Source organism: Collimonas sp. OK242 (assembly GCF_900107095.1).
Lineage (GTDB): Bacteria > Pseudomonadota > Gammaproteobacteria > Burkholderiales > Burkholderiaceae_D > Collimonas.
Genome location: NZ_FNOR01000010.1, coordinates 1 through 56,764 on the forward strand (window position 1 = coordinate 1; position 56,764 = coordinate 56,764).

Annotated in this window: 54 protein-coding genes, 1 tRNA gene and 1 pseudogene (1 of these 56 cut by a window edge); 30 read left to right on the plus strand and 26 right to left on the minus strand. The window is 57.3% G+C overall.

The window, feature by feature from the left end; genetic code table 11:
- The first annotated feature begins 703 nt into the window (after positions 1-703).
- Both BLV81_RS12320 and BLV81_RS24430 read left to right on the plus strand, forming a co-directional pair.
- A complete protein-coding gene (locus BLV81_RS12320) occupies positions 704-1,888 on the plus strand; it encodes an alginate lyase family protein (protein ID WP_092356942.1) in 1,185 nt (394 codons plus the stop codon).
- 262 nt (positions 1,889-2,150) lie between these two features.
- A complete protein-coding gene (locus BLV81_RS24430; protein ID WP_369823870.1) occupies positions 2,151-2,309 on the plus strand; it encodes an SIR2 family protein in 159 nt (52 codons plus the stop codon).
- Between the two features lie 137 nt (positions 2,310-2,446).
- On the opposite strand, the gene BLV81_RS12325 is transcribed toward BLV81_RS24430, so the two are convergent.
- The 10 genes from BLV81_RS12325 to BLV81_RS12370 form a co-directional block, all read right to left on the minus strand.
- Positions 2,447-2,536 (minus strand) — tRNA-Ser (locus BLV81_RS12325).
- Positions 2,537-2,683: 147 nt separating this feature from the next.
- Positions 2,684-3,985, minus strand: a complete 1,302-nt coding sequence (serS, locus tag BLV81_RS12330; protein ID WP_092356393.1) for a serine--tRNA ligase — start codon at positions 3,983-3,985, stop codon at positions 2,684-2,686.
- Positions 3,986-4,120: 135 nt separating this feature from the next.
- Complete coding sequence (locus tag BLV81_RS12335) at positions 4,121-5,749, minus strand: ABC transporter substrate-binding protein (RefSeq protein WP_092356396.1); 1,629 nt, start codon at positions 5,747-5,749, stop codon at positions 4,121-4,123.
- Positions 5,750-5,760: 11 nt separating this feature from the next.
- Complete coding sequence (locus BLV81_RS12340) at positions 5,761-6,747, minus strand: peptide ABC transporter ATP-binding protein (protein WP_304441234.1); 987 nt, start codon at positions 6,745-6,747, stop codon at positions 5,761-5,763.
- A gap of 14 nt (positions 6,748-6,761) precedes the next feature.
- Positions 6,762-7,811, minus strand: a complete 1,050-nt coding sequence (locus BLV81_RS12345; RefSeq protein ID WP_092356402.1) for an oligopeptide/dipeptide ABC transporter ATP-binding protein — start codon at positions 7,809-7,811, stop codon at positions 6,762-6,764.
- Between the two features lie 13 nt (positions 7,812-7,824).
- Complete coding sequence (locus BLV81_RS12350; protein ID WP_176992831.1) at positions 7,825-8,757, minus strand: ABC transporter permease subunit; 933 nt, start codon at positions 8,755-8,757, stop codon at positions 7,825-7,827.
- Positions 8,754-9,764 (minus strand): ABC transporter permease subunit, encoded by a 1,011-nt coding sequence (locus BLV81_RS12355; protein WP_092356948.1) that lies wholly within the window; start codon positions 9,762-9,764, stop codon positions 8,754-8,756. Before BLV81_RS12355 ends, BLV81_RS12350 begins: the two co-directional genes overlap by 4 nt.
- A 135-nt stretch (positions 9,765-9,899) precedes the next feature.
- On the minus strand, positions 9,900-11,504 hold the full coding sequence (locus BLV81_RS12360; RefSeq protein ID WP_092356405.1) for an ABC transporter substrate-binding protein: 1,605 nt from the start codon (positions 11,502-11,504) through the stop codon (positions 9,900-9,902).
- A gap of 110 nt (positions 11,505-11,614) precedes the next feature.
- The gene (locus BLV81_RS12365) at positions 11,615-13,003 is read right to left on the minus strand and encodes an aminopeptidase P family protein (protein WP_092356951.1); all 1,389 of its coding nucleotides are present in this window, start codon (positions 13,001-13,003) and stop codon (positions 11,615-11,617) included.
- A 179-nt stretch (positions 13,004-13,182) separates the two neighbouring features.
- Positions 13,183-13,806, minus strand: coding sequence for a helix-turn-helix domain-containing protein (locus tag BLV81_RS12370; RefSeq protein ID WP_092356408.1), 624 nt, complete (start codon positions 13,804-13,806; stop codon positions 13,183-13,185).
- 357 nt (positions 13,807-14,163) lie between these two features.
- Between BLV81_RS12370 and BLV81_RS12375 the strand changes: the two genes are divergently transcribed.
- From BLV81_RS12375 to BLV81_RS12395, 5 genes are read left to right on the plus strand one after another with little or no spacing between them, the layout of a single operon-like run.
- Positions 14,164-15,000: a transporter substrate-binding domain-containing protein gene (locus BLV81_RS12375; RefSeq protein ID WP_092356411.1), complete on the plus strand. Its 837-nt coding sequence runs from the start codon at positions 14,164-14,166 to the stop codon at positions 14,998-15,000.
- Positions 15,001-15,014: 14 nt separating this feature from the next.
- Positions 15,015-15,683, plus strand: a complete 669-nt coding sequence (locus BLV81_RS12380; protein ID WP_092356414.1) for an amino acid ABC transporter permease — start codon at positions 15,015-15,017, stop codon at positions 15,681-15,683.
- Between the two features lie 26 nt (positions 15,684-15,709).
- On the plus strand, positions 15,710-16,468 hold the full coding sequence (locus BLV81_RS12385) for an amino acid ABC transporter ATP-binding protein (RefSeq protein ID WP_143036326.1): 759 nt from the start codon (positions 15,710-15,712) through the stop codon (positions 16,466-16,468).
- A 52-nt stretch (positions 16,469-16,520) separates the two neighbouring features.
- Positions 16,521-17,807: an NAD(P)/FAD-dependent oxidoreductase gene (locus BLV81_RS12390; protein WP_218134274.1), complete on the plus strand. Its 1,287-nt coding sequence runs from the start codon at positions 16,521-16,523 to the stop codon at positions 17,805-17,807.
- 43 nt (positions 17,808-17,850) lie between these two features.
- Complete coding sequence (locus BLV81_RS12395; RefSeq protein WP_092356416.1) at positions 17,851-18,606, plus strand: aspartate/glutamate racemase family protein; 756 nt, start codon at positions 17,851-17,853, stop codon at positions 18,604-18,606.
- Between the two features lie 15 nt (positions 18,607-18,621).
- Here BLV81_RS12395 and BLV81_RS12400 read toward each other — a convergent pair whose 3' ends face one another.
- Entirely contained in the window at positions 18,622-19,929 is a 1,308-nt protein-coding gene (locus tag BLV81_RS12400; RefSeq protein WP_092356419.1) for a replication-associated recombination protein A, read from the minus strand.
- Between the two features lie 182 nt (positions 19,930-20,111).
- Here BLV81_RS12400 and fdxA point away from each other — a divergent pair, with 182 nt between their 5' ends.
- Positions 20,112-20,444, plus strand: coding sequence for a ferredoxin FdxA (fdxA, locus tag BLV81_RS12405; RefSeq protein ID WP_092356422.1), 333 nt, complete (start codon positions 20,112-20,114; stop codon positions 20,442-20,444).
- Between the two features lie 33 nt (positions 20,445-20,477).
- Here fdxA and lolA read toward each other — a convergent pair whose 3' ends face one another.
- A complete protein-coding gene (gene lolA, locus BLV81_RS12410) occupies positions 20,478-21,074 on the minus strand; it encodes an outer membrane lipoprotein chaperone LolA (RefSeq protein ID WP_369823877.1) in 597 nt (198 codons plus the stop codon).
- Positions 21,075-21,177: 103 nt separating this feature from the next.
- Positions 21,178-23,517, minus strand: a complete 2,340-nt coding sequence (locus BLV81_RS12415) for a DNA translocase FtsK (RefSeq protein ID WP_092356428.1) — start codon at positions 23,515-23,517, stop codon at positions 21,178-21,180.
- Positions 23,518-23,860: 343 nt separating this feature from the next.
- Between BLV81_RS12415 and trxB the strand changes: the two genes are divergently transcribed.
- Positions 23,861-24,817 carry a thioredoxin-disulfide reductase gene (trxB, locus tag BLV81_RS12420; protein ID WP_092356431.1) on the plus strand — a complete coding sequence of 319 codons (957 nt, stop codon included), beginning with the start codon at positions 23,861-23,863 and terminating at the stop codon, positions 24,815-24,817.
- A 133-nt stretch (positions 24,818-24,950) separates the two neighbouring features.
- Positions 24,951-25,601: a Smr/MutS family protein gene (locus BLV81_RS12425; protein ID WP_092356434.1), complete on the plus strand. Its 651-nt coding sequence runs from the start codon at positions 24,951-24,953 to the stop codon at positions 25,599-25,601.
- Between the two features lie 20 nt (positions 25,602-25,621).
- Here BLV81_RS12425 and BLV81_RS12430 read toward each other — a convergent pair whose 3' ends face one another.
- Entirely contained in the window at positions 25,622-26,779 is a 1,158-nt protein-coding gene (locus tag BLV81_RS12430; protein ID WP_092356437.1) for a PA0069 family radical SAM protein, read from the minus strand.
- 210 nt (positions 26,780-26,989) lie between these two features.
- On the opposite strand from BLV81_RS12430, the gene BLV81_RS12435 reads away from it, so the two are divergent.
- The 3 genes from BLV81_RS12435 to BLV81_RS12445 are packed head-to-tail and all read left to right on the plus strand — an operon-like array spanning position 26,990 to position 28,977.
- The gene (locus BLV81_RS12435) at positions 26,990-27,343 is read left to right on the plus strand and encodes a YkgJ family cysteine cluster protein (protein WP_369823878.1); all 354 of its coding nucleotides are present in this window, start codon (positions 26,990-26,992) and stop codon (positions 27,341-27,343) included.
- 38 nt (positions 27,344-27,381) lie between these two features.
- On the plus strand, positions 27,382-28,194 hold the full coding sequence (locus BLV81_RS12440) for a fused MFS/spermidine synthase (RefSeq protein WP_092356442.1): 813 nt from the start codon (positions 27,382-27,384) through the stop codon (positions 28,192-28,194).
- Between the two features lie 18 nt (positions 28,195-28,212).
- The gene (locus BLV81_RS12445; RefSeq protein ID WP_255365160.1) at positions 28,213-28,977 is read left to right on the plus strand and encodes a fused MFS/spermidine synthase; all 765 of its coding nucleotides are present in this window, start codon (positions 28,213-28,215) and stop codon (positions 28,975-28,977) included.
- 60 nt (positions 28,978-29,037) lie between these two features.
- Here the strand turns inward: BLV81_RS12445 and BLV81_RS12450 are convergent, their stop codons facing one another.
- Positions 29,038-29,829 carry an enoyl-CoA hydratase gene (locus tag BLV81_RS12450; protein ID WP_092356445.1) on the minus strand — a complete coding sequence of 264 codons (792 nt, stop codon included), beginning with the start codon at positions 29,827-29,829 and terminating at the stop codon, positions 29,038-29,040.
- A gap of 401 nt (positions 29,830-30,230) precedes the next feature.
- Here BLV81_RS12450 and BLV81_RS12455 point away from each other — a divergent pair, with 401 nt between their 5' ends.
- Positions 30,231-31,538 (plus strand): cation:proton antiporter, encoded by a 1,308-nt coding sequence (locus BLV81_RS12455; RefSeq protein ID WP_255365161.1) that lies wholly within the window; start codon positions 30,231-30,233, stop codon positions 31,536-31,538.
- 234 nt (positions 31,539-31,772) lie between these two features.
- Here BLV81_RS12455 and BLV81_RS12460 read toward each other — a convergent pair whose 3' ends face one another.
- Positions 31,773-32,111, minus strand: a complete 339-nt coding sequence (locus BLV81_RS12460) for a P-II family nitrogen regulator (RefSeq protein ID WP_038487829.1) — start codon at positions 32,109-32,111, stop codon at positions 31,773-31,775.
- Between the two features lie 199 nt (positions 32,112-32,310).
- Complete coding sequence (locus BLV81_RS12465) at positions 32,311-34,362, minus strand: NAD(+) synthase (RefSeq protein WP_369823872.1); 2,052 nt, start codon at positions 34,360-34,362, stop codon at positions 32,311-32,313.
- A gap of 134 nt (positions 34,363-34,496) precedes the next feature.
- On the opposite strand from BLV81_RS12465, the gene BLV81_RS12470 reads away from it, so the two are divergent.
- Entirely contained in the window at positions 34,497-35,681 is a 1,185-nt protein-coding gene (locus BLV81_RS12470; protein ID WP_255365163.1) for a GNAT family N-acetyltransferase, read from the plus strand.
- A 27-nt stretch (positions 35,682-35,708) separates the two neighbouring features.
- Positions 35,709-36,593, plus strand: coding sequence for an EamA family transporter (locus BLV81_RS12475; RefSeq protein WP_092356454.1), 885 nt, complete (start codon positions 35,709-35,711; stop codon positions 36,591-36,593).
- A 61-nt stretch (positions 36,594-36,654) separates the two neighbouring features.
- On the opposite strand, the gene ppa is transcribed toward BLV81_RS12475, so the two are convergent.
- Positions 36,655-37,194: an inorganic diphosphatase gene (gene ppa / locus BLV81_RS12480; RefSeq protein ID WP_062114092.1), complete on the minus strand. Its 540-nt coding sequence runs from the start codon at positions 37,192-37,194 to the stop codon at positions 36,655-36,657.
- A 241-nt stretch (positions 37,195-37,435) separates the two neighbouring features.
- Here ppa and BLV81_RS12485 point away from each other — a divergent pair, with 241 nt between their 5' ends.
- The 6 genes from BLV81_RS12485 to BLV81_RS12510 are packed head-to-tail and all read left to right on the plus strand — an operon-like array spanning position 37,436 to position 41,781.
- Positions 37,436-38,089, plus strand: coding sequence for a GbsR/MarR family transcriptional regulator (locus tag BLV81_RS12485; RefSeq protein ID WP_092356966.1), 654 nt, complete (start codon positions 37,436-37,438; stop codon positions 38,087-38,089).
- 4 nt (positions 38,090-38,093) lie between these two features.
- Positions 38,094-38,324: a cytochrome oxidase putative small subunit CydP gene (gene cydP, locus BLV81_RS12490; RefSeq protein ID WP_092356457.1), complete on the plus strand. Its 231-nt coding sequence runs from the start codon at positions 38,094-38,096 to the stop codon at positions 38,322-38,324.
- Positions 38,321-39,928, plus strand: coding sequence for a cytochrome ubiquinol oxidase subunit I (locus BLV81_RS12495; RefSeq protein ID WP_092356459.1), 1,608 nt, complete (start codon positions 38,321-38,323; stop codon positions 39,926-39,928). Before cydP ends, BLV81_RS12495 begins: the two co-directional genes overlap by 4 nt.
- 10 nt (positions 39,929-39,938) lie before the next feature.
- On the plus strand, positions 39,939-41,081 hold the full coding sequence (gene cydB, locus BLV81_RS12500; protein WP_092356461.1) for a cytochrome d ubiquinol oxidase subunit II: 1,143 nt from the start codon (positions 39,939-39,941) through the stop codon (positions 41,079-41,081).
- 29 nt (positions 41,082-41,110) lie between these two features.
- A complete protein-coding gene (gene cydX / locus BLV81_RS12505; RefSeq protein WP_092356464.1) occupies positions 41,111-41,281 on the plus strand; it encodes a cytochrome bd-I oxidase subunit CydX in 171 nt (56 codons plus the stop codon).
- On the plus strand, positions 41,278-41,781 hold the full coding sequence (locus BLV81_RS12510) for a DUF2867 domain-containing protein (RefSeq protein ID WP_092356467.1): 504 nt from the start codon (positions 41,278-41,280) through the stop codon (positions 41,779-41,781). Before cydX ends, BLV81_RS12510 begins: the two co-directional genes overlap by 4 nt.
- Here the strand turns inward: BLV81_RS12510 and BLV81_RS12515 are convergent.
- Positions 41,778-42,041 (minus strand): hypothetical protein, encoded by a 264-nt coding sequence (locus BLV81_RS12515; RefSeq protein ID WP_092356470.1) that lies wholly within the window; start codon positions 42,039-42,041, stop codon positions 41,778-41,780. The two genes, BLV81_RS12510 and BLV81_RS12515, sit on opposite strands and share 4 nt — an antisense overlap.
- 102 nt (positions 42,042-42,143) lie before the next feature.
- Here BLV81_RS12515 and earP point away from each other — a divergent pair, with 102 nt between their 5' ends.
- Together earP and BLV81_RS12525 are read left to right on the plus strand one after the other, a co-directional pair.
- On the plus strand, positions 42,144-43,298 hold the full coding sequence (earP, locus tag BLV81_RS12520) for an elongation factor P maturation arginine rhamnosyltransferase EarP (RefSeq protein ID WP_092356473.1): 1,155 nt from the start codon (positions 42,144-42,146) through the stop codon (positions 43,296-43,298).
- Between the two features lie 139 nt (positions 43,299-43,437).
- Positions 43,438-44,007, plus strand: coding sequence for an elongation factor P (locus BLV81_RS12525; protein WP_092356481.1), 570 nt, complete (start codon positions 43,438-43,440; stop codon positions 44,005-44,007).
- A gap of 103 nt (positions 44,008-44,110) precedes the next feature.
- Here the strand turns inward: BLV81_RS12525 and BLV81_RS12530 are convergent, their stop codons facing one another.
- A complete protein-coding gene (locus BLV81_RS12530) occupies positions 44,111-44,596 on the minus strand; it encodes a MarR family winged helix-turn-helix transcriptional regulator (RefSeq protein ID WP_176992835.1) in 486 nt (161 codons plus the stop codon).
- A 184-nt stretch (positions 44,597-44,780) separates the two neighbouring features.
- Between BLV81_RS12530 and BLV81_RS12535 the strand changes: the two genes are divergently transcribed.
- Positions 44,781-45,707: an EamA family transporter gene (locus tag BLV81_RS12535; RefSeq protein ID WP_092356487.1), complete on the plus strand. Its 927-nt coding sequence runs from the start codon at positions 44,781-44,783 to the stop codon at positions 45,705-45,707.
- A gap of 18 nt (positions 45,708-45,725) precedes the next feature.
- Here BLV81_RS12535 and BLV81_RS12540 read toward each other — a convergent pair whose 3' ends face one another.
- Both BLV81_RS12540 and BLV81_RS12545 read right to left on the minus strand, forming a co-directional pair.
- Positions 45,726-46,985: an MFS transporter gene (locus tag BLV81_RS12540; protein WP_092356490.1), complete on the minus strand. Its 1,260-nt coding sequence runs from the start codon at positions 46,983-46,985 to the stop codon at positions 45,726-45,728.
- 140 nt (positions 46,986-47,125) lie between these two features.
- Positions 47,126-47,584, minus strand: coding sequence for an Rrf2 family transcriptional regulator (locus BLV81_RS12545; RefSeq protein WP_092356493.1), 459 nt, complete (start codon positions 47,582-47,584; stop codon positions 47,126-47,128).
- 122 nt (positions 47,585-47,706) lie between these two features.
- On the opposite strand from BLV81_RS12545, the gene BLV81_RS12550 reads away from it, so the two are divergent.
- The 3 genes and pseudogenes from BLV81_RS12550 to BLV81_RS12560 all read left to right on the plus strand — a co-directional run bounded on the left by BLV81_RS12550 (position 47,707) and on the right by BLV81_RS12560 (position 50,450).
- Complete coding sequence (locus tag BLV81_RS12550) at positions 47,707-47,994, plus strand: helix-hairpin-helix domain-containing protein (protein WP_092356496.1); 288 nt, start codon at positions 47,707-47,709, stop codon at positions 47,992-47,994.
- 351 nt (positions 47,995-48,345) lie between these two features.
- Positions 48,346-49,668 (plus strand): MFS transporter, encoded by a 1,323-nt coding sequence (locus tag BLV81_RS12555; protein WP_092356499.1) that lies wholly within the window; start codon positions 48,346-48,348, stop codon positions 49,666-49,668.
- Positions 49,669-49,731: 63 nt separating this feature from the next.
- Positions 49,732-50,450 (plus strand): annotated as a pseudogene (locus BLV81_RS12560) (hypothetical protein).
- 76 nt (positions 50,451-50,526) lie between these two features.
- Here BLV81_RS12560 and mmsB read toward each other — a convergent pair.
- The 3 genes from mmsB to BLV81_RS12575 all read right to left on the minus strand — a co-directional run bounded on the left by mmsB (position 50,527) and on the right by BLV81_RS12575 (position 54,300).
- Complete coding sequence (mmsB, locus tag BLV81_RS12565) at positions 50,527-51,420, minus strand: 3-hydroxyisobutyrate dehydrogenase (protein ID WP_092356502.1); 894 nt, start codon at positions 51,418-51,420, stop codon at positions 50,527-50,529.
- A 47-nt stretch (positions 51,421-51,467) separates the two neighbouring features.
- Complete coding sequence (locus BLV81_RS12570; protein ID WP_092356969.1) at positions 51,468-52,976, minus strand: CoA-acylating methylmalonate-semialdehyde dehydrogenase; 1,509 nt, start codon at positions 52,974-52,976, stop codon at positions 51,468-51,470.
- A gap of 94 nt (positions 52,977-53,070) precedes the next feature.
- A complete protein-coding gene (locus tag BLV81_RS12575; protein WP_092356505.1) occupies positions 53,071-54,300 on the minus strand; it encodes an ABC transporter substrate-binding protein in 1,230 nt (409 codons plus the stop codon).
- Between the two features lie 174 nt (positions 54,301-54,474).
- On the opposite strand from BLV81_RS12575, the gene BLV81_RS12580 reads away from it, so the two are divergent.
- Together BLV81_RS12580 and BLV81_RS12585 are read left to right on the plus strand one after the other, a co-directional pair.
- The gene (locus BLV81_RS12580) at positions 54,475-55,416 is read left to right on the plus strand and encodes a LysR family transcriptional regulator (RefSeq protein ID WP_092356972.1); all 942 of its coding nucleotides are present in this window, start codon (positions 54,475-54,477) and stop codon (positions 55,414-55,416) included.
- Between the two features lie 43 nt (positions 55,417-55,459).
- Entirely contained in the window at positions 55,460-56,299 is an 840-nt protein-coding gene (locus tag BLV81_RS12585; protein ID WP_092356508.1) for a GNAT family N-acetyltransferase, read from the plus strand.
- On the opposite strand, the gene BLV81_RS12590 is transcribed toward BLV81_RS12585, so the two are convergent.
- Positions 56,286-56,764, minus strand: the 3' portion of a protein-coding gene (locus BLV81_RS12590) for a DUF1439 domain-containing protein (protein WP_092356511.1). It continues 85 nt past the right edge of the window; the window shows 479 of its 564 coding nt (coding positions 86-564); its start codon lies off the right edge, out of view; it ends in the stop codon at positions 56,286-56,288. The genes BLV81_RS12585 and BLV81_RS12590 overlap by 14 nt on opposite strands.

A 56,764-nucleotide genomic window follows, 5' to 3' on the forward strand; every position in this document is an offset into this window, starting at 1 on the left:
GGGATGCCGGTCAGGCGGTCGCCGTTCTTGTCAGCATGATTGACGGTGCTGATGGTGGCATCGATCAGGCCATATACGGTGACATTGGATTGTGCGGATGCTGTATTGATACAGCCCATTGTCCCCAGAACAGCTAACGCTAATAGCGATTTTTTCATTTTTATCTCCTGGCACTTATATGTTGAATTCATCGGTCAATCTCGATTGACCGTCAAAAGATAATAATCCCAAGTTTGCGAACCGCCGTCGGCATATATGCATTTGTTGCTTTTTTGGTACAGTTGAAGAGTTTGAATTTTCGTCCTGAAAATGAGGTGCGCACTTTGTTTGTTGTCGTAGGAATTCGCGACAACATAGGAAATGACTGTTGACGTATCCAAAATTCGCCTGAAGCCGCATGAAATCACCATTGCTGTGAGTTTTTGCACTGCGTTTCGGCACATAAGCTTCGACATCGCGAAGGACGCACGCAGACGGAAAAATCCCTGCTGGCCCTGTCAACTTATAGAGGTGCACAATCGTTCCTGCCTTGACACGCATTTGCATTAATCGTCAGACCCAGGTCCAAAATTCTGTCGGCAGCCGGACCTTGCATATGCTTGCCGTCTCCGGCAAGGAGCGGTACGGCATCACTCAGGTAGTTCTCGATACTTGATGGCGTATTGAAGATGCGATCACATTCACCCACACGGAGTTGGAAAAATTGACTTTCACATTCAAAAGCATCAGTAGTTTTATCGGCGTGGCGATAGTGATCACGCTTGGTACTGCTTCCGCAAGAGCAGATTCCTTTGCGCATCCTGGCGCCTTGCATACCCAGGCTGATCTTGAGCGGATGAAAACCAAAGTTGCGCAAAGCGCACAGCCTTGGCTTGATGGATGGAATGTTCTTATCAAGAATCCTCATGCATCGCTAAACTGGACGCCGCATCCTGTTGATGTCGTTTACCGAGGCAAAGACGGTGCCGGTCATCCAGAGAATTACCGTGCGCTATTTAACGATGCTGCGGCAGCCTATGCGCTTGCTTTGCGCTGGAAGATCAGCGGCGACGATGCCTATGCCGACAAGGCTGCTTCCATCCTGGACGCTTGGTCGGCAACGCTGACCGGGATAAGCGGGAGCTCAGACAAATTCCTGGCGTCTGGAATATATGGTTATCAGCTGGCCAATGCGGCAGAAATCCTGCGCACATACAAGAAATGGCCCGAGGATAATTTCAATCGTTTCAAAACGACGATGCTGAACGTTTTTTATTCGATGAACCATGATTTCCTGGTGAGGCATAACGGCGCAAAAATAGACCACTATTGGGCCAACTGGGATCTCGCCAACATGGACTCCATGATTGCCATCGGCATACTCACTGACCGCAGAGACATATATAACGAGGCGATCGAATACTTCAAGCATGGCGGAGGCAATGGCGCCATCAATCACCTGGTATGGAAAATATATCCGGATGGGCTAGGGCAGACGCAGGAGAGCGGGCGTGACCAGGGCCACAATACGCTGAACGTTTCCTTGCTGGGTGCGTTTTGCCAGATGGCGTGGAATCAGCACGACGACCTTTTCGGTTATGAAGACAGCCGCGTCCTGAAAGGTATTGAATACATTGCCAAATACAATCTAGGCGAGGACGTTCTTTACACACCGTATCGCAACAGCGACGTGACCCAGGAAGTCATTTCCAGTGCTGGTCGTGGTGATAGTCGTCCGGTCTGGGAATTGTTCTACAACCACTATGTGGTTCTCAAGGGGCAAGATGCGCCGTTTACAAAGGCGTTCGCGGAGAAAGTGCGCCCTGAAGGCGGCGGTGGCAATTACGGACCAAACAGCGGCGGCTTCGATCAGCTCGGTTACGGCACTCTGACTTATACGTTGAGATGAGTCGGAATACGCTCCGCAAAAATTATAATATCCACGTAATCATTGGAATTTAAGCCGCAATTCTGATGATGCTTGCGGAGCGGAAATCGGCTGCAAAGCCACGTCACAAATAGAAAACTAGAGAATCTTGGGGAGCAGGTCAAACCATCTTCAGGTCAAATGCGAGTAACGCCGTCCACCAACATTTTTAAATCAAAAGCTTAAAAATATGGTGGTGTCATGAGCTACAACGATCACCGAACTGGAATAGATTGCTCCGGCATTGCGATACACTCCGGAATCAATCGTCATCAATGACGCCGACTATGAGAAGTTCTCAGAGGATCATAAATATTCGAGTGCAAAGCTTCTCACATATTTCATCGAACGCCCTCTTATTTTCATCGGATATCGCTCAGTTGTATATCGTGAGGTACCGTGATTCCGTTGACCTACCACCGTCCACACGATGCCAATACCGTTCAATCCGAGCCAAACATAGATGGCATACCGAATGGCATACCAGAACATCCAGAAAAACAAAAACCCCTTAAACATCAAGGGGTTAGTGAATATATCTGGCGGAGAGGGTGGGATTCGAACCCACGGTACGATTTAACGTACGCTTGATTTCGAGTCAAGTACATTCGACCACTCTGCCACCTCTCCGGTTTCGGTCGACTTGCTGTGTTTAATGCAGCAAAGCGCAAGATTATAGCAGACTCTTTTTGACTATGGAATGTCTTTTTATTTTTACCATTCCAGAGTAAACACCTGCCCTTCCCTCCCGCCAAATATTCCCGTCAAATCAAATACTTATACGCTCAACTTGGTGATGCCGCCCATGTACGGATGCAGCACTGCCGGGATTTCCACGCTGCCGTCTGCCTGCTGGTAATTCTCCAGCAATGCCACCAGCGTGCGTCCGACTGCCAGGCCGGAACCATTGAGTGTGTGCACCAGCTCAGTCTTGCCTTGCGCATTGCGGAAACGCGCTTGCAGGCGGCGCGCCTGGAATGCTTCGAAGTTGGAGACCGACGAAATTTCACGGTAGGTGTTTTGCGCCGGCAGCCATACTTCCAGGTCGTAGGTCTTGGCTGCGCCGAAACCGATGTCGCCGGTGCACAAGGACACCACGCGATACGGCAGGCCGAGCTTCTTCAAGATGTTTTCGGCGTGGCCGACCATTTCTTCCAGTACTTCATAGGATTTTTCCGGATGCACGATTTGCACCATTTCGACCTTGTCGAACTGGTGCTGGCGAATCATGCCGCGCGTGTCGCGGCCGTAGCTGCCGGCTTCGGAACGGAAACACGGCGAATGCGCGGCCATCTTGATCGGCAGCGTTTCGCCGGCAACGATTTCATCGCGCACGATGTTGGTCAACGGTACTTCGGCCGTCGGGATCAGGTACAGCGCGGCATGGTCGGCGCCCTGCTCGCCTTCCTGGCCGCCCTTTTTTACCGCAAACAGATCTTCTTCGAACTTCGGCAACTGGCCGGTGCCGCGCAGCGAATCGGCGTTCACGATGTAGGGTGTGTAGCATTCGGTGTAGCCGTGTTCAGCGCCGTGGATGTCCAGCATGAACTGGCCCAGAGCGCGGTGCAGGCGGGCAATGCCGCCCTTGAGGACGACAAACCGCGAGCCGGTGATCTTGGCGGCGACGTCGAAATCCAGGCCCAAGGCCGCACCGACATCAACGTGGTCGCGCACTTCAAAATCGAAGCTGCGCGGCGTGCCGACTTTGCGCACTTCGACATTGCCAGCCTCATCGGAGCCGACCGGAACCGTTTCGTGCGGGATATTCGGCACTGACAGCAAGAACGCGCTGACCTGTTCCTGCACCTGGTCCAGCCGGGTTGCCGATGCTTTCAGTTCATCGCCGATACCTGCCACTTCAGCCATCACGGCCGCAGCGTCTTCGCCCTTGCTTTTCAGCATGCCGATTTGCTTGGATAGCGAGTTGCGCTGGCCTTGCAATTCTTCAGTACGGGTCTGGATTTGCTTGCGCTCGGCCTCCAGCGCATTGAAGCCGTTGACGTCTAACTGGAATTTGCGCGCGGCCAGACGGGCGGCGACGGTGGCAATGTCTTTGCGAAGAAGTTGGATGTCGATCATGGACTTGGTATATATGGGGGAAGGAACAAGCTGCCATTGTACCAAGCCGCGCCAGTCCCCGGCCAGCCAATCTCAGCGACGGCAATTATCACAAAAGAAACAATGTGGGAATTGATGCGGCATTCACCGGCGATTTTACTTGCCCAGATCGACTTTGCTGAAGTCATGCAAGGCGAACGCCGACATCTTGAAACCGATCACCTGCTTACGTATCGGCGTGTGCGTCAGCGAGTGCGCAAGCGGTATCCATGGCGCTTCTTCATGCACTATCAGCTGCGCCTGTTCGTACAGCTTGCCGCGCTCGGCCTGGTTCCTGCTGAGCTTGGCTTTCTGGACCAGGGCCTCGAAACCTGTATTGCACCAGCGCGCCGTATTGCCGCCGCTGCGCACGGCTTCGCAGCCCAGCAAAGTTGCAAAGAAATTATCGGGATCGCCGTTGTCGCCTGACCAGCCGAACATCATCGCTTGCTGCACCCCTTGCTTGCTGCGTTTCAGGTACTCGGTCCATTCGTAGGTGGCGAGAGTGGCCTTGACGCCGATCTTTGCCCAGTCGGCCTGGATCAGTTCGGCCATGCGCTTGCCGTCCGGATTGTAGGGGCGCGTCACCGGCAGGTACCAGAGTTCGACTGCTACGCCGTTGGGATAGCCGGCCTTGGCCAGCAAGGCCTTGGCCTTGACCGGATCATAGCCATAGTCCTGGATCTTGTCGTTGTAGCCCCAGAGCGTAGGCGGAATCGGATTCCTGGCGATCTGGCCGGCGCCTTGATACACCGTCCTGAGTATCGTCTGCTTGTCGGTGGCCAGGTTCAGGGCCTGGCGCAGCAGTTTGTTGTCGAATGGCTTTTTCTCTACATTGAAGGAGATATAACCGACGTTCAAACCTTCCTTGGTCAACAGGGTGATCGCCGGATCGGCTTTCATCAATTCGATATCGGCCGGCTTGGGAAACGCCATCACCTGGCATTCGTTGGCCTTGAGCTTGGCGTACCGCACCGAGGCGTCCGGCGTGATGGCAAAGATCAGGTTGTCCAGTTTCGGCCGGCCATCCCAATAGGCATCGAAAGCCTTGTAGCGGATCACCGCGTCTTTTTGGTAGGACACCAACTGGAACGGACCGGTGCCGACAGGTTCGCGGTCGATCACATCGGGCGTGCCTGCCGCTTTCATCTTGTCGGCATATTCGACGGAAAGGATAGAGGCGAAGTCCATGCCCAGGTTGGCGATGAACGGTGCTTCCGGATGCTTCAGCTTGAAGAGCACGGTGTAGGCATCGACTTTGCTGATCTTGTCGACGATCTTGTCCATGCCCATGTCGAGGAAGTAACTGAAGCTGGCGCCGGTAGCCAGCTGATGGAACGGATGGCTGGCGTCCGCCATGCGATTGAATGAAAACAGCACGTCGTCGGCATTGAAATCGCGGCTTGGCTTGAACCTTGCGCTGCTGTGGAACTTGACGCCTTTGCGCAGCTTGAAGGTATAGCTCAGGCCGTCGTCGGACACCGTCCACGACTCCGCCAGGGCCGGGATGATCTTGGTGGTGCCCAATTCGAAGGCGACCAGGCGGTTGTACAAAGGCACCGAGGAAGCATCGAAGGTAGTGCCGGTGGTAAACAGCTGCGGGTTGAAACCCTCCGGACTGCCTTCCGAGCAAAACACCAGGGTCTTGGCCGCAAATGCCATACTGGCGGCGCCGCACAGCAGCGCGGCCATGCCGATTGCGGCGGCCAGTTTCAGTTTCGAGCCCTGCTGCTTTCCCTTTACCATGCCATTTCCTGTCACTGAATTTCTTCCACCCGGTGGCAAGCTACCAGGCTACCGTCAAATTCGCGCAAGGCCGGCACTTCCTGCCGGCAGCGCTCGATTGCATAAGGGCAGCGATTATTAAAACTGCAGCCCGGCGGCGGCGCCAGCGGCGACGGCAGCTCTCCCGGCAACATCATCTTTTGCTGGCGCTGGGCCGGATCGATGCGCGGGGTGCTGGCCAGCAGCGCCTTGGTATAGGGATGCAGCGGCCGGCTGAATACTTGCTGCTTGCTGCCGTGCTCCACCGTTTTACCGAGATACATCACCAGCACGTCGTCGGCGATATGCTCGACTACCGACAGGTTATGCGAAATAAACAGATAGGCGACACCGCTGGCTTGCTGCAAATCCATCAGCAGATTCAGCACCTGGGCCTGGATCGATACGTCAAGAGCGGAAACCGGCTCATCGGCGACGATCACCTTGGGGTCCAGCATCAGGGCGCGCGCTATCGCCACGCGTTGGCGCTGGCCGCCGGAGAACATGTGCGGGTAACGGCTGTAATGTTCCGGCCGCAAGCCGACCTTGGCCATCATCGCTTGCGCCTTGTCGGCGCGTTCCTTGCTGCCGAGCTGGGTATTGACGATCAGCGGCTCTTCCAGCATCTGCCCGACTTTCTTGCGCGGATTCAAGCTGGCGTAGGGGTTTTGAAACACCATCTGCACCAGCGGCCGCACCCGTTTCAGGGTAGCGTGATCGGCGTCGGCAATATTGGCGCCGTCCATCCACAACTCGCCGCCGGTAGGCGGTTCGATCATCGTGATCTGGCGCGCCAGGGTGGATTTGCCGCAGCCGGACTCGCCCACCACTGCCAGCGTTTTACCTGGCTGCAAGACGAACGAGATGCCGTCCAGTGCGCGTGCAGTGGCCTTTGGCTTAAACAGGCCTTGCGATACGCTGTAATGCTTGACCAGGTTTTTTGCTTCGAGCAAAACGACCGGCTTGGCGATTTCGCTCATGTTCGAATTCATCATCATACGATCCCGCTGCGTAATATTGCTTCCTGCATAGGTTCAGGTGTTTTTCTGGATATCTCCGACCAGCCCTTAGTCGGCCGACCGTCCCGGTCTAGCGGGAAATGGCAGCGCACCTGTTCTTGCGCCTCTCCCAGCAACTCCGGCCGCACCTGCCCGCAACGGTCTTGCGCATACGCACAGCGCGGGCTGAGCAAGCAGCCAGTGGGGCGATCGTACTGGCCCGGCACCACGCCAGGGATGGTTTGCAAACGTGCACGGCCGATATTGTGCTCCGGCAGCGCCGCCAACAGCGCCTGGGTGTAGGGATGTTTGGGAGCGTTGAAAATATCCGGCACGCGGCCGGTCTCCACCACCTGCCCTGCGTACATCACCACCACCCGCTGCGCGGTCTGGGCGACGACGCTCAGATCGTGGGTAATCAGCATCAAGGCCATGCCGCGGTCGCGCTGCAGTTGCAGCAGCAACTCCAGCATTTGCGCCTGCACCGTGACGTCCAGCGCCGTGGTCGGCTCGTCCGCAATCAGCAAACGCGGATTGCAGGCGATCGCGATGGCGACCATGACGCGCTGGCTCATGCCGCCGGAAAGCTGATGCGGATAAGCATCCAGGCGCCGTTCCGGATCCGGAATGTCGACCTGCTTGAGCAGCGCCAGCGCTTTGGCGCGTAATTCTTTCTTGGAGCCGCCCTGATGCACGCGCAGGGTTTCAATCAATTGATAGGCGACCGTAAAAGACGGATTGAGGCTGGTCATCGGATCCTGGAAGATCATGGCGATGTCTTTGCCAAGCATGCTGCGCCGTTCTTTTTCAGGCATTTTCAGCAGGTCGCGGCCGTCAAACGCCATGCGTTCGCCTTTGACGCGGCCCGGGTAATCGATCAGTCCCATCAACGCCAGCGAAGTGACGCTCTTGCCGGAGCCGGATTCGCCGACGATGCCGACCACTTCGCCAGCTTCGATACTCAGGTCCAGGCCATCGACTGCGGTAAAGGGCGATGCTGCCGAGCCGAACTCGACCCGCAGCTGCTTAATTTCTAGGAGTGCCATGTTGAATCTCGCCTTATCGTTTCAGTTTGGGGTCGAGCGCATCGCGCAAGCCGTCGCCCATCAGGTTGAACGCCAGGACCGAGATCAGAATCGCCAGGCCGGGGAACGCCACCACCCACCAGGCGCTCTGGATGAATTCCATGGCGCTGGCCAGCATCGAGCCCCACTCTGGTGTAGGCGGTTGCGCGCCCATGCCGAGAAAGCCAAGTGCCGCAGCATCCAGGATGGCGGAAGAGAAACCGAGCGTGGCTTGTACGATCAAGGGCGCCAGGCAGTTTGGCAGCACGCAATTGAACATGATGCGCAAGGTGCCGGCGCCGGCGATGCGCGAGGCGCTGACGTAATCGCGCGACATCTCGCCGATGACCGCGGCGCGCGTCTGCCGCGCATAGTGCGGCAGCATCACGACGGCAATCGCGTACATCGCATTCATCAGGCCAGGCCCCAGGATGGCAACCACGGCGATGGCCAGCAACAAGCTCGGCAATGCCAGCATGATGTCCATCAAACGCATGATGGCGATTTCAACCATGCCACGGAAATAGCCGGCCAGCAGGCCGAGCAACACGCCGGTGGTTAGCGATAGCGAGATGGAAACCAGGCCGATCAGCAGCGACAGGCGAACCCCATGGATCAGGCGTGACAGCATATCGCGCCCGACCGGATCCGTGCCGAGCAGGAACTGGCTGCTGCCGCCTGCCTGCCATACCGGCGGCACCAGGGTCGATTGGCGGAACTGTTCGATCGGCGAATGCGGTGCGATGACGTCGGCAAACAAGGCTGCCAACACCATCGCGATGATGACGGCGAGGCCGATGACGGCGCCGCGGTTCTGGCTGAAATAGCCCCAGAATTCGCGCAGCGGATGCGGCGGCGCGTTGACGGCCGCCTTCGGCGAAGAGTTAGTTTGCGGCGCACTAACGGGCGGTACATTGACGTTGTTCATGAGCGATGGCGAATACGTGGATTGATCACGCCGTACAGCAAGTCGACGGCCAGATTGACGAGAATGATGATGGTCGCCGACATCAGGATACCGCCCTGCACCACCGGATAGTCGCGCCGCTGAATCGCCGCCACCAGCCATTTGCCGATGCCGGGCCAGGAAAAGATGGTTTCGGTCAGGATCGCGCCGGCCAGCAAGGTGCCGACTTGCAGGCCGACCACCGTAACTACGGGAATCAAGGCATTGCGCAGAGCGTGCACACCCACCACCCGCCACGGCGAGAGGCCTTTGGCGCGTGCGGTGCGTACATAATCTTCACGCAAGACTTCCAGCATGGCGGAGCGCGTCATGCGCGCAATCACCGCCAGCGGAATGGTGCCGAGCGCGATAGTAGGAAGAATCAGGTGCGACAGCGCAGATTTAAAAGCGCCGCTATCGTCCGACAACAAGCTGTCGATCAGCATGAAGCCGGTAACCGGCGGCACGTCAAACAGGATCTCGATGCGGCCCGAGACCGGGGTCCAGCCCAAGGTCACGGAAAACAGCAGGATCAGCAACAGCGCCCACCAGAAGACCGGCATTGAATAACCGGTCAGGGATGCGCCCATCACCGAATAATCGAATACGGTATTGCGCTTCAAGGCGGCCAGTATGCCGGCCGGCATACCGATGGCCAGGGCAAACAGTATCGCGCAAAAAGACAGCTCCAGCGTCGCCGGGAACAATGTCTTGAATTCACTCAGCACGGAGGTATGCGTCATGATCGACATACCCAGGTCGCCCTTGAACACGTTACCGAGATAGTTAAAGTACTGCATGTAAATCGGCTGATCGAGACCAAGCTCGTGCGCCATTTGCGCGTAACGGGCCGGGTCCATGCCGCGCTCGCCGGTCATGGCTTCGACGGCGTTGCCGGGGATAAGGTGTATCAATAAAAACACCAGCAGCGTGATGCCGAGAAAGGTCGGAATGACCAAACCGACACGGCGCAGGAGAAATCCAAACATTGGCGTTACCTGTTCGATGAAAAATGACAGCAATCGCGTTGTTGCCGATTGTTGTCGTTTGCTAACGTTAAATTTAAGCCGCTCCTACGCCATGGTGGGAGCGGCTTCATATCGGAACAAAAACCAGGCCGTGGCTTACTTGGCCAGATCAACCTTCTCAAAGTGATGATGGGCAAACACGGCCATCTTGAAGCCGATCACTTCCTTGCGTACCGGCGTAAAACGGACCGAATGGGCCAGGTCTATCCATGGCGCTTCTTCATGCAAGATCACCTGCGCCTGCTCATACAGCTTGGCGCGCTCATCCTGCTTCGGCGTCAGCTTGGCCTTTTGGATCAGCGCTTCGTAATCCTTGTTGCACCAGCGCGCGGTATTGCCGCCGCCCTTTACACCTTCACAACCCAGCAACGGCGCGAAGAAATTATCCGGATCGCCATTGTCGCCGGACCAGCCGAACATCATCGAGTGCTGATCGCCCTGCTTGCTGCGCTTCAGGTATTCAGTCCATTCGTAGGTGGTGAGCTTGGTCTTGACGCCGATTTTTGCCCAGTCAGCCTGGATCAGCTCGGCCATGCGCTTGCCATCCGGATTGTATGGACGGGTGACCGGCAGGTACCACATTTCGACTTCAACGCCGTTCGGATAGCCGGCTTTAGCCAGCAATTCCTTGGCCTTGACCGGATCGTAGGTGTAATCCTTGATCTTGTCGTTGTAGCCCCAGAGGGTTGGCGGGATCGGATTTTTTGCTGCGAGCCCCGCGCCTTGATAGACGGTCTTGAGGATGGTTTGCTTGTCCACCGCCATGTTCAGCGCCTGGCGCACCAGCTTGTTATCGAACGGCTTTTTCTCGACATTGAACGAGATGTAACCGATGTTCAAACCTTCCTTGGTCATCATCTTGATGGATGGATCCGCTTTCATCAATTCGATGTCAGCCGGTTTCGGGAACGCCATTACCTGGCATTCATTCGCCTTGAGCTTGGCATAACGCACCGAAGCATCGGGGGTGATGGCGTAGATCAGGCTATCCAGCTTTGGCCGGCCGCCCCAATAAGCATCGAAGGCCTTGTAGCGGATCACGGCGTCCTTTTGGTAAGACACGAACTGGAACGGCCCGGTGCCGACAGGTTCGCGGTCGATCACTTCAGGGGTGCCCGCCTTCTTCATGTTGTCGGCATATTCGGCCGACAGGATAGAGGCGAAATCCATGCCCAGGTTAGCGATGAACGGCGCTTCCGGATGTTTCAGCTTGAAGACCACGGTGCTGTCATCGACTTTTTCCACCTTGTCGATGATCTTGTCCATGCCCATGTCCAGGTAGTAACCGAAGCTCTGGCCGGCGGCAAGCTTGTGATACGGATGATTGGCGTCGCCCATGCGGTTGAACGAGAACAGCACGTCGTCGGCGTTGAAATCGCGGGTCGGCTTGAACTTGGCGCTGCTATGGAACTTGACGCCTTTACGCAGCTTGAAAGTGTAAGTCAGGCCGTCATCGGACACAGTCCACGATTCGGCCAGGCCTGGAATCGGCTTGGTGGTGCCCAGTTCGAATTCGACCAGGCGGTTGTACATCGGCACCGACGATGCATCGAAAGTGGTGCCGGTAGTGTACAGCTGCGGATTAAAGCCTTCCGGGCTGCCTTCCGAACAGAATACCAGCGTCTTGGCCGCTGCCGCATAACCGGCAGTGGCGCACAGGACGGCGAGCAAGGCAGCCTTGGCAATCAATTTTCTTTTCATCACGGGTCTCTTTCTTAAGGTTATGGTGAAGGTGGTGTGTTTAACAACATTTCACATCGAGAACACAAGTTGCAATGTACAACGCATTTCACTAAGGTTTCAAACCTTCTTTAAGCCGCCATCAAGGCTTCAATTTCGGCACAGGTTTTAGGAATCGCCGGACCCAATACGCGCGCTCCGGAACTGGTCACCAGCACATCATCTTCAATCCGGATGCCGCCAAAATCCATGTGCTCGACAAACTTCTCATAGTTGATCAGACTATTGTGGCGCGCCTCTGCCCGCCAGCGCTGAATCAAGGCCGGAATAAAATACATGCCCGGCTCGACCGTCACCACCATGCCTGCGCGCAAAGGCTTGGCCAGGCGCAGATTGCGCAGGCCAAACAGTTCGCTGCGGCTGACGCTGGCGTCGTAACCGACACGGGTTTCACCCAAGCCTTCCATATCATGCACGTCCAGCCCCATCTGGTGGCCGAGACCGTGCGGGAAACAGATGGCGTAGGCGCCTGATTCAACCACCTGCTCCGGACTGCCGTTAAAAAATCCCAGTTTGGCCATGGCTGCAACCATATGGCCGGCGGCCAGCTTGTGCACTTCGAGATAGGAAATACCCGGCCGCATGGCGTCAATGGCCAGCTGCTGCGCGGCCAGCACGATTTCATACAAGCTGCGCTGGCGTTCGCTGAAACGGCCGCCAACCGGAAACGTGCGCGTGATATCGCTGGCATAACCCAAGGCGCTGGAAGCACCGGAATCGTTCACCACCAGATCGCCCGCCTGCAAAAGATTCTTGTGATCGCGGTTGTGCAAGATCTCGCCGCTGCGCGAAAAAATCATCGGATAGGCGTTTTGCAAATCATGGCTGCGCATGATGCCCTCCATGGCCGCCACCACCTGGTATTCATAGGTGTGGGCCTTGGCCTGCTGCATGGCGGCGACATGCATGTCGCGCGTGACGCTCAGCGCGTTTTCTATTTCTGCGATTTCTTCGTCGCCCTTGATTTCACGCAGCGCGATCACGGCAGCCATCAGGCTTTCGGAGGCACCGGCCTTGCATTGCTGCGGGGTGCAGTCCAGCAGGCTGGCCAGCTCCAGTACGGTTTCGCCGCGATAAGGCGGCAGGTAATGGATCGTGCGTCCTTGGCGGCGCGCCTGCGCCAGCAGCTCAGCCAATTGTTGATATGGCTGCACGGTTGCAATGCCGGCCGACTCGGCGCGCTGCGCAAAACCGGTTTGCGGCCCGACCCAGATCACGTCGTCCAGGCCTGGATCGTCGCCGAACAGGATCTCGCTATCGGCGTCGATATCGATCAGCGCCGCCAGATCCGGCTGGTTCAAGCCGAAAAAATAGGAAAACGATGAGTCCTGGCGAAACCAGTAATGGTTATGCAGGTAGTTCATGGAGACGTCGGTATTCCCCGGCAACAGCAGCAAGCCGGAGGAAAATCTCTGCTTCAGCTGGCGCCGGCGCTGCGCGTAGAGCGCTGGCTCAAACATGGTAACCTCGATCGCAACCCCGCGCCCGGCCAGCGCCGAATGCGGCAACTTTAAATATGTCTTGATACATCGCTACTCCATTTCGCTGTCGCTACCGACATCATTGTTCAGTCTCACACAAAGCGCCGGCAATCATGGCCTTTTGCAAGTGCAAAAATCATGCCACAAGCAGCCCGCGCTCAAGAAAATTCGGTCCCGCGCGATAATAATTGCTCCCGTTCCTGCTCCTGGGATGCCGGCGATTGCGGTCCGTCGAACAGCGCCACGGTGCCGACCCAGATCACCTCGGCCACCTGATTCTCATGCGGCAGGGATTCAATACTGTGAGGAATATTCGCGTCGAAATGCAAGCTGTCGCCGACATTCAGCACATAACTGTCTTTACCTACCGTGTAGCCGACTTGCCCGCTGAGCACGAAGATCATTTCATCGCCTTCGTGCGACACCATTTCCGATTTGTAGCCGGATGGCATGGTGAATTTCACCGAATGCACCTGGCTGCCGGGAAATACCGTCGATAAGCGCTCATATTTAACGCGTCCGCTGGCGACCGAATACGGCTGCCGCTGGCTGTGATAGGTATCCGGCCGCAATTGCACGGGTTGTTTGATCAGGTCGCCAATCGCCACGCCCAGCGCTTTGGCGATCACCACCAAGGACGTGATCGAGGGACTGGTCTGGCCGCGCTCAAGCTGCGAGATGAATCCCGCGGTCAATCCGGTTTCGGTCGCGACTTGCACCAGCGTCTTCTTGATGGCATGGCGCCGCGCGCGGATCGATTTCCCCAGCTGTGGCATTTCCATTGTTTCTGTCTCCGGCCCGTATCTGGTATTTTTTTATTACTTCCAAATCGATCAAGGCGATCCTGGCCGCGTTAATTCAAGAGTAATTTTTTTGATATTTGACATTACCACTGCGGTTAGCACTGCGGCTTCGCTAGTCAGGCGTCGGAAATTATAGTCACACTAAAATTTGAGTCAAGGATATTTTTCAGATTAGCTTAGCTGGCCTGAATCAAGGACGGGCCTCAATCTTGCTTGGAAATGCGGGCTGGCAAATGCATTTTCGGGTGACTTTAGGTCTCAAACCGAGTATTTTCGATACGTCCATGATGCATTTTTCTTACTTTTCCTGACCAACCCTCATTCAAGAAGACACACATGCCTATCAATCGTCGGAATTTCATCGCTCAAACCATTGCTATCGGCTCATTGGTCGCAGTCGGCCCTGTATTTTCCCAAGAACCTGAGTCAACCGCTGCCCGCATTAAACGCACGGGCAAGCTACGTTTGGGGGCAATCAACGGCGCCTCGCCGTATTTCACAAAGGACCTGGCGACCGGCGAGTGGCGCGGCTTCATGGTCGACCTGGGGCGCGATCTTGCCAAATATCTCAAAGCCGAGGTTGAGTGGGTTGAAACAACCTGGGGCAATGCGGTACTGGACGTGCAGACCAACAAAATCGATTGCCAGCTTGGCATGGCACCCTCTCCTGCGCGGCGCGAAGTGGTTGATTTTTCCGGTCCGATTTTCCAGAACTACAATACGGTAGTCGCCAGAAAGGGATTCAATTTTGAACGGTGGGAACAGCTCAACACGCCTAGCGTCAAGGTGGCGGTGGATGTCGGCTCGAGCCACGATCAGCTGGTGACCCGGATATTGCCGAAGGCGACCATATTGCGATTTGAAACCTCCGCCGCCGCCACCATGGCGCTGCAATCAGGCCGCGTCGATTGCCAGGTGCTGGTGATTCTGCTGTCGACCGCATTGCTTACCAAGCTGCCGAACATCGGCCATATCGTCTACCCGTCTCCCGACGAAACCAACCCGACCAATGTCGGGATTCGCAAACAGACCGACCAGACCTTCATCCAGTCCGTGAATGCCTGGCTGGACCAAGCCAGGGCCTCGGGAAAAGTGAAAAGCACCATCCTCTCCAATATGCAAGCCCTGGTCGGCGTGCCGCCAACCGCATTTCCACCCCAGGTTCACTTTTAAGTTGTGAGGCAGGCATGTATCAGTGGGATTTCCATACGCTTTGGCAGTACAGGAACATCATTTTCACAGGCTTTGGCTACACCGTCGGCTACACCATCATCGTCGTCATACTGGGGCTGCTGGTCGGCCTGATTGCCGGCCTCTGCCGGCTTTCGCCGAAGGCATACATAGCCGGACCATTCCGGGCTTACGTCGAACTGTTCAGATGTACGCCGGTGCTGGTGCAGCTGATCTGGTTTTACTACGCCCTGCCGATATTGACCGGCATCGAACTGACGCCAGGCATGGCGGCAGTGCTGTCATTGACCTTATATGGCGGCGCCTTCTATTCCGAAATCATCCGCGGCGGCGTGATTTCCATCGACCCCGGGCAAACCGAAGCCGGCATGGCATTAGGCATGACGCATTTCCAGCTGATGCGACGCGTAGTGCTGCCTCAGGCATTCAAACGGATGACGCCGCCGCTGGTCAGCCAATCCATCATGCAGCTGAAAAACACCTCGCTGCTATCGGTTCTGGCGGTGCCGGACCTGCTCTATCAAGGGCAAATCATCGCCCACGATACCTATCGGCCGCTGGAAATCTATTCGCTGATTGCGATTCTGTATTTTGCGATTTTGCTGCCTGCAACGATTTTGGCAAAGCGGCTCGAAGTAAAAATGTCTGATGGCCGGGGAAGCTAGCAATGGGTAGCGCAATGAAGTGTGAAATGATTTCAATCCACAATCTCAAGAAATGTTTTGGCGACAACGTCGTACTAAAAGATATTTCCCTGCAGGTCGGCAAAGGCTCTGTGGTAGCGATGATCGGGCCGTCAGGCTCCGGCAAGTCGACTTTGCTACGCTGCATCAACCTGCTGACGATACCGGACGCCGGCATCGTCAATGTCGGCGGCCAGTCGATCACGTTCGACGGCAAAAACACGACATTGCCGAAAGCCCGGGATTTGGCGAAATTCCGTTCCAAGACTGGCATGGTTTTTCAGCACTTCAATCTTTTCCCGCATATGACCGTCCGGCAGAACGTCATGGAAGGCATGGTCACGGTGCTGAAAACGCCTAAGCACGAGGCCCGGATTGCCGCCGACGCCCTGCTGCAACGGGTAGGATTGAGCGATCGCGCAGACGCCTATCCCAGCATGCTGTCGGGCGGGCAGAAGCAGCGCGTCGCCATCGCCAGGGCGCTGGCCATGAAGCCTGATGTGATGCTGTTCGACGAGGCCACTTCTGCACTGGATCCTGAACTGGTGGGCGAAGTGCTGAACGTCATACGCTCGCTGGCATCGGACGGCATGACCATGATCCTGGTCACCCATGAAATAGCGTTTGCAAGAGAGGTCGCCGATCAGGTGATTTTCATGCGGGACGGCGTCGTGGTCGAATCCGGGCCGCCGGCCCTCGTCATCGACAACCCGGAGAAAGAAGCTACGCGCAGCTTCCTGTCACGCTTCAAGAATAGCGGGCAGTAGCTTGCTACGAATAAGCGGCACGCGACACATCTTCAAAAAAAAGGGAAACAGCTTGAATTCAAATGCCAGCCAGCCCGCGGCCTTGCGCGTGGTAGTCATTGGTGCAGGGATTGTCGGCGCCGCCTGCGCCATCGAGTTGCTGCGCGACGGCCACCATGTCACGCTGATTGACGCGGGCGAACCCGGCGGGACGCAGGCCGCCAGCTACGGTAACGCGGCATGGCTCAGTCCGGCTTCGGTGGTGCCGGTTTCGATGCCAGGCTTGTGGAAAAAAATACCCGGCTATCTGTTCGATAAAAACAGTCCGCTGACAATCCGCTGGAGCGCACTGCCATCGCTATTGCCGTGGCTGGTCAGGTTCATCTGGGCAGGAGCCAGCGTGGCCCGCGTCGAAGCCACCGCAAGCGCGCTGTCTGCCCTGCTCCGCGACGCGCCTGCACGGCATCGCGCATTGGCCAAAGAAGCCGGCGTAGCGGAACTGATTGTGAGCAGCGGGCTGCTTTACGCCTATCCTGACCGTGCCGCTTTCGAGGCGGAGGCGCTAGCCTGGCGCTTGCGGCGCGACAATGGCGTCAGCTGGAAGGAAATGGATGCGCAGGCAATCCGCGCACTGGTCCCCGAGCTTGACCGCAGATATCAATTCGCGATTCTGGTGGAGCAAGGCGCTCACTGCGCTGACCCGGGAGCCTATGTTGCAGCGCTGGTGCGCCATGCGCTAGCGCAAGGCGCTACCCTGCAGCGCGCCAAGGCTTCGGGGTTTGACCTGCAAAACGGCCGCTTGCGGGCCGTCGTTACCGACATCGGCGAACTCGTCTGCGACCGCGCTGTCATCGCCGCGGGCATCCACTCGAAAATCCTGGCCAGATCGGCAGGCGACAAGATCGTCATGGAGAGCGAACGCGGATATCATGTCGTCATCGAAAATCCAACGATCAAACTGGCTGTGCCGGTCATGCCGGCCGACGCCAAGACCGGCAACACATCGACATTAGCGGGCCTGCGCATTGCCGGACAGGTGGAACTGACCAGTATGCAGGCCGCACCAGACTGGACGCGGGCTGAAACCCTGTTGCGTCACGCTGTCGCGACCTATCCAGCGCTTGCAGCATCAATCAAGACCGCCGTGATCCAGCGCTGGATGGGCCATCGGCCGTCAACCACCGATGGCCGGCCAGTGCTGGGGCCGGCGTCCGGCTGCCAGGACGTGATCCACGCTTTTGGGCATGGCCATATCGGCCTGGCGTCGGGACCGGTTTCCGGCCGGCTGGTAGCTGATCTCATCTGCGGCCGGCCCACTGTCATCGATCCGGCGCCTTATACGGTAAAACGCTTCTTGTGACTTCAGGTCCGGGCTTAAACTTACGTCAAATTCAGGAGCAAACATGATCATTCGCGGCGGACGCGCCATATATGGAGAGAGTGTCGGCATTCTGGTGCTGGACACGAAATTCCCGAGAATTCCCGGTGATATCGGCAATGCCACCACGTTTGATTTTCCGGTGCGCTATAAGGTCGTGTCCGGCGCAATGCCGGAGCAGATCGTTGCGGCGCCCGACCGGGCGCGCGCGCTGCTGCCGGCATTTATCGAAGCTGCGAAAGAACTGGAAAACGATGGCGTGCGCGCCATCACCACTACCTGCGGCTTCCTTACCGTAGTCCAGGATGAAATTGCCGAGGCGGTGAACGTGCCCGTGATGACATCGAGTCTGTTCCTGGTCCCGCTGCTGCGGCGCATGCTCGGGCCCAAGCGCACGATCGGCATAGTCACCGCCGATGCGCACAGCCTGTCCGCCGGCCATTTGCGCGCTGCGGGTATCGATCCCGGCTGGCGGCTATTGGTAAGAGGCATGGAATCGTGCGCGTCTTTCAAAACCATCCTGGGCACAACGGACACCGCCGCCAATCCCGGCTATTCCCTGGACGTCGAGCAAACCAGGCGGGAAGTTGCGGACGTATGCCAGGCAATGCTGGCCGAAGCACCTGATTTGGGCGCATTCCTGTTCGAATGCACCAATTTGCAACCCTACGCGCCGGCAGTGCAAGCCGCCACCGGGCTGCCCATCTTCGGCATCTATCACGTCGTCAACCTGCTTCACTCAGCCGCGGTAGCGCCCGGCTTTTCACACGGCTACCTGTGACATCGCATCAGGCGATCACTTGCCGCTGTTGGCGTCGTCGTCGAGACTTCGCAAGAATTGCATTTTCTCGGCAATCTTGGATTCCACTCCGCGCGGCACCGGCTGATACCAGCCGGGATCGCCGATGCCATCGGGCAGATAGGTTTCGCCAGCCGCATAGGCGTGCGGCTCGTTATGCGCATAGCGATACTCGTGGCCGTAGCCGAGCTCCTTCATCAGCTTGGTCGGCGCATTTCTCAGGTGCACCGGCACCTCTCTCGACTTGTCATTCCGGACAAACGCCATGGCTTGATTGAAGGCGTTGTAACCGGCATTGCTTTTCGCTGCAATGGCCAGATAAATCACCGCCTGCCCTAACGCCAGCTCACCTTCGGGCGAACCTAGCCGCTCGTAGGTCGCAGCGGCATCGGTCGCAATCTGCATCGCGCGCGGATCGGCCAGGCCGATATCTTCCCAGGCCATGCGGATAATCCGGCGCGACAGGTATTTGGGATCGGCGCCGCCGTCCAGCATGCGGCACAACCAGTACAGCGCGCCATCGGGGCTGGAGCCGCGCACCGATTTGTGCAAGGCCGAGATCTGATCGTAAAAATTATCGCCGCCCTTGTCGAAGCGGCGCGCATTCAAAGTCAGCGCATTTTGCAGGAACTCGGCGGTAATTTGCGTCACACCCGACGCCTTGATGGCGCTGCCGCTCTGCTCCAGCAAATTGAGCAATCGACGCGCATCGCCGTCGGCATAGCCGATCAGGGTATCGACGGCGGCATCGTCAAACTGAAGGTGCGACAACATCCGTTCCTGCGCGCGCGCCAGCAACTGCTTCAACTCATCTTCGCTCAGCGCCTGCAACACATACACTTGCGCCCGCGACAGCAAAGCGGAGTTGACTTCAAACGAAGGATTTTCGGTGGTGGCGCCAATGAAAGTCACCAGACCCGATTCTGCATAAGGCAACAAGGCATCTTGCTGCGATTTGTTGAAACGATGAATTTCATCGACGAACAAGATCGTATGTTTACCCTGCGCCAGGTATTGCTGCGCCTGTTCCATCGCCGCCCGGATATCCTTGACGCCCGAAAACACTGCCGACAACGGGATGAATTCGCAGTCGAAGGCATTCGCAGTCAAACGCGCCAGCGTGGTCTTGCCAACGCCCGGCGGCCCCCACAAGATCATGGAGTGCGGCTTGCCCGATTCAAACGCCAGCCGCAACGGCTTGCCTGCACCCAGCAAATGGCTCTGCCCGATCACCTCGTCCAGAGTCGCCGGACGCAGGGCTTCAGCCAATGGTGGAGTGGGTTCTACTTTGAAGAGATCGGACATAGGGATGATTCGGTGAAAAATGTTCTTTGTTTGAAAAATGAAAAGCGATAAAACATCTTATCGGCAACGCAATAAACCCGTTCGCGGCGGTTATCGACGGACTTCAGCGGATCTCGGCGCAAAGATGGCGATCATGAGAGAATCGCTGTCGATTTTGCCCAGAAACCACTCTCCGCCAAACCATGCCCTTTGTCGTCACCGATTCCTGCATCCGTTGCAAATACACCGACTGCGTCGATGTCTGCCCTATGGACTGCTTTCGACAAGGGCCGAATTTCCTGGTGATCGTTGCGGACAACTGCATTGACTGCTCGATGTGCGTGCCGGAATGTCCGGTCGGCGCGATCTATAACGAAAGCGACCTGCCCGACGAGCAACGCCATTTCATCGAAATCAACGCCCGCCTGGCAGCTCATCCCGACTGGAAACCGATCACCCGCTCGCAGGCGCCGTTGCCCGACCATGAAACCTGGCGCGAAGTCGCCAACAAGCTGGAATTCCTGAAGCTGGCGTAGGGCGGGCACTCGTGCCCACCCTACTCGATTCAATTACTGATTCAAAACGTCCGCACCCTTGGGCACGACGAACTTGAACTGCCCGGCCGACAGCGGCGGATTCTTGACGAAATTCTTGAATGTCAGTAACGATACCTGGCCAAATGAATCGCGCAATTCCATCGCCTGCGGCAATCCGTCCTTCAAGCCGATGCCGATATGATCGAAAGTGGTGTCCTTGGCCTTGGGCGTCGCTTCCAGCCACTCCATGCCATCCTTGGACTGGCCTTCTTTCAGCACAAAATTTTTCTCCAGGTCGTTGCTGCCGAATAAAATCGCTGCCGGCGACGAACCTAACGCATTGCCCAGGCTCTTGGTGGTGACCTGGTTCAGATCCTTGTCATAGATATACAGCTTGTCGCCGTCGGCTTGCAAGATCTGTTCGTACGGCTTCTGATAAGTCCAGATGAACTTGCCCGGCCGCGCGAAGATAAAAATGCCGCTGGAAGTACTGGTGACCTTCGGCGCCTTGCCGGCGTCGATTTTCACCAGTTGCTGCGAGAACTCGCCTTTGGCCGATTGCGTGCTGCTGACGAAGGACTTGAACTGTTCCAGCGCGCTGGCGCCGGCCAGCGACGGCAGCATGGCCATGGTCAAAGACAGGCCGACTATCAAACGCCCCGATTTGAATCTCGCAAACATATTGCTTTTGTTGCCGCCGATGATGCCGGCGGTAATTTTCTTTTGCATGTCTTTACTCCGTATTGCTATTACCAGCCGGCACCAGGATTTCCCGGTTGCCGTTGGATTGCATGGTTGAAACCAGCCCGCTTGTTTCCATTTGCTCCAGCAAGCGCGCCGCACGGTTGTAGCCGATGCGCAGATGACGCTGCACCAGCGAAATCGAGGCGCGCCGGTTCTTCAGCACCACCGCCACTGCCTGGTCATACAGCTCGTCGCCTTCGGTGCCGCCGGCAGCTGCACCGCCGACCGCGCCGTCGCCGCCATCTTCCAGCACGCCGCCTTCGAGTATCCCTTCGATGTAATTCGGTTCGCCTTGCTCCTTCAGGTAATCAACTACCCGATGCACTTCCTCATCCGAGACAAACGCGCCATGCACCCGGATCGGCAAGCCGGTGCCCGGCGGCATGTACAGCATGTCGCCCATGCCGAGCAACGCTTCCGCTCCCATCTGGTCGAGAATGGTGCGCGAATCGATCTTGCTGCTGACCTGGAACGCGATCCGGGTCGGCACATTGGCCTTGATCAGGCCGGTGATCACGTCTACAGATGGGCGCTGCGTCGCGAGAATCAAGTGGATGCCGGCAGCGCGCGCTTTTTGGGCGATGCGCGCGATCAGTTCTTCCACCTTCTTGCCGACTACCATCATCAGGTCGGCCAGCTCGTCGATGATGACCACGATGGTCGGCAATTTTTCCAGCGGTTCCGGCGCGTCCGGCGTCAGGCTGAACGGATTCGGGATTTTTTCTTCACGCTTGTCGGCGTCGCTGATCTTCTGGTTGTAACCGGTCAGGTTACGCACGCCCATTTTCGACATCAGCTTGTAGCGGCGCTCCATTTCGTTGACCGCCCAGTTCAGTGCATGGCCGGCCTGGCGCATGTCGGTCACCACCGGCGCCAGCAGATGCGGAATGCCCTCATAGATCGACAGCTCCAGCATTTTCGGATCGATCAGGATCAGGCGCACCTGGTTCGGATCTGATTTGTAGAGCAGGGACAGGATGGTGGCGTTGATGCCCACCGATTTACCCGAACCGGTAGTACCGGCCACCAGCAAGTGCGGCATCTTGGCCAGGTCCGCCACTACCGGATGGCCGGCGATATCCTTGCCGAGCGCGATGGTGAGGCTGGAGACGCCGTCGTTATATACCTTGGAACCGAGAATCTCGGTCAGGCGCACAATTTGACGTTTAGGGTTAGGCAACTCCAGGCCCATGAACATTTTGCCGGGAATCACTTCGACCACGCGGATCGAGGTCAGCGACAAGGAACGCGCCAGGTCGCGCGCCAGGCCGACAATCTGGCTGCCCTTGACGCCGGTGGCGGGTTCGATTTCGTAGCGGGTAATCACCGGCCCCGGATAGGCGGCCACCACCTTGACCTGCACCCCGAAATCGGAAAGTTTTTTCTCGATCAGGCGGCTGGTGAATTCCAGCGTTTCGACACTGACGGTCTGCTGTGCCGGCGGCGCTTCATCCAGCAGCGACAGCGGCGGCAGATTGGTGTCCGGCAGATCCGTGAACAAGGCGCTTTGCTTTTCTTTCTCGACCCTTTCCGATTTTGGCACCGCAACGATTTGCGGCTCTATCCTGATCGGCGGCGCCACCACGATCTTGGCGCGTTCCTGGACCACCACCTCTTCACGCTTGACGGCAGCGACCTGACCCGCTTTGCGGTCTTCGCGCGCCACATAGAAGTCCCTCAGCCACAGCACGCCGTTTTCAATGCCGGCGCCGATGCGCTCGGCCACTGTCAGCCAGGAAACATGGAAAAACAGGCTGATGCCCAGCGCAATCAGCAATAGCAAGAACAAAGTGGAGCCGGTAAAGCCCAGTGCGGTTTGCGCGCCGCTGCCGATCAATTGACCCAGGACGCCGCCTGGCGCGCGCGGCAGCTGCATGTGCAGCGTCGCCATGCGGGTGTATTCGATGCCCATGCTGCCGATCAGGATCAAGACGAAGCCGGCGCCGCGGATCAAGCCTTCCTGATGATGTTCCGGCTCGGCTGCCTTATCCACCAGGAAACGCTGCGAAATGCGCTTGTAGCCTTGCCACAAGGTGCGCAACAGCAGCGCGCACCACCACCATGCGGAAGCGCCGAACACGAACAACATGAGATCGGACAGCCAGGCGCCGATCCGGCCGCCCCAATTGTGCAGATGCGGCACCACATTGGCGTGCGACCAGCCGGGGTCGGATTTCGAGTAACTGGCGAAAATGATAATCAGATAGGCCGTAATGACTGCATAGGCGATCCAGCGCGCTTCATACAACAGCCGCACCAGACGGCTCGGCAGCGGCTGCGCTTCCTGCGGCTTGGTATTGCGGGTATAGGCTTGGCTTGTTCTAGTCATAAATCCGGTGAGTGTTGCTACGTTGTTATTTCTCGGTGCTTACTGAATGCTTACTGAATGGTCACTGATTGCTGCTTAGCATGTAATCGCAAGTTGAAATTATGCACCCAATACCTATATATATAACCAGTGTTTGATGTTTCCATTTGCAACATAGGCGAAACAGCCGGCTAGTCGGGCATGGAATTTTGATGCACCGCACACGTGTAGACTATAATCTTACCGAGTTTTTGCACCCGATTTGATGATCTTGACAATATTTATCCGCTTATTTGTCTGCGGCTCGCGGCCATAAATCCACTTTCATGATCTATTACTTGATATCTGTTACCTGAGGGCACACATGACCACCACCAAACCCGCCAAGCACGCCCATGTCTTGATTCTCGGCTCCGGACCTGCCGGCTACAGCGCCGCAGTCTACGCCGCCCGCGCCAACCTGAAACCGGTGCTGATTACCGGCGTCGAACAAGGCGGGCAACTGATGACCACTACCGACGTCGAGAACTGGCCCGGCGATCCGCACGGCGTGCAAGGTCCGGAACTGATGCAACGCCTGCTCAAACACGCAGAAGAATTCAATACAGAAATCATTTTCGACCATATCCATACCACCAAGTTATCGGAAAAACCATTTCGCCTGATCGGCGACTCCGGTGAATACACCTGCGACGCCCTGATCATCGCCACCGGCGCTTCGGCGCAATACCTCGGCTTGCCGTCGGAAGAAGCCTTCATGGGCAAAGGCGTGTCCGCCTGCGCCACCTGCGACGGCTTCTTCTACCGCGGCCAGGAAGTCGCCGTGGTCGGCGGCGGCAATACCGCGGTCGAAGAAGCGCTGTACCTGTCCAACATCGCCAGCAAGGTCACCCTGATCCATCGCCGCGACAAGTTCCGCGCCGAGCCGATCCTGGTGGACCGCCTCAATGCCAAAGTGGCCGAGGGCAAGATCGAGATCAAGTACAACGCCACGCTGGATGAAGTCACCGGCGACGCCAGCGGCGTCACCGGCATCAACGTCAAGTCGACCGCCGACGGCAGCATCTCGCCGATCAAGCTGCACGGCGTGTTCATCGCCATCGGCCACAAGCCGAACACCGGGATTTTCGATGGTCAGCTGGTAATGCACAATGGCTACATCAAGACCAAGACCGGTCTCGAAGGCATGGCCACCGCCACCAGCGTGCCAGGCGTGTTTGCCGCCGGCGACGTCCAGGATCACGTCTACCGCCAAGCCATCACCAGCGCCGGCACCGGCTGCATGGCGGCGCTGGATGCACAGCGCTTCCTGGAAGACTAAAGCGTTACACTGTTAATCGGGATCAGGGTTTTTCATTGTTTCGATTCTGATCATGCGATTCTGATCCCGCGCTTCTAATCCCGCGCTTCTAATCCCGATTAACAGTCCTGCAAAACTCGTAGAACCACACATCATGGCCGGCCCGATCAAGGACTTCAACGCCCTCAAGTCAATGCGCAAGGAACTCAAGGCGCAGGACGAAGCACGCCAGGCCGCTGCGGCCGAACGCCAGCGCCGCGAACAGGAAGCACTGCGCGACGCCGATATCTTTCGCAGCAGCATCGGCAACGTCAAGCCATTGACCGTACCGCCCAAATTCACTCCCAGCGTGCCGCGCCCGCTACCGATCGCGCGCCAGCACTTGGCGGACGAACAAGCTGCGCTGCAAGAATCGCTGTCAGACGACTTCACCATCGAAACCCTGTTGCACAGCGACGAATCGCTCAGCTTTGCCCGCAACGGCATCGGTCCCGACGTCATGCGCAAGCTGCGGCGCGGCCACTGGACCATCCAGCAACAGCTCGACCTGCACGGCTTGCGGCGCGACGAAGCACGCGAAGCCCTGGCCGAATTCCTGCGCCTGGCTGCCAAGCGCGGCTGGCGCTGCGTCCGCATCATCCATGGCAAGGGACTCGGCTCGGTCAACAAGGAACCGGTGCTGAAATCCAAAGTCCGCAACTGGCTGGTACAGAAGGAAGAAGTACTGGCCTTCTGCCAGGCCACCGCCGCCGAAGGCGGTTCCGGCGCCTTGCTGGTGCTGCTCAGGGGCCAGGCCGCCTCATGACAACCCTCTGCCTCCTCCCGCTAAAACAAACCCAGCTGACCTGACAGCCGGTCTTTTTCCGGCGGCGCATACGGCCGCCGGAAGCGGCTCGCATCCAGCGTCGCAAACGACCCGCGCTGCGCCATGCCGAATCTGATCAAGGCTTTTTCAAAACGCTGCCGCAACAGATCCGCCCACACGCCCTCGCCGCGCATGCGAGTGGCAAAATCGGCGTCGTAATCGGCGCCGCCGCGCATCTCGCGGATGCGATTCATCACCCGTTTGGCGCGCTCGGGAAAATGCGCGTTGAGCCAGTTCTGGAACAAGGGATTCACCTCCCACGGCAAGCGCAATACGATGTAACTGGCGCGCACCGCACCCGCTTCGGCCGCCGCCTCTATCACGCGTTCCAGATCGGGCTCGGTGATAAACGGGATCATTGGCGCGATGCTGACGCTGACCGGGATGCCCGCCTCGGCCAGCGTGCGGATGGTGCGCAAGCGCCGCGCCGGCGCGGCGGCGCGCGGCTCCAGGGTGCGGGCGACGGCAGGATCAAGCGTGGTGATGGTGACTGCCGCCACCGCCTGCCGTTTGGCCGCCATGCTGGCCAATAGATCGATATCGCGCTCTATCAGCGATGATTTGGTAATCAAGGCGAGCGGATGTTCGCAATCGTGCAGCACTTGCAAGATGCGCCTGGTCAGTTTCAATTCACGCTCGCAAGGCTGATAGGCGTCGGTGTTGATGCCAAGCGCAATCGATTCCGGGACATAAGAAGGCTTGGCCAGCTCCCGCAGCAATACTTCAGGCGCATTGACCTTGGCAAAAATCCGGCTCTCGAAATCCAGCCCGGGCGACAAACCCAGGTAGCTATGCGAAGGCCGGGCGAAACAGTAAATGCAGCCGTGCTCACATCCGCGATAGGGGTTCAAGGACACATTGAACGGCAAATCCGGCGAAGCATTACGGCTCAGGATGGTCTTTGCCTGCTCTTCCGTGACAATAGTCCGCAGCGCTGCCGGCTCAAGCTGGCCGTCCTCGGCAGCCCAGCCATCGTCAAAATCCTCGCGCTGCGCAACTTCGTAGCGGCCCTGCATATTGTTGGTCGCGCCACGGCCCTTGGGCGGCACCTTATGCGCTACGCCAGACGCCTGAAAATGGATCACCTGGGATGGAGGCTGCTTTTGATAATCTGACATCGCAATACCATTTACTGTATATATATACAGTATATTACTGCAAATCCTGCCGTTTGCAACAGTAGACTATCAACTCCTTTTGGGTCCATGAAATAGGCAAGCGGATCTGCTGGGATGTGTGATGCGAGCTGTGTATAATGATAATCAAATTATCATAAATGCGATGCATGAAATTCTGTAAATACGAATGGCGAGTAGCTAATGGACAAACTGGACAAAAACATCCAGACAATCAAATTTTTCAGGGAACGCATCCCGACATTCACCTGCGTTCCGGGGTGTCACGATTGCTGCGGCCCTGTGTTGGCGTCCACCGTTGAAATGGCGAGACTGCCGCGCAAGAGCGAACCAGAGCAGGATGCCGCGCTTGCCGCATTAAGCTGCCCGCATCTGGGCGCCGCTGGCTGCCAGGTATATGAGGAGCGCCCGTTGATTTGCCGGCTGTTCGGCACCACGCCCAGGCTGGCCTGCCCGAACGGCAAGCGGCCCGAGGTCATGGTCGCCCCCGCTATTGAAGAACGGGTCTACCGCTATTTCGAGCAAGCACGCCATGTACTGGTTTGACATCCCTGTTTTTACCCGATGACGTTGAAGATACGACCATGCTTTTAGAAAACATCCGCGAACTTTCAGCGTTTTCCGGCGACGGCAGACCTTACATCTATAAAAACGCCCATTCTGTCTCCCTGCAGTTCGACAATACCGCGGTACAGAGCGAGATGTACGTGACAGCGCCCGACGCACTCCTGCTGGGCTACACGGTGACGATGATGGGTTTCCTGCTATTCAAGCAAAGCCCCGAGACGATTGCCATGATCGGGCTGGGCGGCGGCTCTCTGGTTAAATATTGTTATCGCAACCTGCCCCAGGCATCGATCGTGGTCGCTGAGAACAACCCTGAAGTAATCGCATTAAAGGATCATTTCCACATTCCTGAAGATGGCCGCCGATTGCAGATTCGCTGCCAGGACGGGCGCGACCTGGTACGGCATGCCGACGGCGATTACGAGATCCTGCTGGTGGATGGATTCGACCACACGGGACAACCGCCGCAGTTATGCAGCCAGGCCTTTTACGATGATTGCTATCAGGCGCTGGCGCCGGACGGCATCATGGTCGTCAATTTGCTGGGCAGCAGAGCAGACATGACGCACTACCTCGACCGCATCCACCGCAGCTTTGACGGCGCAGTGGTCGCAGTCGACGCCCTGGAATCCAACAACATGATTGTATTCGCATGCAAAGGGCGACTGCTGGACATATCGGATCAGGCCGTCATGAGCAGGCTGAAAGATCTGGAGCCGCGCCATGCGCTGATGCTACGCATGACCGCACAAAACATATTACGGCAGCGCAGAAATGATAAATTGATCGCGGCGCTGCACCTCTCCGCTGAACAGCTGCGCGCGGGATAGGGATACGCTTAACACTACATGAACAATCCCAATCCCTTTGAATTGCTGCTCCATCAAAGTGGAGGAAAGCCCTTTGTGTTCGACAACGACGACATGCGCACGCTGCATTTCGACGAAAAATATATACAAAGCGCAATGTCGATTTCTGCGCCTGACAAGCTGTTGCTGAGTTATACGCGGGCCATGATGGGTTTCCTGTTATTTCAGGCAGCGCCAAAACACATCTTGATGGTCGGCTTAGGCGGCGGATCGCTGCTCAAGTATTGTTACCGACATTTACCGTCAACCCGCATCACCGTGCTGGAGCTGCACGCCGAAGTCATTGCGCTGCGCAACGAATTCATGATTCCTGCCGATGACCAGCGCCTGCAAATCATCCACGCAGACGCCGCGGCATACATGCAAGCCCAGCAGGAAAATATCGCTGATGTCATCATGCTGGATGGTTTTTCCGCCGATGGCGCCGCACCTGAATTAAGTACCAGCGATTTCTATGCCGCCTGCCTGCGCAGCCTCATTCCGCAAGGCGTCCTGGTATCCAATTTATGGGATCATCCAGCTTCCCTGGTTGCCGCTCTTGCCCAGGCAACGATGGATACGGATTGGCGTATATGGTGGTGCAGGACCGATGACAGCCACAACTACGTCGCCTTTTTCGTCAAAGGAAATGATCCAGCCATATTTCGGCCGGTGGTGCTCAGTCGAGCCCGGAAATTGGATCAGCGCTTCGATCTAAAGCTATCTGAGCTGGTACCTTCATTCCAGCTCGCCAATCAATTTTGACGAAAAACATAATCAATCCCCTGATCTAGAGCCTGTTAACATTCAATTTGGGAGATGCGTTCAAAACGCCCATACCGCCGGACGTTTGCCCAGAAAGGCATCGATCCCCTCGCCCGCATCGTGTTCCATCGTGTTGCGCGCCATGACGTCGCTGGCGTAATCGTAGGCATCGCTCACGGTCATCTGCTGCTGCCGGTAGAACATCGATTTTCCGTGACGCACCGCGACCGGGCTTTTTGCCATGATTTCAGCCACTTTGCCTGCTATCGCTGCGTCGAGCTGGTCTTCTGCAACCGCGTCATTGATCAAGCCCCAGTCCTTGGCGGTTGCAGCGTCGATGAAACGTCCCGTGATCAACATGTCGAAGGCGCGCTTCGATGAAATATTGCGGGACAAGGCGACCGCCGGGGTTGCGCAAAACAAGCCGACGTTGATGCCCGAGACGGCAAACCGCGCGCTGTCTGAGGCGATCGCCAAATCGCAGCTGGCAACCAGTTGGCAGCCTGCGGCGGTGGCGATGCCATGCACCCGTGCAATCACCGGCACAGGCAGCGCCTGGATACTCTGCATTAAGCGGCTACAGCGGATAAACAAGGCTTTGTAATAGGCGAGATCCGGATGACTACGCATTTCGCGCAAATCGTGGCCCGCGCAGAACGCCTTGCCGGCGCCAGCCAGGACCACGCAACGAATGCCGGGATCGCCGGCAATCACGTCCAGTTCATGCTGCAAGGCATCCAGCAGCACCTCGGACAAGGCATTGAACTGCAGGGGCCGGTTCATGCGCAGTGTCACGGCACCGTTGCAATTTTCTTTCTGCAGCAAGATTTCAGTCGCATTGCCTTGATCCATTGAGATGCTCCCGAGCCAACGGCCAGATTCAGTGGTTTATACCCTTTTTATACCCTGATGCATTTTACGCCCTTGATCGACACTTCTACCCGCCGGTCAAGTCTTCCGCAATCCGGACGTAGGGTTTGGCATGACGCCAGCCAGCGTCACGGATTTCATTGCCGGCATGGACCAGCTCTACTTCGCCACATTGTGCCCTCGGCTCACCTCACCTGCTTTGTGGGCTGCCGCACAGATAAGGCAGTTCTGACTCTCCATACTGATAGCTCTTCTATCGCCTGCAAGCGCAGAAGCCGTCTCCGCATCGGCTTGTAAGTGTTTTATCCTCATTCGCGGGAGGAGGTATTGCCATCGACCAATCAATCATTTGGTATCTGATCGTCGGCACCCTGCTGCTGTCGATGAGTTTGATGGCCTCGCTACTGGATCGCCTGCCGTTCAGCCCGGCGATGTTCTACCTGCCTGTCGGCTATGTTCTGGGGCCAGCAGTGAGCGGCTTGATCAATATCTCACTCGTCCAGCATGCCGAATTGCTGACGACGCTGGCCAAGATGGCATTGCTGCTATCGCTGTTCACGGTTGGCCTGAAGCTGCGCCTGCCGTTTCGCGATAGCATCTGGCGCCTGCCGCTGCGGCTGGGTGTGCTGGCGATGCTTGTCACGATCCCGCTGGTGGCGCTGGTAGGCATGTTCATGTTCAACTTGCCCTTGGGCGCAGCAATCCTGCTGGGCGGCATCCTGGCGCCGACCGATCCGGTCTTGGCATCCGATGTACAGATAAAAGACGTCGGCGACCGCGATCGTATCCGCTACAGCCTGACCGGTGAAGGCGGCTTGAACGATGGCACCGCCTTTCCCTTTGTCATGCTCGGCTTGTCCTTGCTCAGCGTGCCGTCGGCAGCCGCCTATATCAATACTAATGCGATGCTGCATGTGGCCTGGGGCATTGCGGCCGGACTGGTCGGCGGCTGGTTCACGGGATGGCTGATCGGGCGCCTGGTGGTCGGTTTGCGGCGGCGTTTTCGGCTGGCGCTGGGCATGGAAGAATTCCTCGGTATCGGCTTGATCGCGCTGGCCTACGGCGTGACAGAGGCGATCCACGGTATTGGTTTTCTGGCGGTGTTTGCGGCTGGCCTGGCGATGCGCCGCATCGAGTCGACCAATAGCGGCCTGCAAGAGGTGGATCCAGATCAGCAGCAGACCTTGGTGCATATCGCTCCTGCGAGTCAAAAAGAAGAAGTTGCAACCCATCCGGCGAAAGCGTCGGCATATATGACAGAAACGGTACTCGGTTTTAATCAGCAGCTGGAACAGTTTGCCGAATTCGTGATGGTGACCCTGACCGGCATCCTGTTATCGCATATCGGATTTTCCACGCCAGGAGCATTGCTTGCGTTATTGCTGTTTTTTGTCATTCGGCCACTCTCGGTTGCGCTCGCATTGATAGGCGCCAGAGTCTCGCCTCTGCAGCGGCGCCTGATGGCGTGGTTTGGCATCAAGGGCATCGGTTCCCTGTATTACCTGGTGTTTGCGTTGCAATACCCATGGCTGGCGCCCGCCGGCTACCGATCGTCAGCGTTGGCGCCGCACATCAGTTCTATGGTGCTGACGGTGGTGGCGATGTCGATCGTGATGCATGGCATTTCCTCGACACCGCTGATGGATATGTATCAACGCCGCCGGCGGCGCCAAAGCAATCGCTCAGCTTGAAACCGTCGATACCGGTGTCCCACGCTTCCAATAAGAAAAACGTCCGAGAGCATGCGGAAAATGCGTTACTGTTTTTTTTACAGGCAACGATGCGGATAAACTGAAGATACCGGGAAAGCCGGTCGGGTGAGCCTGGCGCCGCGGTCAGTCATCCATTACATCGAAGGACCGCGGCCAAGATAGAGAATGACGGGAGGGAAAAACAGTAACGATCAGTGCGCTACAAAAATTGCATCAGACTGCATCAGGACCGGTTTCGCCGGTGCGGATACGGATCACTTGTTCGATATTACGCACGAAGATCTTGCCGTCGCCGATCTTGCCGGTGCGCGCCGCTTTGATGATGGCATCGACTGCACGTTCGGTCAGGGCATCGTCGATCACCAGTTCGACTTTCACTTTTGGCAGGAAATCGACCACGTATTCGGCGCCGCGGTACAGCTCGGTATGGCCTTTCTGACGGCCGAAGCCTTTTACTTCAGTCACGGTCAGGCCGGTGACGCCAACTTCGGCAAGGGCTTCACGCACCTCGTCCAGCTTGAAGGGTTTGATAACGGCGGTAATTTGCTTCATGACAACTCCTTTAGGCATTAAACATAAATCTTTGCAGCGCTGTACCTGAAATATAAGGGCACAGCATGGTTAAAGCTCAACCTGTAAGGGTATAGGAAAAACTCGGTTTGTCTATAACCGTAAAACAATATCTGCGACTAAATCTACAGCAACCCGCTACAACAAGCCGCTTTCTCCCCATTTTTGGGCAGAGAAACGATCAGTCGGGAATATTCGCCAGGTCGTTCAGCCACACAGTCGCTTCCGCATCGCTGGGCGCACGCCAATCGCCGCGCGGCGATAACGATCCGCCGCTGCCGACTTTAGGCGCGTTCGGCACGCAGGAACGCTTGAACTGGCTGGTCCTGAAAAAGCGGTCGAGGAAAATTGCCAGGTTGCGCTTGATCGCCGCCAGATCGTACTGGTTCCGCACTATCTGCGCGTCATGAGGCCAGCTGCCTTTGGTCTTGTCTTGCCAGGCTGAAAACGCCAGGAAAGCAACTTTCGACGGCGCGAAGCCATAGCGCAGGATGTAATACAGGTTAAAGTCCTGCAACTCATACGGGCCGATGACGTTTTCCGTGATCTGCTCAGGCTTGCCGCTGGCCTTGCCTGGCACCAGCTCCGGGCTGATTTCGGTACTCAGCACGTTCAGCAGCACATCGGAACCCTGGCCGCCGATGGCGCCGGTCTCGGCCACCCAGCGCACCAGATGGCTGATCAAGGTCTTCGGCACGCTGGCGTTGACGTTGTAATGCGACATGTGATCGCCGACGCCGTAAGTGCACCAGCCCAAGGCCAGCTCGCTCAGGTCGCCGGTGCCGATGACAATCGCGTGATTGAAATTCGCCAGCCGGAACAGATGATTGGTGCGCTCGCCGGCCTGGACGTTTTCGAAAGTGATGTCGAACTGGTCCTGGCCCGCAGCATAAGGATGGCCCAGATCTTTCAACATTTGCAGGCAGCTGGGGCGGATGTCGATTTCCGCCGCCGTGCAGCCAACCAGCTGCATCAGCTGCCTCGCCTGCAGCAGGGTGCGGTCGCTGGTGGCAAAACCGGGCATGGTGTAAGCCAGGATATTCGAACGCGGCAGATTCAAACGGTCCATCGCTTTGGCGCAGACCAGCAACGCATGGGTCGAATCCAGGCCGCCCGAAACGCCGATCACCACCTTCGATATCTTGCTGGCCGACAGCCGCTGCACCAGCGCTTGCACCTGGATGTTGTAGACCTCGGTGCAACGTTCGTCGCGGCGCTTGGTATCGGCCGGGACATAGGGGAAACGCTCGACCGTGCGCGCCAGCGGCAACGCCTTGTCCAACGGCAGCGCCAGTTCGAAGCGCAGCACCTCGAATTTGGCCACTTCCCCGGCGTGGCGCCGGACCGACTGCCCGAAAGTAGTCTGGCGCATCCGTTCGCGCGCCAGCCGCTCGAGGTCGACATCGGCAAAAATGACATGCGAATGATCCAGGAAGCGCTCGGATTCTGCCAGCAGTTCGCCGTTTTCATAAATCAGGCCGTGGCCGTCCCAGGCCAGGTCGGTCGACGACTCGCCCTTGCCGGCCGAGGTATACAAATACGCCGACAGGCAGCGCGCGGATTGCTGCGCCACCAGTTGATGGCGATAGCCGGCTTTCCCTACCACCACATTCGAGGCGGAAAGATTGACCAGGACGCTGGCGCCGGCCAGCGCCGCAAACGACGATGGCGGAATCGGCACCCACACATCTTCGCAAATCTCGACATGGAATCTCAGGAGCGGCAGGTTGCTCACCTCGAACAGCAAGCCGCTACCGAACGGAATGCTGGCGCCCAACAATTGAAACTGGCGAGTTGCGGTATTTTCAGCGGGGCTGAATTGGCGCATCTCATAAAACTCGCCGTAGTTTGGCAAATAACTCTTGGGCACGATGCCCTGGATCCGGCCGCCGGCAATCACCACCGCGCAATTGAACAGTTGATGCTCGACGCGTAAAGGCAGGCCGACGATCATGGCCAGCGACAGCGTGGCCGAAGCCTCCACTATTGTGGCCAAAGCGGCTTCGCAGGCATCCAGCAAAGCACGTTGGTGAAACAGGTCGTCGCAAGTGTAGGCGGACAAACCCAGCTCCGGAAACGCCACCAGCACAGCGCCCTGCTGCTCCGCCTGCCTGGCCAGCGCGATAGTCTCGGCGGCGTTAAAAGCGGGGTCGGCTATCCGGCAATTCGGGATGGCGACTGCGACGCGCGCAAAATCATGGGAGTAAAGGTTCAGAAACTTATTTGTTGTCATCATTCTTCCTGCGCTCTGCTTGATATGCTAATTATCGCATGCTAATGCCTTGCCCCTGAGAGCGGGCGGCAGAGCGTCGGCGACGATGCTAAACTGCACTCTTTCGCCACCCACATTCACGGCTCGCCAAGTCCTTGATTAACAAGACTACAACCCAGACCACAACCAAGACTACCACGCGCATCATCTCGTCCCTGAGCGAGGTCGGCCAGGCAGCATGGGACGAATTGCTCGGTTTGCAAGCCGACGCCAATCCTTTCCTCTCCTTCGCCTTTCTGCATGCCTTGCACGAAAGCGGCAGCGCCTCGGAAAAATCAGGCTGGCAAGCGCAATACCTGACCCTGTGGGATGAAGCTGACGGTCGGCCGCGGCTGATTGCCGCCCTGCCCCTGTATGTCAAATTTCACTCGTATGGCGAATACGTGTTCGACTGGGCCTGGGCCGATGCCTATGAACGCAACGGCCTGGCATATTATCCAAAACTGCTGTCGGCGATTCCATTCACGCCGGTAACCGGCGGCCGCCTGCTGGCGCGCGATCAACCGGCGCGGGCAGCGCTGATCGATGTATTGAAGTCGTTGCGGAAAGATACGCAGACCTCCTCCACCCACATCCTGTACCCGCCCGCCGCGCAAGCCGAGGCCCTGCAACAAGCCGGTTTCCTGCTGCGCAGCGGCGTGCAATTCCATTGGCTGAACCCGGGTTATCGCGATTTCACTGAATTTCTCGATACGCTGGAGCGCAAGAAGCGCAAGAATATCCTGGCCGAGCGGCGCAAGGTAGCCGATGCCGGGGTGCGCTTGCGCCGGGTACGCGGGCAAGACGCCACCGAAGCGGACTGGATATTTTTCAACCGCTGCTATGCGCAAACCTATGCGACGCACCGCTCCACGCCCTACCTGAACCTGGATTTCTTCCTCAGGATAGGGGCCAGCATGCCGCACAACATCCTGCTGATCGTTGCCGAACGCGACGGCCGGCCAATTGCATCGTCGCTGCTGATCTATACCGATCAAACTTTATACGGCCGCTACTGGGGCGCGCTGGAGTTCGTCCCTTGCCTGCACTTTGAAACCGCTTATTACCAGCCTCTGGAATTCTGCATCGAACAGAAAATCGCCTGCTTTGAAGGCGGCGCCCAAGGCGAACACAAAATGGCGCGCGGCTTTTTACCGCAAAAAACCTGGTCGGCGCATTGGCTGGCGCACCCGGCCTTCGCCGATGCGGTAGCCAATTTCCTGGAACGCGAGGCTGACGGCATCGATAGCTATATGGATGAGTTGAATGATCGCAATCCGTTTCGATCGGCGCCGTTTTAGCGGTCCGACCACACACAAAGAACAGCCATGCAACCCACCCACATCTTGCTAGCCTTGTTGACCGTCACGATCTGGGGGCTGAATTTTGTCGTGATCAAGATCGGCCTGGCAGGCTTGCCGCCGCTGCTGTTTTCGGCGCTGCGCTTCGTGTTCGCCGCACTGCCGCTGGTGTTTTTCATCAAGCGGCCGGCGATTCCCTGGCGTTCCCTGATCGGGTTCGGCCTGTTCCAGTTCGCGCTGCAGTTTTCCTTGCTGTTCTCGGGCATGCAGCTGGGCATCGGCGCCGGCCTGGCTTCGCTGGTGATCCAGCTGCAAGCGTTTTTCACGATCGGCCTGGCGGTGCTGCTGCTGGGCGAACGCCCGCTGCTGACGCAATTGCTCGGAGCGCTGGTGGCGCTGGCCGGGATTGTGCTGGTCGCCACCCATCTGGAAGCGAAAGCCACCGTGATCGGCTTCCTGCTGGTCATTGGCGCCGGCCTCAGCTGGGCCAGCGCCAATATCGTCACCAAGAGAATCGGCAAAGTCAATCCGCTGGCGCTGATGGCGTGGGGTGCGCTGATTGCATCGCCGCCTTTGCTGCTGGCCTCAGCCGTGCTCGAAGGCCCTGCCGCCTGGCACAACGCCTTTACGCATTTTGGCTGGGTCTCGGTGGCCGCGGTGTTTTATCAATCCTATCCCAACACCATCGTCGGCTACGGCATCTGGACCATCCTGATGCGCAAATACCCGGCCGCCACGGTGGCGCCGTTTTCGCTGCTGGTGCCGCTGGTGGGCATGCTGAGCGCAGCCGTCATGCTGGATGAAGCGCTGCAATGGTGGAAAATCGTTGCCGGCTTGCTGGTGCTTGGCGGTCTTGCCTTGAATTTGTTTGGCGGTCGACTGATGCTGCTAGTGAAAACGAGCAGACAATAAAAAACCGCAAAAAAAAGCGCACCGAAGTGCGCTTTTTGACAAACCCGTGCAACCGTACTAATTACGCTGCGATGGATTTCTTGTATGCCTCGACACCAGCCAGGATTTCCTTGCGCGCTTCATCGGGACCGAACCAGCCGTCGATCTTGACCCATTTGCCCTTTTCCAGATCCTTGTAGTGCTCGAAGAAATGCTGGATCTGCTTCAAGCGCAGTTCATTCATGTCTTCCGGCTTTTGCCAGTGGGTGTAGATGCTCAGCACCTTGTCTACCGGCACCGCCAGCAGCTTGGCGTCCTGGCCGGCTTCATCCGACATCTTCAACACGCCGACCGGGCGGCAGCGCACAACCACGCCTGGGAACAGCGGGAACGGGGTGATCACCAACACGTCGACCGGATCGCCGTCTTCCGACAGGGTTTGCGGGATATAGCCGTAGTTGCAAGGGTAATGCATTGCAGTACCCATGAAGCGGTCAACAAAAATCGCGCCGGATTCCTTGTCGACTTCGTACTTGATCGGATCGGCATTCATCGGGATTTCGATGATGACGTTGAAATCGTTTGGCAAATCGCGCCCGGCCGATACTTGATTCAGACTCATGGTGTGCTCTCGTCAATAATTGAAAAATTTGCTGCGAAATCCTCTTAGCCCGAAATTATAACGGTTCAACGTCCTATCGTGCGATGCAACATCGACTTAGTTGCAGCTAAGTTGTCACTTCCTTACAGCTTCGTTGCTGCACCACCATCAATCCACCCAAATAAATGACCATAAAGCAACAATCTTGCAAATATTCCTGTTTTGACTTATATTTCAGTAATTACTGAAAATTCAAAACATGATGTCAACTACTCCAGCCGCCAATACCCCAGGCGCAAGCAATCCGCTTATCCCTCTTACACCGCTAACCCAGCGCTTCATCTCGCATTTCGGCGAGATGGGCAGCCGCTGGGGCATCAATCGCACGGTCGGCCAGATCTATGCCCTGCTGTATGTGCTTGGCCAGCCCTTGAACGCTGACCAGATTGCGGATTACCTGACTTTTTCGCGCTCGAACGTCAGCATGGGCTTGAAAGAATTGCAATCCTGGCGCCTGGTCAAGCTATTGCACCAGCCGGGCGACCGCCGTGAATACTTCGAGCCGCCCAAGGATATCTGGGATATTTTCAAGACCTTGCTTGAGGAGCGCCGCCGGCGTGAGATAGAGCCGACTTTGTCGATGCTGCGCGACGCCTTGCTGGAGAGTCCCGCCAACGACATTGATAAACAGGCACAACAGCGGATGCGCGAGATGTACAATCTGATCGAATTATCCAGTTCCTGGTTCGACGATGTGCAACGCTTGTCTCCGGAAACCCTGGCGTCGCTGATGAAGATGGGATCCAAGGTCAAGAAATTGCTGGACGTGCGCGACAAGTTCCGCGGCACATCAAGCAGCAGCAAAACCCATGGCGATCACCCTGACGTGCAACTGACAGTCCAGTTAAAGGATTAGACGCATGCAGTCTTTCTATCCAAAAAAAAGATTCACGCGCTTGCCGCTTGCAGCCGAGATCACGCTGATCCTGATCGTCAAGATCGCCCTGCTGGCATTGCTGTGGAAAGCCTTCTTCTCTGAGCCGCAAACCAAGAAAATGCGCATGCCGACCGAACAGGTCGAGCAGCATTTCCTGAGCCAGCCACCTGCCGCACTCCCTTCTCACCTTTCACCTACGGAGACCCGCCAATGATACCCATTGATGAAGTCGTCGCCTTATCTCGCCTGCAGTTCGCAGCGACTGCGATGTTCCATTTCCTGTTCGTACCGCTCACGCTGGGGCTGGCATGGATCCTGGTCATCATGGAGTCGGTCTATGTGATGACCGGCAGCCCGATCTACAAAGACATGACCCGCTTCTGGGGCAAATTGTTCGGGATTAACTTCGCGATGGGGATCGCCACCGGCATCACGCTGGAATTCCAGTTCGGCACCAACTGGTCTTATTACTCGCACTACGTCGGTGATATCTTCGGCACGCCGCTGGCGATCGAGGGGATGATGGCCTTCTTCCTCGAATCGACTTTCGTCGGCCTGTTCTTCTTCGGCTGGGATCGCTTGTCGCGGGTCCAGCATTTGCTGATCACTTTCCTGGTGGCGCTGGGCTCCAGCCTGTCGGCGCTGTGGATCCTGATCGCCAACGGCTGGATGAACAATCCGGTCGGCGCCGAATTCAATTATGAAACCATGCGCATGGAGCTGACCAGCATCGTCGACGTCATCTTCAATCCGGTAGCCCAGGTCAAATTCGTCCACACGCTGTCGGCCGGCTACGTCGCCTCCTCGCTGTTCGTGCTCGGCATCTCCGCCTACTATCTGTTGAAAGGGCGCGACACCGCGTTTGCCCTGCGTTCGTTTGCGATCGCCGCCGGCTTCGGCCTGGCGTCGACCTTGTCAGTGATCGTCCTCGGCGACGAATCCGGTTATACCGCCGGCGAAGTCAACAAAGTCAAGCTGGCGGCGATGGAAGCCGAATGGCATACCGAAGCGGCGCCGGCCGGCATCACCGTGTTCGGCTGGCCGAACGAGAAAGAGCAGCGCACCGATTACGCCTTCAAGATCCCCTACGTGCTGGGCTTGATCGGCACCCGTTCGGCGGACAAGCAGATCACCGGCATCCACGATCTGAAACAAGAGCATGAAGTGCGCATCCGCAACGGCATGCTGGCATACGCCGCCCTGACCCGTCTCAAAGACGGCGACAAATCGCCGGCAGCGGTCGCCGATTTCGACCAGCTGAAACGCGATCTCGGCTACGGACTGCTGTTGAAGAAATACACGCCGAAGGTGGTCGACGCCACACAAGAACAAATTGCGATGGCGGTCAATGACACCTTCCCGAAAATCGCGCCGATGTTCTGGTCATTCCGGCTGATGGTCGGGCTGGGGCTCCTGTTCCTGTTCATATTCTCTTGCTCGTTCTATTTCCTGATCCGCAAGCAATTGGCGAAACAGCGCTGGCTGCTGCGCCTGGCGGTGTACAGCATTCCGCTGCCGTGGGTAGCGATCGAACTGGGCTGGCTGCTGGCCGAATACGGCCGCCAGCCATGGACCATCTCGGGCGTGTTGCCGACCCATTTGTCGGCATCGACCTTGCAGCCAGGCAGCTTGTATTTCAGCCTGGCCGGCTTCCTCGGCTTCTACACCTTCCTGTTCGTCATTGAAATGATATTGATGGTGAAGTACGCCAGACGCGGCCCGAGCAGCCTGCATACCGGCAAGTATCACTGGGAGCAGCCGGATCAGCCAAGCGCCGGCACCGGTCACGTCAGCCACGACAGCACAGCCAAGGCATAAGGGGAACATGATGATCTTTGACTACGAAACATTGAAAATAATCTGGTGGGGCTTTGTCGGCGTACTGCTGATCGGCTTCGCGCTGACCGACGGCTTCGATTTCGGCGTCGGCATGCTGCTGCCGTTCATCGGCAAGACCGACGGCGAGCGCCGCGTCATCATCAATTCGATAGGCAGCACCTGGGAAGGCAATCAAACCTGGTTCATCACTGCCGGCGGCGCCATTTTCGCCGCCTGGCCGCTAGTGTATGGCGCTGCGTTTTCGGGCTTTTATGTGGCGCTGATGCTGCTGCTGTTCTCGCTATTCTTCCGCCCGGTAGGCTTCGATTACCGCAGCAAGGTGGCAGCCCCCCGCTGGCGCAATGCCTGGGACTGGGGCCTGTTCGCCGGCGGTTTCGTGCCGCCGCTGATTTTCGGCGTGGCGTTCGGCAACCTGTTCCTCGGCGTGCCTTTCCATTATGACGACACCATGCGGGTTGAATATACCGGTAACTTCTTTCAGCTGTTGAATCCTTTCGGGCTGCTGGCCGGTTTGCTCAGCGTCGCCATGCTGCTGATGCATGGCGCCGCTTACCTGCAAGTCAAGACCGATGCGCTGATCGCGCAACGCGCCCGCAGCGTGGCCAAGGTTGCAGGCCTGGCGACGATACTGCTGTTCGTGGCTGGCGGCTTCTGGGTAGCGCTCGGGATCCACGGTTATCGCATCACCGGCATGCCGGACCCGAACAGCGCCTTCATGCCTATCGTCAAAACCGTCACCACTGTCAACGGCGCCTGGTTCGACAACTATGCGCGCTGGCCCGCCATTTGGGCCTTGCCGATCATTGCCGTCGCCGGCGCCTTGCTGTGCGTAGTATTCAGCGCCGCCAACAAGGCAATGGCGGCATTCCTGTCCAGCGGCCTCAGCGTGACCGGCATCATTCTGACGGCGGGCGCCTCTTTGTTCCCGTTCATCATGCCCTCCTCGCTCGCCCCCAACAGCAGCCTCACAATCTGGGATGCGGTATCGAGCCACAAGACGCTGGGCATCATGTTCTGGGTAGTGCTCATCATGCTGCCGATCATCATGCTGTACACCGGCTGGGTGTACCGAGTCATGCGCGGCAAGGTCACCTTGCAGCATATTGAAGACAACGAGCACACTGCTTACTAATCGACGCATACGCAGAACAGGAGAGACTTATGTGGTATTTCGCATGGATATTGGGAGTCGGCCTGGCGCTGGCTTTCGGCATCATCAACGTCATGTGGCTGGAAGCCAACTATGCTTTCGGCAGCCGCGATGAAGAAACCACCCGCGAGCGGTTTGAAAGTGCCGCGGCCGAGCATGAAGCCCGGGCACGCAAGAAATGAACGGCGCAGCGGTTGCGGTGATACCGAGCGTCGGCTGCCGCTCGTTATTGCCTGGCCATGATTTTGTCGATGCTTACCAGGTCCGGGCTGACATCGCCGGCCTGGACGCCCGGCAGGCTGCCGACGCCATCATCAAGAATCCACCGCGCTGGATTAAACAATTGATGGCGACCCGCAACCGGCTGGTCAGGCTGTTTCAATTGAAAACCGTTGAAATGGGTGTCGATGATCCGCTTGCCTCGCAGCGTACGGTTGGCGGCTTTCCTGTCGTCGCGCATTCAGCGCAGGAAGTGGTGCTGGGATTCGACGATAAGCATCTGGATTTCAGGATCAGCGTCACGGTTGCGCCAGGCAAGGGCTCCGGCACCCAGGTGACCGTCGCTACGGTGGTCAAGACCAACAATCTGTTGGGAAGAGTCTACCTGGCGGCGGTCATGCCTTTTCACCGGGCGATAGTCCGTCACTTGCTGGAAAACGCCAGCTTCGGCCCGGCCGTTTAGGCGCTTTGCGCTTCGCCTTCTGCCGCAACCACGGCTTCGACTCCAGCCACGGCCGTTACCTCCTCCGCACTGCCACCTTCGGCGTCGCCGGCGCTGATGGCGATGGCCACCTGCTCCAGCTTGGTAACCGCCACATTCAGCGAGTCATTGATCTGCGCCTGGGTGTGCTCGGGCATGGTTTCCGCTATTTGCGCCACAGCCCCTGCCAAATCGATTACTGCCAGCGTCAGATTGGCAATCAGGTCGCGCACATCGGTCATCTTTCATCATCCAGTATCATACGGGGACGGCATTATTACATTACGGGCCGAATGCAAAACCGCCTGACAATAAAAAAACTCACTACTGCTGGAATTTGAATCTTGAACCATCGCAAAACACAAACATCGTTGGCCTTATTTTGCAAAGTCGTCGACAACTATGGCGACATCGGAATCTGCTGGCGTCTGGCCCGTCAACTGGAACAGGAACATGGCGTTGCCGTGACCTTGTGGGTCGACGATTTGCGTAGTTTTCAACGAATGTGCCCGGAAGTCGCGGTTGACTGCGACGTACAACGGATCGGTAGCGTGACGGTACGCCATTGGCGCGATCAAGACGGCGTATTCACGGCCGACGACGTGGCCGACATCGTGATTGAATTTTTTGCTTGCGACATCCCGCCTGCTTATATTGCGGCGATGGCGGAGCGCACACCGCATCCGGTGTGGCTGAACCTGGAAGGCCTCAGCGCGGAAGAATGGGTGGAAGGTTGCCATGCGCTGCCGTCGCCGCAAGCGCGATCTTTGACAAAATATTTCTTCTTTCCCGGCTTCACCGGAAAAACCGGCGGCCTGCTGCGTGAATCAGGGTTGGCGCAACAGCGTCAGGCATTTCAACAAGATGCAGCTGCGATGGCAGCTTTTCTCAGCCGATTCGGCGTCACGCCGGCAGAGATGGCAGCGCTGAAGGTCTCCTTGTTTTGCTATCCGCAAGCGCCGGTTGCGGCGCTATTTGATACCTGGCAAAGCAGCGATAAAGCGATTACCTGCCTGGTGCCGGAAGGCGTTGCCGTCGATGCGGTCGAAAAATTCCTTGGGCGAACCGCACAAGCCGGAACCAGCGCCAGCCGCGGCGCATTGACCGTGCGGGTGCTGCCTTTTATTCCCCAGCCTGACTACGACAAGCTATTGTGGGCTTGCGACCTCAATTTTGTACGAGGAGAAGATTCCTTCGTGCGCGCGCAATGGGCCGGCAAACCGTTTATCTGGCACATCTATCCGCAAGACGAAGACTTGCATCACGTCAAATTGAATGCATTCTTGCAACGCTATACGGCCACAACGGAGAACCTGAGCGAATTCTCTTTGAGCTGGAATGAAGCCACGAAAAAAGCGGTGAATTGGCGCTCGCTATGGGCTTTATTTGAAGCCGACATGCCAAAAATTGCCATCATGGCCACAGATTGGCAGCATCAAATGCTGGCAAACGGTGACTTGACCTCCAATTTGCTGAAGTTTGCCGAAACAGTTCGGTAAGCGATATTCAAAAATGGGTTAAAATATACGGCTAATTTTTGATGCATTTAAAAATTCAATCATACGTGGGCTTGCGGCGCTTTTTGCCAGTGGGCTACAGATGATTTTTATGTAACCTACTTTTTTACCTATATTCGCTATGAAACCAGCAAAAGAAATTCGTGTCGGCAATATCATCATGGTTGACAGTAAGCCTATGATCGTTTTGCGCTCTGATGTCAACGGTTCGAGCCGCACGGGCTTCACCTACAAATGGAAGATGAAGAATCTTCTGACCAACAGCCCACAGGAAAACGTTTTCCGTGGCGATGACAAGTTTGACGTGGTTGTGCTCGACAAGAAGCCTGTTACCTATTCGTATTTCGCCGATCCCTTGTTTGTGTTCATGGATGCAGACTACGAACAGTATGAAATCGAAGAAGAAAACCTGGGTGATGCATTGCACTACCTGAAAGACGGCATGGAATGCGAAGCCGTGTTTTACGACGGCAAGGCAATTTCGGTCGAACTGCCAACCACTATCGTGCGCCAGGTCGTCTACTCGGAGCCGGCGGTTAAAGGCAACACTTCGGGCAACGTCTTGAAAGAAGCCAAGATTGAAAATGCGATTGAAGCAAATCAGCACATCGTCATGGTGCCATTGTTCGTCAGCTCGGACGACTTGATCGAAATCGACACGCGCACCAACGAGTTCAAGAAGCGCGGTTAATACCGGGGGTACTTACCCTTCCGCTTGCAAAAAACGCTGCCGATTATCCGCAGCGTTTTTTTTCGCCTGTCGCATGACAGGCGGCTGCATCAATATTCAAATATCAAGATTCAAATTTGACCAGCAGCAGACGCAACAATCCCGCCAGTTGCTCCCGATCCGCAGCTGCCAATTCAGCCAGCAAGCGATGTTCATTGGCGACATGCGTCGCTACCGCCTTCTCGATCAACTCCAGGCCGTTTGGCGTCAGGCTGATCAACACGCTGCGCCTGTCATCCGGATTGTGCCCGCGCTCGACCAGGCCGGCGCGCTCGAGGTGATCGATGCGATTGGTCATGGTGCCGGAAGTAATCATCAGCGATTGCAGCAAGGCGTTGGGCGACAGCCGATACGGCTGGCCGGCACGGCGCAAAGCGGCCAGCACGTCAAATGACCAGTTGGTAAGACCGAACTGATCCAGTCCCTCATTCACCCCGCGCTCCAGATAATGGGCCAGCCGGCCGATACGGCCGATTATGCCCATGGGCGAGCTGTCCAGATCCGGCCGCTCGCGCTGCCATTGCTCAAGAATTTTATCGACTTTATCCATTGCCATTCAAATAATCCATTTTTGAAACCATTTTTGAAAACGCTTCCGAAACTGCCTCGGAAACCGCTTTTGAAAGCGCTTTTGAAAGATTAATAAGATCAAAGTCGATATCTTGACATCAAGAGAAGTTGATGTAAAATGTATTTATCTTGATATAAAGATAGTCCATATAAAGAATAATTACATGAAGAAAATAAATTCCACCCTAAATGACACTTTGCTCACCGCGATCGCTCCCGCGATCTGGGGTAGCACTTATCTGGTCACCACCCAGTTGCTGCCTGCCGGCCATCCGCTGATGCTGGCAATGCTGCGCGCGCTACCGGTCGGCTTGCTGCTTCTGTTGTGGCTACGAAAACTGCCAAGCGGAATCTGGTGGCTGCGCGTGTTTGTACTCGGCGCCTTGAACTTCACCGTGTTCTGGTCGTTGCTGTTTGTTTCCGCCTATCGCTTGCCGGGCGGCGTTGCGGCGACAGTCGGTGCGATCCAGCCGTTGATGGTGCTGATGTTTTCCTGGCTGCTGTTCAGTCAGGCGCCACGCCGCCTGGCCCTGATCGCGGGCGCGGCAGGTATCGCCGGGGTAGCTCTGCTGGTGCTTACTCCTTCCGCCGAACTGGATGCCATCGGTATCGGCGCCGGCCTGTTGGGCGCAGTGTCCATGGCAATCGGCACCGCACTCAGCAAGCGCTGGGCCGCACCGGTAGCGCCGCTGACGTTCACTGCCTGGCAATTGACTGCCGGCGGTTTGCTGTTGCTAGCTCTGGCGCTGTGGCTGGAACCGCCGCTGCCCGCGCTCAGTACGCAGAATATCGTCGGTTTCGTCTATCTGGGCCTGATCGGCGCCGGCTTGACCTATTGGCTCTGGTTCCGCGGCCTGCAAAAACTGCAGCCGGCGGCAGCCGCTTCACTCGGCTTGCTGAGTCCGGTGACCGCCACTTTACTCGGCTGGCTGATACTCGACCAACAGCTGTCGCCGCTGCAAATATTCGGCGCAGCGATCATCCTTGTCAGCGTCTGGCTTGGCCAATGGTCAGCGCGCCCTGCTGCCGAAAAAAAACAGCCAGCGGTGCAAACCGTTGGCTGCCGCAATCCTGGCCAGGCAGGTTGCTAGCCTGGCCGTCGCCTGTAATTATTGACTTAATATCTCGCCCAGCTTCTTGTGATTGAAGCCGAAACTGGAAATCACCGCCAGACCGGCCAGCGCCAGGGCGCCGCCCAGCCACAAGGTGGACGAGAGGCCGAGCGAATCGACCACCACGCCGCCGGTGGATGAGCCCACGGCGATCGCTACCTGCACAATGCTGACGAACAGAGCGGAACCGGCTTCCGGCAGATCCGGCGAAGACAGTTGCAGCCAGATGCTAAGGCATAAGGGAATAGCGCCGAATGCCACGCCCCACGCTAATATCATCACCACTACCCCGGCTTGGGACGCGTGCAACGACGGCAGCGCCAGCAAGGACACCATCAGTATCGCCACCACGGCAAACAAGGAAAGCTGCAAATTGCGGCTGACGGTGGTCGAGATCACAAAATTCGACACGAAGCCGACAAAGCCGAAGCCCAGCAATACCGAAGTAATCGCAGGCAAGCTGAATCCTGCGCTTTGCACCAGGAACGGCGTGACATAGGTGTAGGCTGAAAAGTGAGCGCCAAACACCAGCGCCACCATCAGCAAACTTTTACGGGTATTGGCGCGGCTCAGCAAAGCGCGCAGATCGCTCAGGCGTATCGCCGCTTTCGACGGCAGCGAGGGCAACAGCAGTGCTTGCGCAGCCAGCGCCACGGCAGCCAGCACGCCGGTGGCGACAAACGACGCGCGCCAGGAAGCCAAGGTGCTGATGAAGGTGCCGAGCGGTACGCCTATCACCGTGGCGAAGGTAACCCCGGTCAGTATCATCGCGGTCGCCTTGGCCGCGTGCTGCTCTTGCACCAGCCGCGCTGAAGTTGCCAGCGCCAGCGTCCAGAAACCGCCAAGGGCCGCGCCCAGCAGCGCCCGCCCCAACAGCATCGTGCCGAAGCCGGGAGCCATCGCCGACACAAGGTTGGAAGCCAACAGCAAGACCGACAAAGCCAGCAAGATCAAACGGCGGTTGATGCGCCCCGCTCCCAGCATCAGGGCAGGAGCGGAGATCGCTGCGATGACCCCGGGCGTGGTCACCATCAAGCCAGCCGTGCCGGGCGAGACGCCAAGGTCGCGGGCGATTTGCGGCAGCAGGCCGACCGGCAGGAATTCAGTCGTCACAAAAGCAAAAGCGCCTATCGCCACCGCCACCACCGACAACCAGGATCGCAACGGCGATGGCGCGCTGCTGGCACGGATGCGCGGATCGGGCAGGTCGAGCAGACTGTCGTTTTGCGCGCTGATCGCCGCTAGATTTTTTTCCATGTGAAACTCCTGTGTTGTCTGGCCTCGATTAAACTGTATTATTTATAACTACAGTTTAAAATATAAAAACGGGATCAAAGTCGATCCCGCCATCGAATTAACTATCTTTAATATTTATACAGTTAATTATAAAAAAAACACTACATCCCGGCCTGAGCCTTACCTTTAGCTTTAGTTTTGTCGGCGATCTTGTTGACCAGCTCGCACAATTTTCTGCCCTTCAAAATCTCCAGCAAGGCGCCCTCCACTTCCGACACTACCGGCTCAAGCACCCTATCCATGCCGCAGCTAACCGGACAGCAAAGGTCTTTCGAGCGCGTATTGTGCTTCAGCACCGGCCCCTCCTCCACTGCCAGATAGATCTCGGCCAGGTTGATTGCCGAGGCCGGCCGCGCCAGCTGCACGCCGCCACCCTTGCCTTCCTTGGTCACTACCAGGCCGGCCTTGCTCAACTTGCGCAACAGCTCTCGCACAAAAACCGGATTAGTATTGACGCTGGCAGCAATGGCGGTGGAGGGGAAATACACTTCCCCTCCCCTGGTAGCGTATTCAACGCTGACTAAAATATGTGCCGCCACGGCAAATCGACTGGACTTCATACTGTCACTATATTCAATACAGATAATTCGGTCAACTAATTTTCCTGCATAAGCTTATGTAGATAGAGTCGGCCGGCAGATGTCACAATGAACGCATATTCCGCAATTCCTATGGAGATTCAATGCCTAAATACCTGGACCGGGCGGCCATCGTCAAGCTGGAGGATTTGCCGAATATCGGCAAGGCGGGAGCCGCCGATTTACGCTGCATCGGCATTCAGCAGCCTGAACAGTTGATTGGTAAATCGCCATTGCAGATGTACCAAGCGCTTTGCGCCAAGACCGGCGCCAGGCATGACCCATGCGTGATCGATGTTTTCATGTCGGTGGTGCGTTACATGGAAGGCGCCGAGCCGCTGCCATGGTGGTCGTACACGGCCGAGCGGAAACGCCTGCTCAAGTCCGGATAACTAAGGCCCCATCTTGCCACCGCATTCGGACAAGGTGTTTCCTCAGATGTCGTCGATGACAAATGACAAGTGGCGCCAGCGCCACAGCGGTGATGCCCGGCAGCGCGCCTCAATCAAAATAAAAAGCACAAACCTGTGCCGAAACGGCAATTGGCGCCGCCATGCTATTCCTATACTTCCTCAAACTTTCAAAAATTATTGACCGGATCCGGCGTGAAACATGCTGCGGGCGTGACCCGCAGATCAGTTACCGCCTCCGATCCAGTCAGTGTTGAAAATCAAAATAGCGCCTCATCGTGCATTTTTTGCATCCGATGAGAAGCGCAATAACAATAATTCCGGAGCCATCGCATGTCATCACAACTACGAACGTCGACTATCGGCAGCTTGCCGATCAGCAAACCGCATAATCCCTGGAAAGAAATTTGTGCGGCCAGCATCGGCAACGCGCTCGAATTTTACGATTTGCTGATCTACGGCTATTTCGCGATTGTGATCGGCAAGCTGTTCTTCCCGGCAGCCGATGAAACCACTTCTTTGTTGCTGAGCGTCGGCACCTTCGGGATTTCATTCGTCATGCGTCCGCTCGGAGCCATCGTTCTAGGCTCGTATGCCGACCGCGCCGGACGCAAAGCATCGCTGACGGCGTCCATCTTCATCATGATGATCGGCACGGCAATGATTGTGTTTGCCCCGACCTATGCGCAAATCGGCATTGCGTCGCCGCTGATCGTGATCGTGGCGCGTATGCTGCAAGGCTTTTCCACCGGCGGCGAATTCGGCGCAGCAACCGCATTCATGGTCGAACATGCCGATTCCAAACGCAGGGGCTTCTTCGCCAGCTGGCAATTGTCGACTCAGGGACTGGCAACGGTGCTGGCGGCCGGAGTCAGTGCGCTTCTCAGCTATACGCTGGCAGATAGTCAATTGAATGACTGGGGCTGGCGGCTCGCATTCGGCATCGGTTTGCTGATCGGACCGGTAGGCCTGTATATACGCAGCCAGATCGACGAGACGCCTGAATTCAAGAAAGTTGCTGCCGCCAGGCCGGAGCAATCGCCGTTGAAAGTAGTGCTGGTACGTGACCGCATCAATCTGCTGCTAGGTATTGGGGTGGTCTCGGGCGCCACCGCATTCAACTACGTTCACAAATTGTACATGCCGACTTACGCACTGAAACAACTGCATATTCCTGCGACCTCTTCATTTCTGAGTGCGATGGTGACCGGTCTGGTCCTGATGATCAGCGCGCCGGTGTTTGGTGCGCTGTCGGATCGCTACGGGCGTTTCCGCGTCCTGTCGATTGCGATGCTGACGATAGCATGTACTTCCTATCCCCTGTTCCTGCTATTGACGACCTGGCCGACAGTCGGCACCTTGATGCTGGTCCAGGGCCTGGTAGGCCTGCTGATCGCGGCATGCCTCGGACCGATACCTGCAATGCTGTCGGATATCTTTCCGACCAGCACCCGCGGCACCGGACTCGCCCTCAGCTATAACTTTTCGGTCACCTTATTTGGCGGCTTTGCGCCGTTGATCGTCACCTGGATGATCGCTTTCAGCGGGAGCAAGCTGGCGCCCAGTTTTTATGTGATGGCAACGGCTTTGATCAGCATTGTGGCGGTGCTGGCGCTCGGTCGCCGGATGGCGCAGAGCAAGCGCGGGCCGGTCTGAAACCTGGCGCATCGCCTTTCAGCTCAATAGATCTATTTGGCTTTTCGAACAGGAGTAACGTTAATGAAAACCTTGGAACAGATTCGTGCAAAGTTGCAGGAATATCCGATCGAGGTGATTTTTCCCGATATCGCGGAATGGCAAACCGGTAATACCGGCGTCGATTACATCCATACTTTCGACAGCGGCGTGGCCGGCCCGCATGCCATGATCCTGGCGCTAACCCACGGCAACGAAGTCAGCGGCGCCATCGCCGTGGACAGGTTCCTGCGATCGGGCTTGCGTCCGCTTAAAGGCCGCCTCACATCGGCGTGCCGGAGCACGTGATGGTCGACGCCGGCCATGCCAACGGCAAGCGGCTGCGCGGCTATGGCGCCTTCGGCGATCCGGCCAGTCCGAAGAATGCCCTGCTGATCGAGACCGGGCAGCATTTTTCAGTTCGCAGCAGGGACGTAGCCCTGGATGCCGCAGCTCGCTTCCTGAACAAGACCGGCGTCGTCGCTGCGACAGATTTAACGGATTTCATGCAGCATGCCAAACCTGCGGCGCAGAAGGTTCTCCAGGTGACGCAAGCGGTGCTGGCAGACACGATGGTTCTCGAATTCGCGCAGGATTTCCGGGGACTGGAATTGATTGAGCACGCCGGCGCCGTCATCGCGCATGATGGCGACAGGGAGCTTGTCACGCCTTATGACGATTGCGTGATCGTCATGCCGTCGCTACGTCATCTCGGTCCTGGCGTCACCGTGATGCGTTTGGCTCGCGTACTTGACAGCTGGTAATGAAAACGCTGCGCCTTGCCGCGATGATCGTGCACGGCAAGGGCGTAGCGCCCGCTCAAAACTCAGTTCATTGCGCTCATTCGGCCTTCGCCAGCATATTGAAAATGCTGGAAAAATCCAGCCCGCCGGCGCCGCTCTTGCTGTGGATGTCGTACAGGTTGCGCGCCAGTGCGCCCAGCGGCACGCTGCTGCCGGTGGAGAGGGAGTTTTCCACCGCCAGTCCCAGGTCCTTGAGCATCAGATCGACGCCGAAACCGCCACTGTAGCCCTTGGATGCCGGCGCATTCTCCATCACGCCGGGACAAGGGTTATACACCTCCAGCGCCCAGTTGCGGCCTGAACTTTTCGCCATGATTTCCGACAGCACCTTAGGGTCCATGCCGTTCGCCATGCCCAGCCTGATCGCTTCGGACGTGCCTATCATCAGAATCCCCAGCAGCATGTTATTGCATACCTTGACGGTTTGACCGCTGCCGTTGTCGCCGGCATGGAAAATCGCCTTGCCCATCTTTTCCAGATAAGGCTTGGCCAAAGCAAAACCTTGATCCGAGCCGCCGACCATGAAGGTCAGCGTGCCGGCGGCGGCGCCGGCAGTGCCACCCGAGACTGGCGCATCGAGCATGGTAAAACCTTTATCGCGCGCCGCAGCCGCCACCTTGCGGGCAGCGTCGGGAGCAATGGTCGAGCAATCGATCAACAGGGCATCCGGCGCAGCTTGCGCCAGGATGCCGCTGGCGCCGAGATAAGCCCCTTCGACGTGGCGGCTGGCCGGCAGCATCGTGATGATGACCTTGGCGGCGCCAAGTGCTGCCGCCAGATCCTTGCCAGTGCTGCCGCCGCCGGCGACGAACTGCTCGACGCTGGCGGCCACCAGATCATGGCCGCTGACCTGGCAGCCGGCCTTCACCAGGTTCAGCGCCATCGGCAAACCCATGTGGCCGAGGCCGATAAAAACGATTTCGCTACTCATAAGAAAATCTCCTGAAGTTCATCTTTAACCCGATCTGCACTCCGGCATCACTTCATGGAAATCGTCGTATTGATTTCGCCGCCGTCCGCATCCGGTGCAAACCAGCGCGCAGTCACGGTCTTGGTCTGGGTCCAGAACTGCACCGCCTGCTTGCCGTTAGGGCCAAGGTCGCCCAGCTTGGAGGCACGCGAACCGGTAAAGCTGAAATACGCCACCGGCACCGGAATCGGCACGTTGATGCCGACCTGGCCAACATCGATCTCGTTCTGGAACTTGCGTGCGGCCCAGCCGGATGAAGTGAAGATCGAAGTACCGTTACCGTTCGGATTGGCGTTAATGAAAGCAATCGCTTCGTCCAGCGTTTCCAGCTCGACTATGCACATGGCCGGTCCGAAAATCTCTTGCGTATAGATATCCATCTTGGCGGTGACGCCGGCAAAAATGGTCGGGCCGACAAAATTGCCATCGGGATAACCGGCCACCTGGCAGTTGCGGCCATCCAGCAGCAGCTGCGCGCCCTGCTCCACGCCGGTTCCAATCAGGCGCTCGGTACGTGCCTTGGCAGCCTTCGACACCATCGGCCCGAGGTCGGCCTTGCGATCACTGCCCGGGCCGATTTTCAGGCCGCGTGAACGCTCGACGATTTCCGGCAGCCAGGAACGCGCCTTGCCGACCAGCAGCACCATCGAGTTGGCCATGCAACGCTGCCCGGCCGCGCCAAACGCCGCTCCCAGCAAATTGTTGATCGCCTGATCCTTGTTAGCATCAGGCAGCACGATGCAATGGTTTTTCGCTCCCATCATGCATTGCGCACGCTTGCCAGCCTCGCTGGCGCGGCGGTAAATATGGGTGCCGACGCCGGTCGAACCAATGAAGGAAATCGCCTTGATGTCTGGATGATCGCACAGCATGTTGGCGACATCGGGGCCGCCATGCACCACGTTCAGCACGCCCGGCGGCAAGCCGGCCTGCTGCGCCAGCTCTACCAGGAACAGCGAGGATGAAGGATCTTGCTCGGATGGTTTGAGGATAAAGGTATTGCCGCAGGCTACCGCCACCGGGAACATGAAGCACGGCAGCATCACCGGGAAATTGAACGCCGTGATGCCGGCGCCGACGCCGAGCGGCTGGTTGATGGTGTAGACATCTACGCCGGTAGCGGCATTTTCCGCCAGCTCGCCCAGTTGCAGCGAAGTGATGGAGCAGGCGTGCTCGACCACTTCCAGGCCACGCATGACTTCGCCCTCGGCATCCGGCAAGGTCTTGCCGTGCTCACGGGTAATCAGCTCGGCCAGCGGCGCCATGTTTTCGCGCAACAGCTGCTGGAACTTGAGCATGATGCGCATGCGCTGCGCCAGCGAAGTGTTGCGCCAGCTGGCAAACGCTTGCTTGGCATTGGCCACCGCATGATCAACTTCTGCCTTGGTGGCGAACGGCACCCGCGCCACTACTTCCTGAGTTGCCGGATTGAGAACGTCGCGCCATTCGGTGCTGGTGGACTGGACAGTTTTGCCGCCAATGTACAGGGGAACGTTAGGGATGTTGGTGATGGGCATGATGACTTCCTTCAACAATGACAATTGCAATTAAAAGATAAACGGTGTTCTTGCCGGTGCTATCTACAGCATAGAACACCCTGCTGGGTTTGCCTTACTTCACCAAAGGACAGGAAGCATCCATCGGTTTGAAAGCCTGCTGCGCCGGAATCGTCGACAGCAGCTTCAGGTAATCCCATGGCGCTTTCGATTCGGCCGGCGTTTTAACCTGGTACAGATACATGTCATGGATCACGCGGCCATCCGGACGGATAGAGGCATTGCGCATGACGGCGTCATGGATAGGGATTTCACGCATTTTCTGGGTCACCACTTTCCAATCGTGCGATTTGGTGGCGGCCGCCGCTTTCAGGTAGTGATAGACGCTGGAATAGACGCCGGCATGCACCATGGTCGGCTTATTGCCTTTATAGAGCGTTTCGAAACGCTTGGAAAAAGCGCGCGTATCGTTATCGTAATCCCAGTAGAAACCGTCGGTATAGATCAAGCCTTGCGCATCGTTCAGGCCGAGCGCATGCACATCCGACAAGAACACCAGCAGCGCAGCCAGACGCTGGTTCTTGCTGCCGATGCCGAACGAACGCGCCTGCTTGATCGCATTGACGGTATCCTGGCCGCCATTGGCCAGGCCGATTACCTGCGCCTTCGAACTCTGCGCCTGCAGCAGGAACGATGACAGATCGCTGGCGTTCAAGGGATGGCGAATCGATCCGACCACTGTGCCGCCCAGGCTTTTGACGACATCGCCGGCATCTTTCTCCAGCGACTGGCCGAAGGCGTAATCGACGGTAACGAAGTACCAGGATTTCTGCCCCATCTTGGTTAATGCGGCAGCGGCCCCGGCTGCTTGCGAGTAAGTATCGAACATCCAATGGAAGCCGCCAGGCGCGCATTCCGCATTGGTCAACACGGTAGTTGCGGGGCCGCTGTACATGGCGATGCCGCCCTTGTCGCGGATCAGGCGCTGCACCGCCAGCGACACTGAAGAATTGGTCAGGTCGGCGATGGCGTCGACCTTGTCGCGGTCTAGCCATTCGCGTGCCTTGGAGGCGCCGATGTCAGCCTTGTTCTGATGATCTGCAGTAAGCAATTCGATTTTCATGCCCTTGCATTCAGCCTTCATGCAATCCTCGATCGCCATCTTGGCCGCCACCACCGAGCCCGGCCCGCCCATCGCCGAATACGGCCCTGACATGTCGGTCAGGATACCGACCTTATATACATCGCTATCCTGGGCCGAGGCGTGGCTTGCGGCCAGCAAACCCGTTAACGAAAAGATCACGGCCGAACATCGTGCAAGCAGCTGGTGGCGCTTTGTCAACATCGTTGTCTCCTGTTTTGCCGGATGCGCATGCAATGCCCACCCTGCAATCGATTTTTATAAAATTTTCTGTAAGGACATTCTGCATGTGCATTATTATTGAAACAATAGGAAATATTCCACAATGGCTTTGCATTTATGCACAGCACGGAGAGATAGATGAAATCGACAAACGCCATGCTGGACTGGGATAACCTGCGCGTCTTCCTGGAGCTGACGCGCAGCCAGGGGCTGGTCGAAGCGGCAAAAAAACTCGGCGTCGACCACTCGACCGTCTCGCGCCGCATGCGCCGCTTTGAAGAACAAGTCGGCAGCCAGCTGTTCGAGCGCAACAATCAGGGCTACACGCTGACCGCCGAAGGCCACCGCCTGATCGAATATGCGGAACGGGTTGAGAGTACGGTGTATGCCGCCGCGGAAGAATTGAGCGGCCACAACCGCCTGCTGTCGGGACAAGTCCGGCTCGGCGCCACCGAAGGTTTCGGCACTTTTGTGCTGGCGCCGCATCTGGCGCATTTTTGCGCGCGGCATCCGCACATCACCGTCGACCTGCTGCCGGTGCCGCGCTTCGTCAACCTGTCCAAACGCGAGGCCGACATCGGCGTCACCATCGAACGTCCGCAAAGCGGCAATTACGTGGTCACCAAGCTGACCGATTACCTGCTGAAGCTGTACGCCACGCCATCTTACCTGGCAAATCACGCGCCGATCGAGACGGTGCAGGATTTGAGCAGCCATGCGTTCATCGGCTACGTTGACGATCTGGTGTTCAGCGAAGAGCTGCGCTACAAGGATAATGTCGCGCCGGCGGCATTCCGCGCCTTTCGCAGCACCAGCGTGATTGCCCAATACACTGCAGCCCGCAGCGGCCAGGGGCTGGCGATCCTGCCCTGCTTTCTGGCCCAGCAAAGCGAGGACCTGGTGCCGGTGCTGGACGGCCAGGTCGACATTCAACGTGCGTTCTGGCTGGTGGCTGCCACCGAAACCCGCAACGTGGCGCGGGTTGCCGCATTGTGGCGTTACCTGCGTGAAGTGATTGAACCTAACCGCGCTTTCCTGATGGGAGAGTCACGGCAAATGATCTACTCGGATACATCCGATACAATTACCCACGCTTGATTTCACCGCGACCAAACTCTCAAAACCGCCATCCCGACTCGCTATGATACTGACCGGCCCGGAACTCGCTCAAACGCTAGAACAAGCCGAGGCGACGCATTTGAGCCGGCAAGTTGCCGCCTGCCGCCGGTTGCGCGGATACCAGCAATCCCGCGTCATCGCCATCTGCGGCGGCGTCGCTGCGGTGACAGATCCGGTGTTCGGACGCAAACTCAATCACGTCACCGGTCTGGGTATGGGAGCGGCGGTGAACGCCGATGAACTGGCGCAACTGGAAAGCATCTATGCCGCGCAGGGATTGGAGACGCAAATCGATGTCTGCCCTCACACCGACGGCAGCACGCTTGCGGTCCTGAGCGAACGTGGATACTCCGTCAACGCTTTCAGCAACACTTACGTGCGCCAACTGAGGCCGATGGAGGCCTACGCTCAGGCACATGGCGAGAGCGGGATCGAAATAATCACCGACAGAGCTTTAGTCGAAGCCACGTTTGTCGGCAACTCGGTTGCCGGATTTTCCGTGCAAGCGGTCAATCGTCCTGCGGTTTTACTGGAAACACTGGCGCAGATAGCGCTGCAGCGTAGCGATACGTTTCTTTTTGCCGCAACCATAGATGGCAAGGTAGCCGCTACTGCCGGCATGAGCCTGATCGAGACAGCCTCGGGATTGCTTGCGCATTTGTACATCGCCAGCACGCTGCCGGCGTATCGAGGGCGCGGGATTCAACTGGCGCTCCTGAGGGCCAGGCTGACGGCGGCCCGCGACGCCGGCTGCAGGCTCGCCGGCGTCACCGCCAGACCGGCCAACACCAGTGCGCGCAACACTGAACGCGCCGGCTTTAGCCTGGCTTACACCAAATCGACCTTTATCAAGACTCGTTGATTTCTACCGCAATGCCCTCAGACTGCACCGTGATCGCACCTGGCTCAAAGGTTTTTCCGTTTAAGCGCAGCTCGTCGCTGGTAAACGTATAGATCGGATAATCCTTCAATACCTGTTCCGCCACGGCGGCGCCGATCTGGCTCAGCTGCGGCTTGTATTGCGCCGGCACGCCGTTGAAATCGATACTATCGACCGTCGGGTTATCCAGCAGGATAGCGCGGGTCGCTTTGTCATATCTCAAACCGCTACTCAAAGTAATCGCGCCATTCAACGGCGCCGCCAGCAGCAGCGGACTAAGCACGCTCACATTCACCCGCGTAAGCACACGGTTTTGCGCCGGATTGAGGGTCAGGCGCGGATTCTTCAGGCCGACATTGAACACCTCCGCATAGCGCAGCTGCTGCGGAAACTTGCTGTCGATAGCGGTCTGCAGTTGTTTTTGCGAAAACGTATATTCATTGGACC

Coding starts and splice junctions, on each gene's coding strand:
- serS (WP_092356393.1), bottom strand. CDS start 3,985: ATGATCGACATCCAACTTCTTCGCAAAGACATTGCCACCGTCGCCGCC.
- BLV81_RS12335 (WP_092356396.1), bottom strand. CDS start 5,749: ATGGTAAAGGGAAAGCAGCAGGGCTCGAAACTGAAACTGGCCGCCGCA.
- BLV81_RS12340 (WP_304441234.1), bottom strand. CDS start 6,747: ATGAGCGAAATCGCCAAGCCGGTCGTTTTGCTCGAAGCAAAAAACCTG.
- BLV81_RS12345 (WP_092356402.1), bottom strand. CDS start 7,811: ATGGCACTCCTAGAAATTAAGCAGCTGCGGGTCGAGTTCGGCTCGGCA.
- BLV81_RS12350 (WP_176992831.1), bottom strand. CDS start 8,757: ATGAACAACGTCAATGTACCGCCCGTTAGTGCGCCGCAAACTAACTCT.
- BLV81_RS12355 (WP_092356948.1), bottom strand. CDS start 9,764: ATGTTTGGATTTCTCCTGCGCCGTGTCGGTTTGGTCATTCCGACCTTT.
- BLV81_RS12360 (WP_092356405.1), bottom strand. CDS start 11,504: ATGAAAAGAAAATTGATTGCCAAGGCTGCCTTGCTCGCCGTCCTGTGC.
- BLV81_RS12365 (WP_092356951.1), bottom strand. CDS start 13,003: ATGTTTGAGCCAGCGCTCTACGCGCAGCGCCGGCGCCAGCTGAAGCAG.
- BLV81_RS12370 (WP_092356408.1), bottom strand. CDS start 13,806: ATGGAAATGCCACAGCTGGGGAAATCGATCCGCGCGCGGCGCCATGCC.
- BLV81_RS12375 (WP_092356411.1), top strand. CDS start 14,164: ATGCCTATCAATCGTCGGAATTTCATCGCTCAAACCATTGCTATCGGC.
- BLV81_RS12380 (WP_092356414.1), top strand. CDS start 15,015: ATGTATCAGTGGGATTTCCATACGCTTTGGCAGTACAGGAACATCATT.
- BLV81_RS12385 (WP_143036326.1), top strand. CDS start 15,710: ATGATTTCAATCCACAATCTCAAGAAATGTTTTGGCGACAACGTCGTA.
- BLV81_RS12395 (WP_092356416.1), top strand. CDS start 17,851: ATGATCATTCGCGGCGGACGCGCCATATATGGAGAGAGTGTCGGCATT.
- BLV81_RS12400 (WP_092356419.1), bottom strand. CDS start 19,929: ATGTCCGATCTCTTCAAAGTAGAACCCACTCCACCATTGGCTGAAGCC.
- fdxA (WP_092356422.1), top strand. CDS start 20,112: ATGCCCTTTGTCGTCACCGATTCCTGCATCCGTTGCAAATACACCGAC.
- lolA (WP_369823877.1), bottom strand. CDS start 21,074: ATGGCCATGCTGCCGTCGCTGGCCGGCGCCAGCGCGCTGGAACAGTTC.
- BLV81_RS12415 (WP_092356428.1), bottom strand. CDS start 23,517: ATGACTAGAACAAGCCAAGCCTATACCCGCAATACCAAGCCGCAGGAA.
- trxB (WP_092356431.1), top strand. CDS start 23,861: ATGACCACCACCAAACCCGCCAAGCACGCCCATGTCTTGATTCTCGGC.
- BLV81_RS12425 (WP_092356434.1), top strand. CDS start 24,951: ATGGCCGGCCCGATCAAGGACTTCAACGCCCTCAAGTCAATGCGCAAG.
- BLV81_RS12430 (WP_092356437.1), bottom strand. CDS start 26,779: ATGTCAGATTATCAAAAGCAGCCTCCATCCCAGGTGATCCATTTTCAG.
- BLV81_RS12440 (WP_092356442.1), top strand. CDS start 27,382: ATGCTTTTAGAAAACATCCGCGAACTTTCAGCGTTTTCCGGCGACGGC.
- BLV81_RS12445 (WP_255365160.1), top strand. CDS start 28,213: ATGAACAATCCCAATCCCTTTGAATTGCTGCTCCATCAAAGTGGAGGA.
- BLV81_RS12450 (WP_092356445.1), bottom strand. CDS start 29,829: ATGGATCAAGGCAATGCGACTGAAATCTTGCTGCAGAAAGAAAATTGC.
- BLV81_RS12455 (WP_255365161.1), top strand. CDS start 30,231: ATGAGTTTGATGGCCTCGCTACTGGATCGCCTGCCGTTCAGCCCGGCG.
- BLV81_RS12460 (WP_038487829.1), bottom strand. CDS start 32,111: ATGAAGCAAATTACCGCCGTTATCAAACCCTTCAAGCTGGACGAGGTG.
- BLV81_RS12465 (WP_369823872.1), bottom strand. CDS start 34,362: ATGACAACAAATAAGTTTCTGAACCTTTACTCCCATGATTTTGCGCGC.
- BLV81_RS12475 (WP_092356454.1), top strand. CDS start 35,709: ATGCAACCCACCCACATCTTGCTAGCCTTGTTGACCGTCACGATCTGG.
- ppa (WP_062114092.1), bottom strand. CDS start 37,194: ATGAGTCTGAATCAAGTATCGGCCGGGCGCGATTTGCCAAACGATTTC.
- BLV81_RS12485 (WP_092356966.1), top strand. CDS start 37,436: ATGTCAACTACTCCAGCCGCCAATACCCCAGGCGCAAGCAATCCGCTT.
- cydP (WP_092356457.1), top strand. CDS start 38,094: ATGCAGTCTTTCTATCCAAAAAAAAGATTCACGCGCTTGCCGCTTGCA.
- BLV81_RS12495 (WP_092356459.1), top strand. CDS start 38,321: ATGATACCCATTGATGAAGTCGTCGCCTTATCTCGCCTGCAGTTCGCA.
- cydB (WP_092356461.1), top strand. CDS start 39,939: ATGATCTTTGACTACGAAACATTGAAAATAATCTGGTGGGGCTTTGTC.
- cydX (WP_092356464.1), top strand. CDS start 41,111: ATGTGGTATTTCGCATGGATATTGGGAGTCGGCCTGGCGCTGGCTTTC.
- BLV81_RS12510 (WP_092356467.1), top strand. CDS start 41,278: ATGAACGGCGCAGCGGTTGCGGTGATACCGAGCGTCGGCTGCCGCTCG.
- BLV81_RS12515 (WP_092356470.1), bottom strand. CDS start 42,041: ATGACCGATGTGCGCGACCTGATTGCCAATCTGACGCTGGCAGTAATC.
- BLV81_RS12525 (WP_092356481.1), top strand. CDS start 43,438: ATGAAACCAGCAAAAGAAATTCGTGTCGGCAATATCATCATGGTTGAC.
- BLV81_RS12530 (WP_176992835.1), bottom strand. CDS start 44,596: ATGGATAAAGTCGATAAAATTCTTGAGCAATGGCAGCGCGAGCGGCCG.
- BLV81_RS12535 (WP_092356487.1), top strand. CDS start 44,781: ATGAAGAAAATAAATTCCACCCTAAATGACACTTTGCTCACCGCGATC.
- BLV81_RS12540 (WP_092356490.1), bottom strand. CDS start 46,985: ATGGAAAAAAATCTAGCGGCGATCAGCGCGCAAAACGACAGTCTGCTC.
- BLV81_RS12545 (WP_092356493.1), bottom strand. CDS start 47,584: ATGAAGTCCAGTCGATTTGCCGTGGCGGCACATATTTTAGTCAGCGTT.
- BLV81_RS12550 (WP_092356496.1), top strand. CDS start 47,707: ATGCCTAAATACCTGGACCGGGCGGCCATCGTCAAGCTGGAGGATTTG.
- BLV81_RS12555 (WP_092356499.1), top strand. CDS start 48,346: ATGTCATCACAACTACGAACGTCGACTATCGGCAGCTTGCCGATCAGC.
- mmsB (WP_092356502.1), bottom strand. CDS start 51,420: ATGAGTAGCGAAATCGTTTTTATCGGCCTCGGCCACATGGGTTTGCCG.
- BLV81_RS12570 (WP_092356969.1), bottom strand. CDS start 52,976: ATGCCCATCACCAACATCCCTAACGTTCCCCTGTACATTGGCGGCAAA.
- BLV81_RS12575 (WP_092356505.1), bottom strand. CDS start 54,300: ATGTTGACAAAGCGCCACCAGCTGCTTGCACGATGTTCGGCCGTGATC.
- BLV81_RS12580 (WP_092356972.1), top strand. CDS start 54,475: ATGCTGGACTGGGATAACCTGCGCGTCTTCCTGGAGCTGACGCGCAGC.
- BLV81_RS12585 (WP_092356508.1), top strand. CDS start 55,460: ATGATACTGACCGGCCCGGAACTCGCTCAAACGCTAGAACAAGCCGAG.